This is a genomic window from Pantoea sp. SYBGC1 (assembly GCF_057197005.1).
In genome coordinates, this window is sequence record NZ_JBXUNM010000001.1 from 453,359 (window position 1) to 510,588 (window position 57,230).

The window sequence follows — 57,230 nt, forward strand, 5'->3', positions numbered from 1 at the left end:
GGCGTCGGCGGGCGCCACCTCCAGCTCCAGCTGGTTTTCTGCCAGCGTTTTACCCTGTGCGTCGATAAGCCAGGTCTGCACCTGCAGCGGGGCGGCGCTGACGGGAGTGAGCGGCACATCAAGCACTTTACTGCCGGTATCAGCGGCCGCCGTGATCTGCCGTTCGCCGCGGGCGAGCGGATGACCCTGCTGGGCGGCGCGCCAGCGCAGCGTAAGCGCCGGAAACGCCTGCGGCAGATCGTTAATCACCCAGAGTGACAGCGCGCCGGGTCTGGCGGCCTGCCAGTTCAGGGTATGGGGATCGATAGAGGGCAGCAGCGGCTGGTAGGCGCGCTGCAGGGCGTAATAGCCCGCTTTCGGCTGACGCAGGTAATCCACCACGCCCCAGTTGATTGAGGGCCAGGTTTCCACAAACATAAACTGAAACAGCGCGGTCACCGGCTGGAAGCGCTGCCGCCGGTAACTCTCGGCCGCCACGGCGACCAGCTGCGCCTGATAGCGCTGGGTGTTTTTGATAAAGTCATGGATGTTGTTGCCCCGGCTGATGCCCGCATTTTTAAACGTCTGGATCGGCTGGAAATTGTGATATTTCCAGCGCGTCCAGAGCGGATCGCCGGGTTCAGTTGAGGCTGGCCACCATTCGCGGCGCGGAATGATGCTCTTCAGGGTGGCAAGATCCGGCAGCGCCTGTGCGCCAAACTCCGTGACGGTGGCCGTTTTCGCCGGTTCAAGCAGATTATTCAGCGTGCCAAAATACCAGCCTGCCCAGTAGTGCTCCTCCACAGCAGAGTAAGGATGCACAATGCGGCTGCGATCTTCCGCCAGCGCCTCTGCCACGCGCCGTGTCAGGGTACGGTTAAGGTCTTTATGCCAGTCGGGAAAGCGCTTTTCCATCCACGGCGAGTTAAACGGCGGCTCGTTCTGGCCGCCCCAGACCACGATAGCCGGCGAGTTGCCAAACTGTGCGGTCATAGCGCGGGTCTGCGCCACCGCGTTATCCGCAAAGGCGGCGGAGTCGTTATAGCCCCACTGCAGCGGCACATCCTGCCAGATCAGCAGCCCGCGCTCGTCAGCCGCCTCATAAAGCGCCCGGCCCGCCACGTGACCATGCACGCGGATAGCGTTAGCGTTCATCTTCTCCACCAGCGTAAAATCGCGCAGATAGCGCGCTTTGTTCATGGTGCTGAGCCACGGCGAGCCGATGTAATTGGTGCCGCGAACAAAGATCCGCCGATCGTTGATGCGCCAGCCCTGATTATTTTCCAGCGCCTCCACCTTGCGCAGGCCGGTACGGCTGCTGCGCCGATCCATAACGCCGCGATCGTCGCGAAGCGTGGCGCTGACCTGATAAAGATGAGGTTTGCCATAACCCACCGGCCACCACAGGCGCGCCGCCGGCATCGGCAGCGTAACCTGCAGACGCGCCGGCGTATCGCCGGTCGCCTCCAGCCGCACGCGCTGCTGCAGCGCAAACCCCGGGCCGGAAAAGTTATCCGGCGCGGCGCGGAGGGTCAGCGTGACGTCAGCCGCGACCGGAGCGCGGTAGCGCAGTTCAGCAGAGAGTTGCGGCTGCGTAAGCCCCTGCGACCAGTCGGGGCGCAGGATCAGCCGATCGATTGTCGCCCCCCGGCTGATGCGCAGTCGTACCGGCGCCCAGATGCCGCCGGAGTTCGCCTCCTGACCGCGATCGCTCCAGGCTCCGCCGGGACGCGTATCGTGCTGGTTCAGGATCCCTTTCATCAGGTTCTTGTGCAGCGGCCAGGTACCCGGCGTCGCCTCGCGCGGGCTGTCGACCCGCACGGCCAGCCGGTTGTAGCGGCGCAGGCTGTCAGTAAGATCCACCGCAAAGCGCTGGAAATATCCCTCATGCTGCGCCAGCCGCTGGCCGTTGAGCCAGACGTCAGCCAGGTAATCGACCCCGTCAAACTCCAGCGTCGCCTGCTGATCCGCCTGCAGCGGCGGCAGAGAGAACTCATGGCGATACCAGAGCGCGCCCTGATGATCGCGCCCGGCGCTATACCAGTTAGCGGGAACGCGCAGCGCCGGCCATTTGCTGTCCGCTTCGCGCCAGCCCTCAAAGCCGGGGGTATTCGCGTCATGCACGCGCCATTGTCCGGCCAGCGACCAGCTGACCGGTGCGTCGATGGCGGCGGCAGCGGGCAGGCTGACTATCAGTAGCAGGGGCAGTAAACCACGCATCACTTCTCCTCCAGCAGGGTGCGCAGCTGCTGGCGCACCCGCGTACACTCGTGTATCAGGTTTGCACGCAGCTGCGCGGCATCGATGGCGTCACCCTGGCGGATCTGCGTTTCAGCGGTCTGCAGCGTATGGGTTAAGGCTGTGAATCCAAAAATGGCGGCCTCGCCCCGCAGCTTGTGACAGTGGCGTGACGCGCTCGTCCAGTCGCCTTCACTCAGCGCGCTCAGCAGCTGCGTTTCGATCTCCGTCAGCGAATCGGCAAACAGCAGCAGCAGTTCGTGCAGCAGCGTCGCGTCCAGCCCGAGCTGCTGCGCCAGCGCGGCGGCGTTGCCGGCTGGCGCAGGGGGGACGCCAGCCGCCGGGTCAGGCAGCGCCATGACGCGGCTGATCTCCTGATGCAGCATCTCCTGACTCACCGGCTTGGCCACGTAGCCATCAAAGCCATTCTGCAGGCAGTACTCCTGGTCGCCCTTCATCGCGTGCGCCGTCATGGCAATGATGCGCTGGTGGCGGGGCGGCGACGCGGCGGCTTCGCGTTCGCGGATCAGGCGCGTCGCTTTTTCACCATCCAGCTCCGGCATCTGCAGATCCATCAGCACCAGGTCCCAGCCATCCTGCTCCAGCAGCGTCAGCGCCTCCAGCCCGTTACCGGCGATGGCAAACTCGTGACCGAGCCGGGTAAGGAAATGGGCGGCAAGTTTTTGATTCACCAGATTGTCCTCGGCAAGCAGAATGCGCAGCGCCTGCGTGGCGGGGTCGGCCACGGGGCTGGCCGGCGCGCTTTCCGCACTGCCGGCGGGCTGGCGCTGCCCGGAGGCACCCGCCAGCGCGTCATAAAGCTCACGCTGATCGATCGGCTTAGCCAGAAACTTATTCACGCCGAGCTGCCGCAGCTGTTCTGCATCCATCGCCCGGCTCATCGAACTGAGCATAATAATCTGGCTGGTTGCCAGCTGCGGGTTTGCCCGGATCTCCCGCGCCAGGTCAAGGCCATCCCGATCGGGCATCTGCGCATCCAGCAGGATCAGCGGAAAGTCGGGCTGCGCCTGCAGCAGCGCCAGCGCATCGGCGGCGCTGGCGGCGAGGCTGGGCTGCAGGCCCATATTGCGCAGCATGTCGCTCAGCAGATGGCGGTTAGTGGCGTTGTCATCCACCACCAGTACCGGAAGTGGTGCCAGGCGCGGCGAATGCCGCACCGGATCGCTCTCTGTCTCTGCCGGCAACGGCAGAGAGAAGGTAAACGTGCTGCCGCGCCCCGGCTCACTCTGAACGGTCAGCGAACCGCCCAGCCGCTCCACCAGCCGGGCAGAGATGGTGAGCCCGAGCCCGGTGCCGCCATATTTGCGGGTGGTCGAGGTGTCCGCCTGGCTGAACGATTCAAAGATCAGCTGCTGCTTCTCCGGTGGAATACCGATGCCGGTGTCGCGCACCTGAAAGCGCAGCCGGTTGTGCGTGGCATCGCGCGTCACGGCCAGTTCAACCTCGCCCTGATGGGTAAACTTCAGCGCGTTGCTGATGAGGTTGGTCAGGATCTGGCGCAGGCGTACGGTGTCGGCGAGAAAGGTGGCGGGGACGTCCGGGGTGACGTTAATCAGCAGCTCCAGCGCTTTTTCGCTGGCGGCCGGCATCAGCGGCCGCGCCACGGCGTGCAGGAACGGGCGGATCTCAAACCGCTCTTCATCCAGCTCAATTTTCCCCGCCTCTATTTTGGAGTAGTCGAGAATATCGTTAATGATGCGCAGCAGGGTGTGGGCCGAGTGATAGACCAGCGTCATGTACTCGCGCTGCTCCGCGGTCAGCCGGGTATCAAGACAGAGCTGCGTCATACCCAGAATGCCGTTCATCGGCGTGCGGATCTCATGGCTCATGTTCGCCAGAAACGCGCTTTTGGCTTCATTGGCCGCGTGCGCAGCGGCAATCGCCTGCAGCGAGAGCTGTTCTGCCTCTTTGCGCTTGGTAATGTCCTGCAGCGTGCCAATGACGCGCTCCGTCTCGCCGCTGACCGTGACGCTGGCTACCTGACCGGAGAGCAGCATCCAGCGGTAGTTGCCGCTGCGGTGCAGCAGACGAATTTCCCGTTCAAATACCGGCAGCTGTTTGTTGCTGGCGGAGGCAAACAGCTGCTGCAGCGGCTCGCGATCGTCCGGGTGCAGCAGCGTATCGAGAAAGGTGGCGCTGTAGTGCCAGGTTTCACGCGGATAGCCCAGCATATTGAGCAGCGCATCGTTAACCTGCAGCAGATCGTGCTGCTGCTGCCAGTCCCAGATGCCAATCTGGGTCGATTCCGCCGCCAGCACAAAGTCGGCGTGCAGCTGCCGCCGCGATGCGTCAATCAGCGTATAGCCCGAGACGTCGATATGCAGACTGACGATCCCGCCTTCAGGCGTGCGGTTATGCTGGACAAACACCTGGCGATTAGCGATGCGCCGCATTTCACTGTGATTGTCGAGCCGGCAGCGGCTTACCAGATTATCGATCATCGCCTGACGGCTGCGGTCATCCTCTGTCATGTAGGCGGAAGCGATAAAATCCTGCGCCAGCTCGGTGAGCGTCATACCGACGCGGATCCGCTGCTCCATCCCGGGATAGAAACAGACCACCTGCTGGTTATAGGCCACCAGCCGCTCCTGTGCGTCATACATCAGCACCGCGGCGCGCAGGGAGTCGAGCGCTTTGGGTAACAGGCTTTCCGGCATCGGTTTCTCCTTATTCTTCGGCCAGCGGGGCGGTGAACGGCAGACAGCGCTGCGGCGCACGGAACGGATCGGCCAGCTGCTGACGGAAAAACTGGCGGTTCTCGCTGTTTTCGCTGTCAATCAGCGGCTTCATGTGGGTTTTGAACAGCAGCGCTTCCAGTACCGTGGCGTTGGTAGAGAGCGTGATAGCGCGGTTGTACTCCCCGGTCGCCTCGGTGCGGCCTTCATACCAGCCGCGCGCCGGATCGTACTGCAGCCGGGTGGTGCGCATCAGCGCATCGGTAAACGGCGTATCCCAGAGCGCCCAGAGACCGAATACCGCGCGGGTAGAGACCTGCGCCAGCGTCGGCACCCATTTGTTATCATCGGTCAGCGTGTTCCAGGCGTAGCCGTTAGCGAAAATGGTGTCGTTGACGTGCCACGGCGCGACGCTCAGGGCGAAATCGCTGCGGGCGGTTAAAATGCCCTGACGCTGCCAGCGGCGCTCCTGCACCTGATAGACCAGGCTGGCGCGCTGGCGCTGCTGCCGGATCTGCGCACGGTCGGCGCCCGGCAGCTGCCAGCCATACTCCATTCCGCTCAGCACCCAGGGCAGCGTGGTAATGGCGGCAGGCGTCCAGGTGGTGCGGGGATCGCGGCTGTCGATATCCAGCGCCAGCCCGTCGATAATGACGTGCTGCGCCGGAGGCTGCAGCGACTGCTGGTTAGCAAAGCCCCACAGCCCGAAACCGGCGGCGCTGTATTCACTGTCGCCCAGCCGTCCCTCCGGCTGGATACGCATCTGCTGCTGCTGCCACATGCCCGCACTGAGCTGGCCCTGTTTATCCACTACCGGGCAGAAGTTCCAGCGCAGGATAATGCGCTGCAGGTATTCCCCATACTGCGGGTGAAACGATGCGACCACCTGCAGCGCCATCATCAGGCGCGCCATATCGCGTGAGGACCAGCCGATCACCTGTGGCGTATTGCTGTAGCCCACCATCGCCAGCGTCCGGCTGTTATAGAGCAGATTGGGCACGCCGCTCCGGGTGAGCGGAAGGCGATTGAGGCTGCCGAGCAGCTGACTGAGCTGGTGGTCAAAACGCCGATCGTCGATAAGCTGCAGTTCGCGCGCCGCCGTGAGCGCAATCAGGGTATCGCCCATCTGCCACAGGCTGACCACCGGCCGCCGGTCGCTGCCGCTGACCAGACCGCTGTTCGCCTCGCTGTTATTCTCAAAGTAGCGCCAGGCCACCGCGGCCCAGCGCTGCTCTTCAGGCGTCAGCGCGCCGGTGCGGGCGGTGGTGTGCCAGCCCCCGTTTACCAGCCAGCGCCAGCCGTCTCCCTCGTGACGCAGCAGCAGCCAGGCGCCGAGCGCCAGCAGCAGAGCCACTACAAGCCCGGTGGTACGCACTAGGGTTTTAGGCATGAGGTCGCTACCGGCGGAAGTTTAACGGGCGCACTGCTGTCGCAGCGGGCGCACTTGCAGGCGCTGCACTTCGGTGCAGTGCGCACGGCGGTCCCGCTCTGATCGCACCAGGTTTTAATGCCGGGCGTCACCTCCAGGAAAGGCCGGTTGCGGCGCGTGTTGTTCTCTTCAAACAGATCCACCAGGCGCTTTTCCCACAGGGAGGGCGCATAGCTGCGGCTGCGCGCATCGTTAGTGTTAAAGCGCAGCAGCTTGCCCTGTTTTTTGAACAGCAGCGCTTCCAGCATGATGCCGTTGTTGTTGGCGGTAAACTCTTTGATCGGGCCGTCACCATTCTCATAGAGCCCTTCGTAGTAACCTTTGTCTTTCTCATCGGCGTTTTCGATCGCATCAAACAGGCGATCGGTATAGGGCGAGTTCCACAGCACCCACATGCCGAGCGCGGCTTTCAGCGAGACAGCGGCAACATTAGGCACATACTGGCCTTTATCGGTGATGGTGTTCCAGTTGAAGCCGTCGCTGAAGACGGTGTCATAGACAAAGTAGGGGGATTTATCGAGCTGGTGTTCGGAGCGCGCCGTCAGGGTACCGGTGATCATGTAGCGGTTCTCCTGCGCCTGATAGACCCGATCGGCGAAGTTCTTCATCCACGGATGAGAGTGGTTATTGGGGCGCGCTTCACGATCGTCGCTGTTGTCCCAGCCCATCTCCAGCCCGTGCAGCAGATAGGATTCGGTGACCACGTAGTTATGCTGATTGGTCAGCCGCGGATCGCGCGAGTCGTAGGGCACCAGCACGCAGTAGATATCCGCCAGCGCATAAGGCTCAGGCCGGCTCGCCTGACAGGTGGTAAATCCCCACAGCTGATAACCCGCCGCCGCATACTCCTCATAGCCAAGCCGCCCCTCCTGAACGTACTGAGGCTGCTTCTGCTTATCGAGATAGGCGCCATAGAGTGTTCCGCACTCATCCACCACGTGGGTAAAGTCCCAGCCGAGCACGACGTTATCAATGCTGTTGCCATGCTCTGGATAGCGCTCTTTGATAATCTTCAGCCAGAGCAGCATGCGGCCAATATCGATAGCGGAGAAGCCAATCTCGCCCGGTTTGTTCAGGTAATCCACTTTCTGCCCGGTAATGGTGTTATAGGCTTTGTTTGGCACCTGATTCTGAAACAGCACCAGCTTGTTCAGCGTGGCGATAAACTGCAGAAAGCGGCGATCAAACTCCGCCTTGTCAATGATCCCCAGCTCACGCGCTGCCGTCAGCGCCGCCAGGTAAGAGCCGCTGTCCCACATGGTGGTGGAGGGGTATTTATTCACCGCGTTCACCAGACCGGTGGTGGGCTGATAGTTGGCGACAAAATAGGACCAGGCGTTGCGCGCCACCTGCATCTCCCGTGGCGTCAGCTCGCCGTGGCGGCTTTTATAGTCGGAGGCGGGCAGGCTGACGGCCGCCTGCAGCGGCAGCATCCACAGGATCAGCAGCAGCGTCAGCCCCGCCAGGCCAGCGTGTTGTAGCGATAGCACTTTCATCGTTCTTGCTCCTTGTTGCGTGCGGTTGCGGGGGGCTGAGACAGGCAGCCCAGGCAGAGCAGCTGTCCGTGGGCGATATAGGAGAGGCTCTCCAGCACCATCGCGTTAGTATCGGCCGTCAGGGCAGCGTTTACGCTGCCGTCAGGGTTAAATCCCGCCTGCCAGCCTTTTCCAGGCACCAGCAGCGGCAGCATCTGCTGGCGCAGCGCGTCGCTCCAGCGGTTGCGGAACAGGGCATACCAGGCAAAGGCGGTACGGACCGAGAGCAGCGCCTGGTTGGGCAGCGGGGCGATGGTCTGTTGCGGTGCGCCGCGCTGCGGCTGGCGACCCGGCAACGCCGCATTGAAATCGGGTGCCTGTTCGGCATAGTCGGCGCTGATATCGCCTCGCGAATCGGGTTTGCCGGTGCGCTGCTGCAGGATCTGCATAATGCGCCAGCTGATCTCCCCGCTGCGCGCGTCAAAACCCTGCTCCAGGCCGGTCAGCAGATAGGGGGAGCTGATGAGCGACGGCTGCTTGCCCCACGGCGTGCGGATCCCTTCATCAGGCACCGCATGCCCCTCGATCTCAATCATCTTCAGCCCGTCCGGCGGCTGGCTGACCGCCAGTCCCGCCGTGCTGTTGATGAGCCGCAGCACGCTGCCCGCATAGAGACGGTAGCCGTAGCTGCCGCGCGGGTCGTCGCTGCGGATCACCCAGCGGTTGACCGGCAGGCTGGCGCCTTGCGGACCGCTGCTCTGCAGCAGCGCATTCAGCTGCCAGCCCGCCAGCAGCTGCTGTACGGCGGCGGCGTGCTGCGGATAGCGCCACAGCAGGATCTGCAGCGGCATCAGCAGACGGCCCATATCGATAGCGGAGCCGGGACGCGCCGTCTCCTGCTCAAGCGGCGTCAGGGTTTCAGCCTGATAAAAAGCAGCGGGGAGCTTATCCGGCTGCAGCGGCAGCCTGCCCAGCGCCTCAAGCGCGGAGCCGATGCGGTCATCAAACTCAGCGGCGTCAATCACCTCCAGCTGACGGGCGGCAATGGTTGCCAGCAGATAGCTGCCGCTGCTCCACAGGCTCAGCCAGGGGTTATCCGCTTCTGCGTTAGCGAGCCCGTTAGGCTGCGTGTTATTGACAAAGTACTGCCATGCCACGCGTGCCCATACCGCCTCCTCAAACGTCAGCTCACGCGTCTCCGGCAGCGCGGGAAAGCCTTCGCTCAGGATAATTCCGTCGGTGGTTTCCGTTCGGGTGGGCATCTGATGCTCAACCCACAGCACAATGGCAAAGCCGATCAGAAAGCCGATCAGAATCGTGAGATAGCTGCGTGCGCTATAGAGTCCCGCTTTAAGGCTCATGGTCTGCCGTCTCCTGTGCCGGCGGCGTCCAGAGCGCAGCCATAATCATGGGCAGCATCGCCGCGATGTTGACGGCTCCCCAGAAAATGTTGATGACGTAACCCGAAGGGTCATCGACGTTGCCGCGCGCAACCTGTATGCCGCCCCAGATAAGCCCGAGCAGCGTCAGCGCCACAATCGCCAGCTGCGGTTTCACCAGATAGAGAAAACGCCCGCTCTGCCGCTCCTTTGGCGTGACGTGAAACTTGATTTTTTCCCCGCGCAGCACCGTACCGAGCGCCCGCAGGTTGACAGAAAAGAACGCCAGATAGGAGGCGCGACCGTCCCAGGCGGAGATCCCCCAGGTGCCAAACATAAAGGCGAGCTCAGAGACGATAAAAAACGGCAGGAAGTGCAGGTAGAAGGGCGTTGAGTAAGCGGCCACCGGCGGAATACCGGTAAACAGATAGATCAGCGGCGAGATAAGAAACACCGTGTTCCAGATGCAGGCGAGATAGGACCAGAACGTTGTGCCATACATCAGGGTTTGCGCCGCGCTGAGTTTGAAGCGGCGACGGCTGAAGATTTTGTCATGAAACAGAATATCCAGCGAACCCGCAGCGTACTTAAAGCGCTGGATCATCCACGTCAGCAGATCCTGCGGCGAAAGCATTTTGGATTCAATGCCCGGGTGCATCACCGAACGCCAGCGGCGCCCGGCATCGCCGTGCAGCACGATGGAGGTGTAGATATCTTCAGAGACGTGAAATTTATAGGGCGTCAGCTCGGTGTCGGCAATAACGTGCGGCCGCATCGCCTGCGACAGCGCCTGGCGCGTCTCCTCATCGCGGATATCCTGCGTAAAACGCGCAATCTCTTCCTCTACGTTAAACGCGTAGCTGCGCAGCGCGGCCTGCATCACCGCTTCGCGCCGATGAACAGAGGCCGCACCGCAGCAGAACGCCGCGTTGGCTGCATTGCGGCGGCGCAGGATCACGTCGTAGAACATACGCGGATCGTTGAAGAAGGGATCGCTGCCCACGGTAAGCGGGCCAAACAGCTTTTCACTCAGGCGGCCAAGCAGCCAGCCGGGCCAGCCGGTCCGGCGCCGCAGCCATGCCGGCAGACGCTCGCCTTCAGGCAGGTCATAGAACCACTGCGGCGTCTGCACCCAGGCGACGTCGGGATCGCGAAAATAACCCAGCGTGTGAACCAGCAGCGTGGGAAAAACCCGGGTATCCGCATCGCAGATCACCAGAAAGTCGCCGTCGGTGTGCTCCATGCCGTTACGAATATTACCCGCCTTGAACCCGGTGTTGTTGTCGCGGGTAATGTAATTTACGCCCTCCTGCTCACACACCGCGCGCATCTCCGGACGACGGCCATCGTCCAGCACGTGCACCCGGTAGTCGATAGGGACGGGATAGTGCACCTTACACGCATCCTGAATCGACAGCCTGACCAGCTCCGGATCTTCGGAGTAGGTCGCAATAAACAGGTCAACCCGGATGGGACGCGGTGCGGACTGGTCCGCCGGCAGCAGACACTGATTAATCTCCTCCGGCGCAGGCGGACAGGGCGGATCTTTCTCCTGCCAGATGTTGATGGTAAACAGCAGCGTGCCAAACCAGGCGCAGGTCTCTGCCAGCGCCAGCGGCACCGCATACCAGAGCGCGTCGGGGTTCAGCGAAGACATCCAGCGCCAGCGAATATAGTTTGCGCCCAGAATCAGTCCGGCAACGGCCAGCACCTGCCAGCAGATAACGACCCAGCGCGGTGTCTGCAGCGCCGGAGGGGGACGACGCTGTTCAAAACGGGAAAAGTAGTGGTCCATGGCATCCTGTCTCACATCCTGCAAAAAAGGGCATCTGACCTGGTGAACACGTTAAGGAAAGCTAAGCGAATGAATAATATAAAAACAGATCACTATTATTTATTATTACCGTCTGGCTTTCTGATGCCTGCGCTCAGGGCTTCTGACAGTATAAGAAAACATATAGCTGGCAAATAGCGGTTTTAACAGCTTATTTGGCGCTGCATTTACCATTTGTCTATTTATTGCACAACCTGGCTACACTTTCCCTTACATCTGAAATATATATTATATTAATGTTTTAACTCTATACATTATCAGCAGGGCTAATGCGTTATGAGCGAAAATGCCGCCGCGGCTAACCCCTCTGTTACCGTGCCGCCGACATGGCGTTATGCCGTGCCTGGCAGGCGCGACCTGCGTATTGATATGCTGCGCGGGATTGCGCTGGTGATGATGGTGGTAGCCCATACTGAACTGCTCTCTGCGATCAATATTTTCACCTGGGAGCGGTTTGGCCTGACTACGGGAGCCGAAGGATTTGTCATCCTTTCCGGTTTTATGCTTGGCATGCTCAACCGGCAGCGGCTGCAGAAAGAGGTGCTGCTGACCATTGGCTGGACGTTATGGCGGCGGGCAGGGAAGATCTACCTGGTCAATATCGTCATTGTGCTGCTGATTCTGCTGCTCTCCGCGCTGCCGCTGATTAATACCTTTGAGGTGACGCACTTTGTCGATCGCTATTCCGGCACGGTCTGGGCGCTGTTTCCCGCTACGCCGCAGATCAAAGAGACCTGGTTTAATATTGTGCTTTACCTGCAGATAGGTCCCCATCAGACGCAGATCCTCGGTCTCTATATCTGCCTGCTGCTGGTCAGCCCGCTGTTTCTCTGGCTGCTGCAGACGCGACGCGCGGGCTGGCTTATCGCAGCTTCCCTGCTCGGCTATCTCGCTTACCAGCGCTGGCCGCTGCGGCTGACGGTCTCCGAATTTGAATTCGCCTTTCCCTTACTGGCGTGGCAGCTGATCTACGTGCTGGGCATGTGCTGTGGCTGGTTTAAAGATGAGCTGACCTCACTGGCGCGCACCCCGGCAGGCTATGTGGTGATCACGCTGATGGTGATTTATGCGCTGGTGATGATGTTTGTGGCGCAGAACCATACCAATCCGTTTATGCCGCCGGCGCTGCTGCTGCATATCATTCCGCCCGCCGATTTTAACTGGTTTTATCACCATCTCGCCGCCAAAAACGCGCTGGGACCGTGCCGGGTTATCAACGACTTCTGCCTGATTCTGCTGGTCTATCTGATCCTTACCCGCTGCTGGTGGCCCATCAATAAAGTGGCGGGCTGGTTTCTGATCCCGCTTGGTCAGCATTCGCTTTACACCTTTATCCTGCACGTGTTCGTGGTGCTGGGCGTCAGCCAGTTTGTCACTTTTGATCTGTGGCAGCAGGCGTGGCTGCGCAACACCGCTATCCATCTGGGCGCACTGGGTTTGCTGTGGTGGATGGCTAAAAAAGAGATTGGCGGGCGTTTTATTCCTAATTGATCGGAGACATCAGATGGAATTCGGGCAGCGGGCAGGGATAACGTGCGGTATGATCATGCTGGTGGCAGGCACGCTTAACGCCTCAGCGGCAGAGACCGGCTCTGATAAAGGGGCCGGAGCAGAGAGCAGTGAACCGATTCAGGCAGGCGTGTTTACCAGCCGCTGGGGACGACTCTTTTCCGGTAACAAAGATACCTTCTCCGGCGCGCTGAGTTTTTCCAGCGGGCTGAAAGAGCAGTGGCTGACCATCCCGAACGGCTCTGAATCTGCGCAGCAAAAAAAGAAGATTAATCAGCTGCTGAACCTGAGCCTGCAGTACTCGCCTTACAGCTACTGGTTTGCTAACGTCACCCTGCGCGCACCGATCACCGATTTTGACCGCTACACCACCGATTTCCGCTACAGCTTCGGCTATGACGACTGGCATGCTAATACTTTCAGCCTGGTCTACAGCAACTATGGCGACAACCATCTGTTTCCCTCCGGCAATAAACGCTTTACCTACTTTGAGCAGGGTGCGTTTACCTTTGCCTATAAATTTTCGCTGCCTGAACCGCTTGAGCGTCACCTGCTGATTAATGACGGGGATGCGCTGACCTGCCAGCTCGGCTACAGCTGGGTGCCACGCTACTATTCGCTGGCGGATAACGATCTGCGCGCCAACAAGCAGGTCATGCTGGGCGGCTGTGGTTACACCTTTAAACAGCACTTCTTCGTCCGCGCCACCGCGTTCTGGTATCCGCACGCCAGCCAGCAACAGCCGTGGAACGGAGATTACAGCTACAGCTTTGGCTATGCCGGTTATACGCCTGGCTCGTTCTCATTGCAGTACAGCAACTATAGCGGTACCCGCTTTCCCGGCAGAAGCAGCGCGAATGCAAAGTTTCGTGAAGGCACGGTATCTCTGATCTGGTTCCTGCCGTTTTAGGAAGGTATATATGCAGCCCGTTTCCGCACAGTCGGTACTGATTGTTGATGATGCGCTCACCTGGCGTAAGCTGCTGGCCGGTCTGCTGCGGCAGTGGGGCTATCACGTGCTGGAAGCCGAAGAGGGTGAGCAGGCGCTGGCGCTGCTGCGACAGCATCCGGTTAATCTGCTGATCAGCGACTGGGAGATGCCGGTCATGGACGGGCTGACGCTGTGCCGCCAGGTGCGTCAGCAGTTCCGGCAGCGTTATATCTATGTGATTCTGCTGACGGTACGCGAAAGCACCGACGATCTACGCGCCGGCTTCGCCGCCGGTGCCGATGATTTTCTGCGTAAGCCGGTAAACCGGATTGAGCTGCAGGCGCGCCTGCATGCCGGAGAGCGCATTCTGCAGCTGGAATCGACGCTGGAGAGCCGCAACCAGAGCCTGCAGCAGGCGCTGCAGCAGATTGAGACCGACCTGCAGGCTGCCGCCGCGCTGCAGCGCAGTATATTACCGCCGCACGCCATTCATCACGCTGGCTGGTTTGCCGACTGGCTGTTTATACCTTCGGCCTGGGTCTCGGGCGATATCTTTCATTTTTTTCCGCTGGACGGGCAGGCGCTCGGTTTTTATAGCGTGGATGTCTCCGGACACGGCGTGTCGGCGGCAATGATGTCGGTAGCGGTGGCGCGCCAGTTTCTGCATGGCCGTACGGTAGAGCGGTTTCTCTATAACGGCGAGACGATCACGCCGCCCGCCGACGTAGTGGCGATACTGAATGAGCGCTTTGTGGCGCAAAGCAGCGACGTAACCAGCTATTTCACTATGGTATATGGCGCGCTCGATCGTCAGAGCGGTGCCGGACGACTCTGTCAGGCCGGGCATCCGCCACCGCTGATTGTGGCGCGCGATGGCGCAATCCGTATCGCCGGCGAGGGCGGAGCGCCGGTCGGACTGCTTGACGATCTGAGCTGGGAAGAGGTGAGTTTTACGCTGGCACCCGGCGAGCGGCTCTGCCTCTACAGCGATGGCATTACCGAGTGTGAAAATCCACAGCAGGAGATGTTTGGCATGGCACGGCTGCAGGCGCTGCTCGCCGGCCAGGCTTGCCAGCCGGCAGAGAGTCTGCTGCAGACGCTGCACCAGCAGCTTAACCGCTGGCGTGAATTGCCCGCTGACAGTACCGCACCGGCAGGCGACGATATCTCACTGCTGATCATTGAACATCTGAACCCGGACGAACAGGAGTCTGCACATGAAGTTTGAATCTGACACCGTCGATAACACCCGCATTCTGACCCCGGTGGTACGACGACTGGACGCCGCCGTTGCGCTGCCCTTTAAGCAGCAGGTGCTGGAGGAGATGCGGCAGGGCGCGCGCGCGCTGATCCTCGACTTTTCACGCGTGGATTTCATCGACAGCAGCTGTCTGGGCGCGCTGATCTCTATCCTGAAATCGCTCAACGGCGGCCAGCTGATGCTCTGCGCCCTGAATAGCAACATCAAAAGTATGTTCACGCTGACCCGGATGGACAGAGTCTTTACGCTGTGCGCCGATCGCGAAGAGGCGCTGCGTACGCTGCAATAAGGAGGGGCTTATGCACCACGCAATGGCCGCGGAAACGCTGACGCTGCCCGCCACGCTAAACAGCCTGACCCGCCTCGGCAACGCGCTGCGCCGTTTTCTGCAGCCGCTGCAGCTGCCGGAGAGCTGGATCTACCCGCTCGATCTGGCGCTGTGCGAGGCGGCGAGCAATATTATCCGCCACGGTTATCAGGATGATGCGCAGCAGCACTACCGGGTGCATTTTTCCTGTGATGAGCAGGGCGTCACCGTCACGCTGTCCGATAACGGCCGGCCGGTGCCCGAGGCATTCACAGAGCGCGCACAGCGCGGTTTTGATGATATCGATCCGCTGGATGAGGGGGGCCGGGGCTGGCCGCTGATTTACGCCAGCGTGGATCGGGTCAGCTATCAGCGTCAGCCGGCAGAGAACCAGCTGACGCTGTGGCGGGCGCTACCGGGTGTCTGAAGGTTTAAACAGCTGCTGGACAAACGCTATGTAAGCCGGACGCCAGACATCCATCTCATGCCCGAGGCCGGCATAGCTGTGCCACTCATGCCGGATTTTCTGCTGCTCCAGCAGCGCCTGCAGTCCGGTCATATCCCGGCCGGTGATAATATCTTCGTCGCCCGCCGCCAGGGCAAACAGGCGCAGCTGACGATTGATCGCGGCGGGCTTTTTCAGCTGTGCGGCAACGCGAAAGTCAGGCACGGTTTCCGTGGTAACGCCGCTGAAGATGCCGAGCCAGGCAAACTGGTTCAGATGCCGCATGCCGCTGACCAGCGCCTGGTAACCGCCCTGAGAGAGGCCCGCCAGCGCCTGACCGCTGGCCTCGCTGCGCACGCGGTAGCGCTGAGCGATGCGCGGCATAATCTCCTGCGTTAACTCACGATCGGCTGCCTGCGCGTTACGCGGATAAAAGATCTCACGCCGGGAGGCGGGCGCAAACGTCTCGGGTATGGCATCGCTGATATCCGTCTCCGTATCCGGGATCACCACCAGCATCGGGACAATTTTACCTTCCGCCAGCAGGTTATCCATGATTTGCGGAATGCGCCCCTGGGTTACCGCTGACAGCGCGGTGTCGCCAAAGCCATGATAAAAATAGAGCACGGGCAGGGGATCTGCGGCGTCTGCCGCGCCCGGCGGTACCCAGACCGCCAGCTGTCGCTCGCGCTTAAGCACCTCTGAGTGCCAGGTCAGGGTATGGATTTCGCCATGCGGGACCTGACGCGTATCCAGCAGGCTGCCGGGCACCAGAATCAGGCTGGTATTGACCTGTCGCTGCGGCTTAGGCAGGGGATTGCCGGTATCGATGCTGCGAAAGCCATCCACATTAAAGAAATATTCATACAGGCTTGGGGCGAGCGGTGTGCTGGTAAAGCGCCAGATGCCGCGCTCATCTTTGGTCATGGGGTGCGTGACATAGCGGTCGGGCGTGGCACCGGTGACCACATCCACCGCTTTTGCCGCCGGGGCCCAGAGTCGCCAGGTTATGCTGTTATCGGCGTTAACCGCAGAGAGATACTGTTCAGGAACCAGCGTATCAGGCGGGCGCTGCGGAAGAGGCTGCGCACCCGCTCCGGCATTCCACAGCGCGGCGCAGATCAGGGCGATAAGTGAGTAACGCATCAGTTTTCCTTACCAATAAACGGTATCACAAGTGTGGCACAGGCCGCCTGAAATTGAGAGAAACGGCGAGAAAAGTGTGAGAGCTGCAGGCAATCTGCAGGAAGCGTAGCGGGAATCGCGAACTGCGCTACCTTTAATAACAGGTGCTCACGCGTTAAATAACATCACTAATAGGGGGACAGCGGTGAAAATAGCCTGTTTAGCATGGGGGTCACTGATCTGGAAACCTGGTGAACTGCCGGTTGCCGGCGAGTGGCATGCGGATGGTCCGGCGCTGCCGGTGGAGTTCTGTCGCATTGGCGATGGCGGGGAACTGGCTACGGCGCTCTGTATGAACGCGGCACCGGTTAACGTCTACTGGGCGTTACTGGCGAGCGTTTCGCTGCCGGAAGCGGTGGCGGCACTGCGTCTGCGCGAGGCGATCCCTGATGAGCGTGAAGATGGCGTCGGCATACTGCTGCAGCCGCAGCATACGCCGGGTGTGCTCAGCGACTGGGCGCAGGATCGCTGCCTTGATGCGGTGATCTGGACCGCGCTGCCGCCGCGCTATCAGCATCAGGAAGGCTTAATCCCCAGCTGCGACGAGGCGCTCGCGCATCTCGCCAGCCTGAGCGGTGAGGCGGCTGAACACGCATTTGATTATATTCGTCGCGTGCCGGCGCAGTTCGACACCGCTTATCGCCAGCGCCTGCAGGCGCTGATCGACACGTCCGCTGAAGTGGCGTAGAGCGGCGTAAAAAAGTGGCAGCCTGCGGCAGGATAGCGTAAATTTACGGCTTAACCCGGAAAAAGGTCATATACCATGTCGCCAGCACAGCTGAAAAAAGCGCAACACAAGCAGTATGATGCTCAGGCACTGGCGGTGTTACGTGGAGAAGCGGGCTATCAGCCAGCGATCAAATCGCCGCAGAGCAAATCATGCAAACTGCAGCCAAAACATCAGGTAAGCTTTACCTGATTCACTATGGTGATGCAAAATAAGCCCTCGCTGATGAGGGTTTTTTTATGTCTGACTATCCGGTTATTCCGCCTTATGAACAGGCTTATCTGCTGAATAAACAGCTGATTGCCCGGGCGCATCTGTTCAGAAACCCGGTGATCACCATTGGCGGCCAGGCAATACAGTACTGGGTATCCTATTACCATCAGCTGTACCGCAATGCGTTGCCCGATGCGCGTCTGATTACCTCAGTGGATGTGGATTATGCCGCCCGGCGACATGATATAACGGCCATTGCCCGCGCGTTAGGCGTCGATGCAAATCTGAACGATGCCGGCCAGCCGCCGTCGCTGGCGCGTTTTGTCCTGACTGATGCCGCGACCCGCAGTATAAAAACGGTAAAAGGGCGGTTTTTTGCTGACCCGGCGCAGCCGGCACATGCCAACACGGTGGATGTCATCGATTTTCCTTCCGGTTTTACCTGGCAGGACTTCGCCGGTGAGAATCTGCTGCTTAATACCGAACCTTTTTATGTCAGCCAGGAACATCCGGATGAGCCTGAGTATCACGAGCAGGTCAGGGTGATTAATCCGCTGGCCTGTCTGCGCTCCAGGTTTAGTAATCTGCAGACGCTGCAACGCGATCCGCTGATAGAGGTCGCCCGTATTAACGCCATGATGCTGCCGTGCGTCTATTTTCTGCTGGAGAAGTTTGATGCGGTTAGCGCGCCTGATGAGGTGATGGCCGCACAGCCCGTGAGCTTCAGAGCGATGAAACGTTATGCTGATGCGCTGTATGCGTTTGCCATGCAGGAAGATGTAGTACGTGTGCAGGTCCGCCATGAGATTGCGCTGTACCGCATCTTTGAACAGCTTATCGCAATATTTGCAGCTGAACCGGAGAGCTATAATGTGCCGGCTGCTTTCTGGCAGAAAGAGCTACCGGTTAAGGCAGCGGACATGAAAAAGTATGTGGAGCGTATTCGCCAGGATAAGCAGCGGCGACTGCAGCAGAAAAAGCCTTTGCATAAAAAGCAGAAGGCTGATGGTCTCAACGGAAGAGGTGAGGCGGGTAGCAGGGAAAACGGTCTGACAGACGTCTGAGGTCATTGCGTCATTGCGGATGAAATCCATCATTTAACATAATATACATTATGTGCACTTTGGTGATGGCCGGTAATATATCGCAAAATAGACATTTATACAGAATCGGCCGCATCCACCTGGGCGCCATTAATGGCGCCCCTACAAAACCTATGCGGCTCGGATCTGACAATCGCGCGGGCCTGGGCGCCATTAATGGCGCCCCTACAAAACCGTATGCGGCCCGGATCTGACAACCGCGCGGGCCTGGGCCATTAATGGCGCCCCTGCGGGATAACAATGCCAACCGTAGGGGACGCATTTATGCGTCCTTGGCGTATTTATGCGCCCGAGATGGTGTCCGGGCGCCATTAATGGCGCCCCTACGGGTTTTGTGGGCGTGTATTGAATTGATGACGTACTATCCGGACGCCATCAACGATGCTCCTGCGAATTTTGTAGGGGGCGCATTAATGCGCCCCTGGTGAACGTGCGCACGCGCCCTGGTAAAAGAACCTGCGCCCGCCCCCGGCTTACGCATAAATCCGGCGACCGCCCGGCGGGATTCAATTAGCATGTATTTATGCGTCATCTTTTATCGTGGTACTTTCTGACAAAGTACCTCCGGACCACCCGATCGGCCACAGGATGTGTTAAATGAAGATCCTTTCTGTTCAGTATCTGCGTGGGCTGGCCGCGCTGCTGGTTGTCGTTGCGCATAACGCGTTGCTGTTACCGGATGGTATGGCGGCGCATATTCCGGGCGCGCTGGGCGTGGATATCTTCTTTATCATCAGCGGCTTTATCATGACCTTTATTACGGCACACTCCGCTGAACGTCCGCTGCCTTTTCTGATTAAGCGTTTCTTTCGCATCTGGCCGGTGTTTTTTCTGGTCTGGCTGGCGGCGTGGACGCTGGTGTATAACGAACGCGAATTTCAGCAGATGGGCTGCGTACTCTACTTTTGCCTGCAGGATTACAGCAGTGCCGGACCGGTGTTTGGTTACAGCGCGCTGGGGCCGCCGTGGACGCTGACCTATGAAGTGCTGTTCTATACGCTGTTCACGCTGGCGATGTGTATCAGCTATCGTCAGCGCAGCCTGGTCTGCAGCCTGATGTTTATTACCGCCTCCGTCGGCTTTCAGCTGGCCTATAACGGCAGCGTCACCCTCTCCTCTCAGGCGTCTCCGGACCTGGTGGTAAACGCCTGGTGGCAGGCGTGGATCAAACTCAGCAGCAATACCATTGTATTTGAGTTTATTACCGGCATGCTGCTGGCAGAACTGGTTGTCAGCGGCAACATGCCGGTGCTGCGCACCCGCGGGCGACGCATTGTCTGGCTGGCGCTCGCCGCTGCCGCGGGTATCGCGTTGCTGACAGGCCCGCAGCCGTTTGGCCTGCACGGCGGCTACTGGCTCGCCGCCATTATTATGGCCTGCGTCATTCTGCTCAGCGACGGGCGGCAGTCAGCGCCGCAGCCGGTGCTGAATTTCCTCGGCAACATCTCTTATTCCCTCTATCTGGTGCACTATCCGCTGCGCCGCGTGCTGCTCAACCAGCTGCCGGCTGACGCCAGCGCAGGCACAAAGCTGCTGGTCTTTGCGCTGTCGGTAAGCGGCAGTATCGCGCTGGCCGCGCTGCTGTTTCACTATGTCGAACGCTACGCTATCCGCGCGGGGAAAAAGCTGGCAGATAGCTGTTATAGCTGGTTCTCTGTGCAAAAAAGCTGATCGAACAGCCTGAGTATACCTCCCCGCCGGATGCAGTCCCGTTGATTACGTCTGGCGGGAGGCGCTGCCAGATGAGATGTCTGGTGTTATGTTAAATGATTCGCTGTTATTCCGGACCGCCAGCGGCGCGTTTGATGGGTGCGACCACCACATTGACCCCGTTATCCTGCATACGACGCAGCAGCGGCAACGGCGTGCCCTGATTCACAATCACCACGTCAAACTCGCGCAGATCGGCAAAGCGATGCAGCGCGCGCCGGCCAAACTTGGTGTGATCCATCAGCAGAATACGCTTCTGTGCCGACTCAAACATGGCGCGCTTGGTCTCTACCGTCTCTGCTGACTGATGAAACACCGCGTCATCCACAATGGCGGACATGCTGACAAAAAAGATATCCGCGCGCAGCGAGGCGATCTCTTCGCGCGTCATGCGCCCCATAAACGCGTTACACCAGGGATGATACTGCCCGCCCAGCCCCATCAGGGTGATATCCCGCCCGTTACGCAGCTCGTTCATCAGGGTCAGCGAGTTGGTGATCACCGTCAGCGGCGCTTTGGCATAAAGCTGCCGCACCAGCTGAAATACCGTAGTGGAATCATCCAGAAACAGCGCCTGCCCTGGCTCCAGATAGCTGGCCGCCACTTCGGCAATCGCCTGCTTCTCCTCCAGCTGGCGCGTAGCGCGATAGATATCGCTCGATTCTACCAGGCTGGTTGAGGTAGCCGAGACCACCCCGCGCGACTTATGCAGCAGGCCGCGCTCGACCATCTCATCAATATCACGGTGTGCGGTCATCAGACTGATGCCAAACCGCGCGGTCAGATCTTCGATGCGTACGGCGCCCTCCGCCATGACCGCTTCCGCGATCAGCTGGCGGCGCGCCTGCTGGCGTGCCTGGCGACTGTCGCCGGGCAGCGTATCCGCCGTGAAAACACCAGGCAGGGTGTCGTGTGGGTTATGCGCCATATAGATTCCGGAGAGGAGTAAATGCAGGATTAGTTGTAATTACAGCGCGTTATACCCATTAATGCAAATAACCGATCGCCTGCACCCCGGCCAGCTGCGGCCAGCCGGGGATGCAGCGGTTACTGTTTAAGCACAAACGGTGAAATGGAGTTGCCGGCGTTCTCTTTGGTGATCAGCACGCAGTCAAACAGCTGTTTTTCAGCCGGCGCGCCGGTTTTTCCGGTTTTCAGGAAGGTATCTGCCTGCTCAATCGCTTTCTGAGCAAACAGCGCCACCGGCTGCATAACGGTATAGGCCAGCGTGCCGGCTTTTACCGCATCGACCGCGTCCGGCGTGCCGTCAAAGCCTCCGACCTTGATCTGCCCCAGTTTGCCGGCCTGTTTCAGAGCCGCAATAGCGCCCAGCGCCATCTCATCGTTACCGCTGATCACGCCTTTGATATCCGGATTCGCCTGCAGCAGCGACTGCATCTTATTAAAGCCCTGCGTGCGATCCCAGTTCGCCACTTCCTGCCCCGCCTTTTTCAGATCGGGATATTGTGACAGCACGGTATCAAAGCCGTTGGCGCGGGTTGCCGCATTGTTATCCGAGGGCGGTCCCACCAGCTCAACGTAGTTACCGCTGTCACCCACCTGCTTCACCCACTCCATGGCGCCAGCGGCGGCGCCCTGCGCGTTGTTCGAAACCAGCTGCGCTTTCGCCAGACCGCTCTGATTCAGCTCAGCGTTGATGATAAACACCGGAATATTGGCGGCAATCGCTTTTTTCACCGAGCCGATAGAGCCGTCAGCGTTGGCCGGATCGAGGATGATCGCTTTAGACTTATTGGTGATGGCGGTATCAATCAGCTGGCTTTCCGCGTTGGTATCGCCTTTATGAGCGCTGACTTTGGCGCTGTAGCCAAGTTTTTCAGCCGCTTTCTGTGCGACCTGGCCCTCCGTCAGCCAGTAAGGATTAGAGGGATCGTTGACGATAATGGTCATCAGACCTTTATCGGCCCAGCCTGGTGCGGCAAAGGTGCTGATGGCGACAGTAGCGGCAAGCATAAGACGTTTGGTAAACATAGTGACTCCGTTATTATCAGGGTACAGGTTTTTTTTACGGATAAACGCGCACCGCAGCGGCGCGCGCAATTCAGCGGCTGCGTCGTCCGTACTGCAGCGTATTCAGCAACACGGCCAGCACAATCACGGCCCCGGTAAACACCGTCTGCCAGTAGGCAGAAACGCCAATAATCACCAGACCATCAGAGAGAAAGCCAATCACGAATGCCCCCAGCAGCGTGCCGCGCACGTTACCGCGCCCGCCGGTCAGCGCCGCCCCGCCAATGACCACGGCCGCAATCGCCGTCAGCTCGTAGGTGGTGCCTGCCGTTGGGCCGGCAGAGGTCAGCTGCGAAGAGAGCACTAGCCCCGCCATCGCGGCACAGATGCCTGACAGTACATAAACGCTAATCTTCACGCGTTTCACCGGCACGCCGGAGAGATCGGCGGCACGCTCATTGCCGCCTGATGCATAAAGCCAGCGGCCAAAGGCGGTACGGCTCAGCAGAAAACCGCACGCCAGCGCCACCGCGCCGAGCACCAGCACGCCAACCGGAATGTTAAACAGCCGGTTAAACCCGAGCCAGTCAAAGCCGGTATTGCCCAGTGATTCACTGCCGGAAAGTTTGTTATAGGTCAGACCGTTAGTCATCAGCAGCGCAATACCGCGCGCCACATACATGGTGCCAAGCGTGGCCACGAAGGCGGGTACGCGGCAGATGGCAATCAGTACGCCGTTCACCAGCCCTACCAGTGCGCCCACGACCAGCGTCAGGATCGCCACAGCCCACACCGGCAGATAGAGCACCACGCCGAGCGCCTCAAGGCTGATACCCTGCATCATAAAGCCCGCCATTACGCCAGCCAGTCCCAGCGTGGAACCGACCGAGAGATCGATGCCGCCATTCAGGATCACCAGCAGCATACCGATCGCGGGCAGGCCGAATATCGCCACGTGTGACGCCATCGTCAGGAAGTTAGCTCCGCTGAAATAGTTAGGCGACAGAAACGAAAACGTCGCGATAATCACCAGCAGCGCAATAAAGGCGCGTCCCTCCAGCAGCAGGCGGGCCAGGTTAAGCTGTTTTGTTGTGCGGGAGGCATTCGCCGCGGGCGAGGTGGCCAGCGTTTGCGTTTGATCGGTCATACTTTTCACTCCGTTTTTCATGTTATGCCACCAGTGCTTCACCCGACGCCGCCATGATGCGCTCTTTACTCACGCTGGCGTCGAAAATGGCGGAGATACGTCCTTTGCTCATCACCACAATGCGGTGAGCGATGCTAAGACATTCACCAACCTCAGAGGTGGTATAAACCACCGCCAGCCCCTGCTTCGCACTCTCTGCCAGCAGGCGAAACACTTCTGCTTTGGCGCCAATATCGATGCCGCGGCTTGGCTCATCGAGCAGCAGCACGTTGGGCCGCGTCGCCAGCATCTTGCCAATGACAACTTTCTGCTGATTACCGCCCGAGAGCGAGCCGATTGCCGCATCACCGCCTGCGGTTTTCACCGTGACGTTGCGGATGGTATCGCTTACCAGTTGCTTTTCACGGCGGGCGGAGAGCATCAGTCCCCGGACAAACTCACCGATGCTGGCCAGCGACAGGTTCTCCCCTACGCTCATGGTCTGTACCAGTCCGTCGCGCTGCCGATCTTCCGGCACCAGCGCCAGCCCGATAGCGATACGCTGCGCCAGAGATAAGCGGCTAATCTCCGTCTCCTGCAGCCGGATATCGCCGCTGCTCTGCGCGATACGTCCGGCAATGCACTCCAGCAGCTCCGTGCGCCCTGCTCCCATCAGGCCATAAATACAGACAATCTCACCCGCCTTTACCGTCAGCGACAGGTTATCTACCAGCCGGATGCCGGTTTTACTCTTCACCGTCAGGTTCTCAACCGTCAGCGCCGGCGGGCCAAAGGCGTAACCCTGCGGCGGCGAGCCGAGATCGAAATGCTCCCCCACCATGTTGCGCACGATCCACTCAAGATCGATATCGCTGCGCTGCGCCCAGGCGGTCATCACGCCGTCGCGCAGCACAACGGCGCGGTCGGTGATCTCCAGCGCCTCTTCCAGATGATGGGAGATATAAACGATGGCGACGCCCTGGCTGGTGAGATCGCGGATCACCTGAAACAGCACGCTGACTTCGGCAGCGCTCAGAGCCGAGGTCGGTTCATCCATGATCAGGATCTGTGAATTCACCGACAGCGCCCGCGCAATCTCCACAATCTGCTGCTGGCCGAGGCGCAGGTTCTCTACCGGCGTCAGCGGATCGATATCCTCTTCGAGCGCGGCCATCAGGTGCCGGGTCAGCCGCGCCTCTTCGTCGTAGTCGACGCCGGTAGCCCCCATGATTTCGCGGCCCATAAAGATGTTGTCACGGACATTCATGTTCGGCGCGAGATTCAGCTCCTGATGAATAATGGAGATACCGCAGCTGCGCGCCTCGGTGGCGGAGTGGAACAACTTACTTTCGCCGTTAAGCAGAATTTCCCCGGATGTTGGCGTAATCACGCCGGATAATATTTTCATTAAGGTCGATTTGCCGGCGCCGTTTTCACCAAACAGCGTGGTGACTTCGCCGCGGCGTATCTCAAAGTTCACGCCCTTAAGCGCATGCGTTGAGCCATACACCTTGCTGACGTTACGCGCCTGCAGCACCACTTCACCTTTTAACAGCGCCGGATTAACAGGAAAGGGTTTCATTTAACCTCCACGCTGACCGGTGTGATCAGCCAGTTACTGGCATTAAGGAGGCGAAACACCCCGATGACCTCTACGGTCTTGCCCGGCAGCGTGTCGCGGTTAAGCTTCTCCAGGACGCTGTTTTTCATGGCGCGGTTCAGCGCTGCCCCGGCGTTCTGATACTCAATCTGGTTGGTAAAATCGCCGAACTGAATAGTGCCGCTGGCGTCGCGCAGATCGGTACCGCTCAGGGCCGGCCCGGTCTGCAGGCGCACTTTCAGGCTCTCCGGCACGCCGGCGACCTGCAGCGGAAAAATCCCCTTCTCTCCCGGCTGCACCACGCCCTCCAGCCTGACCGGGATCACCGGCAGCGGCGAGCCGACACCATACTGCGCGGCGGCGGCCTGCTGGTTCGCCTGCAGCGCTGCGGCCAGCGTTTGCGCCGCAACGGCGCGACGCTCCACGCTCTGCTTCACCTCAGGAAAGTGCTGTTCCGCCCAGCTGTCTGGTGAAAAGCCCTGCTGCGACTGCCCGGTGGCGTCGGTTCTGACAACGTGGGTATCCAGGGCAATGCCGGCTATCACGGCACAGCTCAGCACGGCGGTCAGCAGCAGGCGACGCCTGCGCTGCCGGTCAAGCTGCTGTGCGAGCACTGAAACATCAGACATAACGGCACCTCATCGGGTTAACAGCCCGGAATTAACGCGGGATGTGTTATATATGTGATAACTAATGTGATGAGAATTGTGCTGATGTGACTAAAATGTCAACAGCCCGGCGACGATTTTTTCAGGAGAGCGATCTGGATCGCTGTTTGAACGGCAACCGCTGATAAAGGTTTAAATTCCCTTATGTCAGGGGAATTGGCGGGGAGGAGTTGTCTGAGGCTGGCTCAGGCGGGCGGTAATTTCGTGATCCTGCTCGCTAAGTGGAGTGAAATATTTTACCTGCATTGAAATTTAATACGAAAGATATGTTATCTAAGTGAGAAAAGAAGTATCACTAGCAGCAGCATAATAATCACACGCCGTTAACACGGCATACGGCGGGATCGCAGACAGCCCGCAGCACATACCAGGTGGAGGTGTCGGTGGAGAGTGGCGATATCATTGTGGGCCTGGATTCAGGCACCTCGGTGGTCAAGGCGGTAGCCTTTGATTTGACCGGCAAACAGCTGGCCTGCGCGTCGGTGCGTAACCGCTATTATCGCGCAGCAGGTGGCGCAGCCCAGCAGTCGATGTCACAAACCTGGCAGGATGCGGCCAGCGCCCTGCGTCAGCTCAGCGACCATATCGCCAACCTAGCAGCCCGCGTGGTGGCGTTAGCCGTGACGGCTCAGGGGGACGGCAGCTGGCTGGTGGATGCAAAGGATCGGCCCGTGGGTGACGCCTGGATCTGGCTCGATGCCCGGGCGGCTCCCACGGTGGCCAGACTGAATCAGCATCCGCTGGCGCAGGCGCGCTTCAGCGCTACCGGCACCGGACTCAATACCTGCCAGCAGGGGGCGCAGCTGGCACACATGGACAGACACTTTCCTGAACTGCTGGCAAAAGCTGACGTCGCGCTGCACTGCAAAGACTGGCTCTACCTTAACCTCACCGGCGTGCGTGCCACCGACCCGTCTGAGGCGAGCTTTACCTTTGGCAACTTTCGCCACGCCGGTTATGACGACACCGTGATTGACGCGCTGGGGCTGACGCACCGGCGGCATCTGTTGCCGGAAATTGTTGAAGGCACCGAGACCACGCATCCCCTGACCCGCGAGGCGGCAGCGCTGACGGGCCTGCGGGCCGGTACCCCGGTGGTGCTGGGCTATGTGGATATGGCGATGACGGCGCTGGGCGCGGGCGTTCACACCGGCGAGGCCAATACCGCCTGTTCGATTGTGGGCTCAACCGGCGTCCATCTGCGTAGCGTGACCGTCGGGGATGTCTGGCTTAATCCGGCACAGACCGGCTACGTGATCCCGCTGCCGTGGCCCGGTTATGTGACGCAGGTTCAGACCAATATGGCCTCGACGCTGAATCTGGACTGGCTGCTGAATGTCGCCAGCGATCTGCTGCAAAGTTTTGGCTGCGAAACCGATCACGCCCGGCTGGTGGCGCAGATTGATAGCTGGCTGACGCGCACCCCGCCCGGCACGCTGCTGTTTCATCCCTATATTTCACTGGCGGGCGAACGCGGTCCCTTCGTGAATGCCAGCGCGCGTGCCGGCTTTACCGGCCTGCACTATCAGCACTCTTTTGGTGACCTGGTGCGCGGCGTGGTAGAGGGCATTGGTATGGCGGCGCGCGACTGCTACCAGGCGATGGGCCAGGATCGGCCCGGTGAGATCCGGCTGACCGGCGGTGCGGTGCGCTCAGGGCCGCTGCGCCAGATCCTCGCGGCCGCTATCGGTGTCCCGGTACGTATCAGCCAGCGTGAAGAAGCGGGCGCGGCCGGTGCGGCAATGATGGCTGCCGTCGCGGTGGGCGCGTTTACCTCTATGGCCGCGTGTGCCGAAACCTGGGTCCGCCCGCTGCTTGACGCGCCGGAAGCGCCGCAGCCCGAACTGATGCAGCGTTATGACGCGCTGTTTCCTCATTATCAGCAGATCCGCAGCGATCTGCCGGCCTGCTGGCAGGCGCTGAATACCTGTAACGGAGTCAATCATGAGTGACACTATGCTGGATCTGTTTGTTATTGGCGGCGGCATTAACGGCGCCGGTATCGCCCGGGATGCCGCCGGCCGCGGCCTGTCGGTGGCGATGTGTGAAAAAGACGATCTGGCGCAGGGCACCTCTTCCCGCTCCGGCAAGCTGGTGCACGGCGGCCTGCGCTACCTGGAGTATTATGAGTTCCGGCTGGTGCGCGAAGCGCTGATCGAGCGGGAAGTGCTGCTGAACGCCGCGCCACATATTATCTGGCCAATGCGTTTTGTACTGCCGCACAGCCCCTCCGATCGTCCCGCCTGGCTGGTACGGCTCGGCCTCTTCTTCTATGACCATCTGGGCGGCCGCAAGAAACTGCCCGGCACCCGCTCACTCGATCTGACGCGCGATCCTGAAGGCGCCCCGCTGCTCGACAGCTATAAAAAAGGGTTTGAGTACTCCGACTGCTGGGTCGATGACGCGCGGCTGGTGGTGCTGAACGCGCTGGATGCCGCTGAGCGCGGCGCAACCATTCTGCCGCGCACGCGCTGCGTTGCCGCACAGCGCCTGCCCGGCAAGTGGCAGATCACCCTTGAAGATGTCAGCAGCGGCGAGCGGCGCACGCTGTTTGCGCGGGCAATCGTCAACGCGGCGGGCCCCTGGGTACTGGACATTGTCAGCGACGTGACGCAGAGCCACAGCCAGCGCCGGGTGCGCCTGGTGAAAGGCTCACACCTTATCGTGCCTAAATTCTGGGAGGGTCAGCAGGCGTATCTGGTGCAGAACACCGATAAGCGCGTGATTTTTATCAATCCCTATGAAGGCGATAAGGCGCTGATCGGCACGACGGATATTCCGTGGGAAGGCAAAGCGGAAGCGGTGATCGCTGACGATACGGAACAACAGTATCTGTTAGACGTCGTCAACCGCTACTTTAAAGTCAAGCTGCGCCCGGCTGACGTTATTACCCGCTTCTCCGGCGTGCGTCCGCTGTTTGACGACGGCAAAGGCAACCCCTCCGCGGTGACGCGCGACTACGTGTTTGATCTTGATAACCAGCAGGATGCGCCGCTGCTGCACGTCTTCGGCGGGAAAATCACTACGTTCCGCAAGCTGGCAGAACATGCGCTGCAGAAGCTTGCTCCCTTCTTTCCGCAGATGGGCGCTGACTGGACGCGCGCGGCCACGCTGCCGGGAGGCGATATGGCTGACGCCGACTTTGAAACCTTTCTGGAACAGTGCAAAGCGCGCTGGCCGTGGCTGCCGCAGCCGCTGCGTAAACACTACGCCCGTCTCTATGGAACACGCATCGCACAGCTGCTGGCAGACGCAACGGCGCTGAGCGATCTGGGGCGTCATTTTGGCGGGCTGCTGTATGAAGCAGAAGCACGCTATCTGGCTGACCACGAGTGGGCGCAGCAGGCAGACGATATTCTGTGGCGGCGCACCAAACATCAGCTGCACCTCACCCCGGCGCAGCGCGATGCGTTCACCAGCTGGTTTGAAGCGGCTTCCGCGCGCGTGATCCCGCTGCGCGCCCGTGCCGGACAGGAGAACTGATATGGCCCTGACTCTTTCGCTTAATACGAATCCGCTGGTTAACCGCTTTGCCGATCCGCACGATTTAATAACCACCGTGGCAGAGCAGATCCGCATTCGCGACCTGCAGCTGACCCATGAATTTATCAATCCAGGCTGGCCTGCCGCGACGATAACCGCCATGACGCGTCGTATGCAGCAGGCGCTGCGCGCCACCGGCGTGCGCGTCACCTCCGGTATGACCGGCCCCTACGGGCGACTGAACCACTTTGGTCATCCCGATGCTGCGGTGCGCCGCTACTATATTGACTGGTTCAAAACCTTTGCGGATATCACCGCTGAACTGGGCGGTGTGGCTATCGGCTCGCAGTTTGCCATTTTTACGCAGCGCGACTTCCGGGACGCAGAGCGCCGCGAAACTCTTATCGATATCGCCACTGACTGCTGGCAGGAAGTCGCTGAACATGCGCGCGCGGCGGGGCTGAAATATCTTTTCTGGGAGCCGATGAGCGTGGCACGCGAGTTTGGCGAAACCATTCCCGCCGCGCTGGCTCTGCAGCAGCGCCTGAGCCAGCGCGATTTTGCCCTGCCGATGTGGATGATGGCGGATATTGACCACGGTGATGTGACCTCTGCTGACCCGCGTGATTACGATCCTTACGCCTGGGCGGAAGCGGTGCCGCGCTGCTCGCCCATCATTCATATCAAGCAGAGCATGATGGATAAAGGCGGGCATCGTCCGTTTACAATGCATTACAATAGCGGCGGCCGTATTCAGCCGCAGCCGCTGCTGGAGGCGCTGGCGCGTGGCGGCGCGCAGGATAATGAAATCTGCCTGGAGCTGAGTTTCAAAGAGCGCGAGCCCACCGACAGTCGCGCCGTGGCGGAGATCGCAGAGAGCGTGGCGTTCTGGGCCAGCCATATTGAAACCGGCGTGGCGGACCTGCATCTGGCGACGCATCGGCCCGCCGGAGAGTACAGCTAAACACGCGGGCCGGAGCCCGCGTCGTCATCTACTCTGAATGGACAAAGACATGAAATCCGCACCTGCTTCCGCCGACCGCGATGACTCTCTGGCGCTGCGTGCGGCCTGGCTGCACTATGTAGGCGGTCTGACTCAGGCTGAAGTTGCCAAACGACTGGGGCTGCCTTCGGTAAAAACGCACCGCCTGATTGCGCGCATGGTGGCGGAAGGCGCAGTAAAAATCACCATCGATGGCGATATTCTCGACTGCGTGGCGCTGGAGGATAAGCTGCGCCAGCACTTTGGCCTGCGGTTTTGTCAGGTTGCGCCCGATCTGGGTGAAACCGGGTTGCCGGTGCGGGCGCTGGGGATGGCTGGCGCAAACTATCTGCGTCAGCTTCTGCTTAACGCGCCCGCTATCACGCTCGGGCTGGGACATGGCCGGACCCTCTCCGCGGCGATCCATCAGCTGGCGCGCCTTGAGGCTCCCCAGGCGCGCTTTGTGTCGCTGCTGGGCTGCCTGACGCGCAATTATGCGCTGAACCCGCACGATGTTATGCACCGCATCGCCGCCAAAACCGGCGCGCAGGCTTATATGATGCCGGTGCCGTTCTTTGCAAACACCGAAGAAGATCGCGATGTTCTGCTGGCGCAGCGCGGCGTCAGCGAGATTTTTGATATGGCCGCGCGCAGTGAGGTCAAGCTGGTCGGTATCGGGACGGTAGAGCCGGCGGCTCAGCTGGTTGAAGCGGGCATGCTCGAAGAGGCGGAGATCAACGCCCTCTCTGCAGCCGGCGCGGTGGGAGAACTACTGGGCCACTTCTTTGCCGCCGACGGCACGCTGATCCACAACTCACTGACGGCGCGCACGCTTTCCGTGCCGCTCAGCCAGAACCGCAGTGAGATCGTGGCGCTGACGGGCGGCCTGAGTAAAGTGGCGGCGATTCGCGCCGTGCTCAGCAGCGGTCAGCTCTCCGGGCTGATCACCGATGAGGTCACGGCGCAGGCGCTGCTGATATAAAGCTGACCGGTCAGTAAAATAGCGCCCCGCGCCGCCAGGTTAAATCTGCGTGACCTCCGTTCCCTGCGCCGTCAGCAGCGCCTGAGCGGCCGGATCAAGCTCGCTGTCGGTAATCAGCTGCCTGAATGGCTGATGCGGCGCCAGCGCATAAGGGTGGATCTGACCAAATTTAGAAGAGTCGGTCAGCGCAATTGTGTGCGTGGGCTTTTCCAGCAGCGCATGAACCACATCGCAGCGCAGCATGTTGCGTCCGGTAAAGCCGGTGGCGCGATCCCAGCCATCGATACCGATAAAGACTTTATGAAAGCTGAGCTGCTGAATACAGAGTCGGGTCAGCGGACCGACCACCGACTCACTGCTTTTCTGAAACAGACCGCCGAGAATAATGACGTCGCCGCCCTTTTCACGCAGCAGGCCGGCAATATAGTGGCTTACCGTGACCAGCGTAACGTCATGCCGCTCGCTCAGCGCCTGTGCCAGCAGCGCGTTGGTGCTGCCCCCTTCGATAAATACCGTTTCCCCTGCATTCACCAGAGAGGCGGCATAATCGGCCAGCCGTTTTTTTACGGCAAGGCGGGTTTGCATCCGGGCGCTGACGTCGTCACCGCCCGCAGCAACGGCGGAGCCATGCACCCGACGCAACAGCCCCTCTTTTTCCAGCTGGTTAAGATCCTGCCGCATCGTGACTTCAGAGACGCCGGTGGTCAGCGCCAGCTCGCTGACGCTGACGCTGCCGCGCGCGCTGAGCAGCTCGATAATTGACTGATGACGTGCGTTCATAGTGTCCTGCAGTTAGTCAGTAAGGCCCAGCGCCTGACGGCTGCGGGCGTTCAGGTGCTGTGGCGTAAAGCGATCCTGCCAGTTAACCTCATAATCTTCACGCGGGAAATCACCGGGTGATACGCCAGCTGTCAGCGCCTGCACCACCTGATGCGCGTAAGCGCGATTTTTGTCGCACATTGGTGCGGCCGGAATGTACATCACATTACCCCAGCCCTGCTGATCTTCTACCGGCGCGACAGAATGTATCACATCGCAGTGCCACCATACGGAATCGCCCGCTTCCAGCGCCGGAATGGAGCAGAGTCCGGTAATCAGTTCAGGATGCCAGCGCTCCGATACCGGCAGGACTTTACCCGGCTCAACCCCGCACAGCTCCTCTTCCGGGACGTCGCTGAGCAGAGGACGCAGCAGCAGTAACGCCATTGCCTGCGGCACCGGCACAACGTGCAGCAGCCCCTGACCCGGCTGCATATCAGAGAGCGCCGTCCAGCCCTGAAACGTACGGAATACCGAACATTTTGTGGTGGTACCGGACTGGTATTCATTTACCTCTGTGCGGTATGCCGCATCCCACGGGTCGTACTGCGCAAAGCGGTTATTAAAAATATGTCTGAATACCTGCTGATAAGCCGGCAGCAGCCAGCGCTCCAGCGCGCCGGAATCGGTATGCGCACCGAGCCCTTTAGAGGTTGTGCCGGGCAGCCGCCGGCGGATGCGATCGGGATAAATAATGCTGACATCAGGGTCAAACCAGCGTTTACCCTGAGAATCAAACCGCCACAGGTGATTGAGGAAGCGCTGGGTGGTAGCCATCGCCTCACTCTGCCGCGCGGCCATTTGCGCCTGACTCCAGTAAATCGGATAGATTTCCGGCCGTGACCCCGCAAGGTTGCCAAAGAAATCATCCCCCGGTCCTGTGTAGCGCGTCATAAAGTCGTTATTGTCCAGATAATGCATTATCGATGCATCCCACTCCAGCGCGCACTCGTGGCTGAAATTACCTTTTACCACGACACAGCCGCGCCGCCGGATATGTGCTTTCTCTGCCTCACTGATTTCACCTGCGGCTATCGCCTGCCAGCTCAGCTGGGGCCAGGCGGAACCGGACTGCGCCTCTTCACTTCTGGCCGCGGCAAGCTCCGTCACCACGCTATCCCGCACCTGCTTATACAGCGCCTCCACATCTCCGATCTGCTGGCGCAGCTGCTGCTTCATCTGACGAATGCTTTTTCTGAAATCGTCGGGCTGCTGCTCTGAAGAGAATAAAGTGGTCACAGAAATCACCTCGCGCTCTGGTTTCAAATGAAAGTTAAATCTGTTTCATTCATAGCATACAGTCGATTTACAGCAAGCCGGTCACGGCGGAAAGCCGGACGCGATCACAGCAGGCAGGAGGTTTCATTTGAAAGTGTGCGGTGAAAAACGCTTAGCTCTGGCGGGCGGCCCTGCCCGCGGTTTATTTTCTCTGCCAGGTAGAATTTTTGCAGAGGAGGTTAATTATACCATGACAAAGTAAGTATGTTTGTTGTAACTACTAAGGCGCTACCAGATAACGATACTGAATAAATTCCGTCTTTGTCGCCAGCCGGTCGTACAGCGCCCGTGCTACGACGTTTCCCTCCTGCGTGTTCCAGTAAACCCGTGAACAGCCGCGCGCTCTGGCCTGCTCATAGACGGCCAGTATCAGCGCCTTTCCCGCACCGTTACCGCGCGCCGTTTCTGCGACAAACAGGTCCTGCAGATAGCAGTAGTCACCGCGCGTCCAGGTGGAGCGATGCGTCAGAAAATGCACCAGACCTGCCATGCTGCCCCCCTGCTCCAGCACCAGACAATACATCGGTTCCGCACGGGAGAGCATGCGCCGGAACGTTTCACCGGTCGTCGCCTCATCAATCTCTGTCTGATAAAACTGCTGGTAGCCCTGCCATAACCGCAGCCAGGCGACATAATCTTCAGCCCGCAATGCCCGTATACTCATTATCTCTCCTTACTTCGTCAGCGCACGGATAATCTCATCCGCAGCAATAACGCGATCGTCATTGGGTATCCATTTATTGGCCAGCATAATCAGCGCCACCTTTTGGGAAGGGATAAACACCGCATAGGCTGAAAAGCCGTTGGTCGAGCCGGTTTTGTTATACCAGGCGCGCAGCGGCACCGGCGCAGAGGGAGAAACCGGCGTGGCCCGCATACCGTTAAGTATGATTTTGCTGCTGTTCCCCGCCACCAGCTGCTGCTGAGTAACTGGCAGCGGGTAGTACTCCCACATCATCGCCTGCGTAAATGCCGCCGTGCGAAAATAGCCCTGATGGGTGGCAGCCACCGCCTGGCGCCAGGCGGGCACCACGTTAACCTCCCCCATCTGAATGCCGAGCCAGCGAATCAGATCTTCTGACGTTGATTTCAGCCCGTACGCTTCTGCATCCAGCGGCCCGGGGGTTACGCGTACCGGCCGGTTCTGTTTATCGTAGCCCTGCGCGTAATCCGGCATGGCGCGCGGCGGCACCTCAAGAAAAGTACGATGCATTCCCATCGCCGGCAGCAGCATTGACTCCATTGCGCGCATAAATGACATATTCAGGCTCTTCGCCGCTATCATGCCGAGCATACCGATACCCAGGTTTGAATAGACGCGCTCTGTTCCCGGTTCAGCATCAGGCCGCCACGCCTTATACCACTGCATCAGCTGCGCGCTATCCGTGACCTCCTCCGGCACAAACAGCGGCATGCCGCTGGTGTGCGTCGCCAGGTTCAGCAGCGTAACGCGATCGAGCGCGCTGCCCTGCAGCGCAGGCAGCCACTGGCTGGCGCTGTCGCGAAGCTGCATTTTATACTGCTGTACGGCGTAGCTGGCGAGCGTAGCGGTGAAGGTTTTGCTGAGCGAGCCGATCTCAAACAGCGTGCGGGAGGTGACCGGCTCTCCCCGATCGGTTGAAGTGACACCGTAACTATAAAAAGTCGTCTGGCCTTTGTTCAGCACGGCAACAGCCATGCCGGGGATCGCAAAGCGGGTCATCAGCGGCTCGATAATCTCATCCGGTGCCCGGGCAGCAGCGGAGCTGGCGATAAGCAGCAAAATTGTAGCCATAACGCGGCGTCGCATGAATAATCCTTATTCCTCAGAACCAAAAGCGGTGCGCATAGTATATCCGTCCCCGGCCCACCCCACATGCCCATTCGTGGCGTAAGTGAACAGAGTCACATCCTGAGTAAGCGGGTTTGCCGTTTTGGCTGCGCACTCCTATACCTTTGACGGATAAGCCTTCACCGTCAGGGAGCGTGCTATGGCTACTGTATTAACCCGTAATGAGCGTCTCGACAGGCTGCGCCAGCGTCAGATTACACCGGTCCTGATTGCCGGAGGCGGCATAAACGGCATCAGTACCTTTCGCGAACTGGCCCTCCAGGGCATCCCGGCGATTCTGGTGGAGCGCGATGACTGGTGTCAGGCGGCGAGTGGCGCCCTGTCGCGCATGATCCATGGCGGCCTGCGCTATCTTGAGACCGGTGAGTTTGGTCTGGTCAAAGAGTCGGTGATCGAGCGCGACCGGCTGCTGAAAAACGCATCGCACTATGTTTTCCCGCTGCGAACCACGGTGCCGGTGGAAACCTTCGGCGGCGGCATGGTCAACGCCACGCGACGGTTTCTGCGCCTCAGTGACAAACCTGCCCGGCGCGGTGCGCTGCTGATCAAAACCGGCCTCAGCCTGTATGACCTCTATACGCGCCAGTATGGCTCCATGCCTAAACATCAGGTGCGAACTGAGGCGGCAACCCGCGATCGCTGGCCGGGCTTTGCGCCGTGGGTGAAATATAGCGCCAGCTACTATGATGCGTGGATCAGCGCCCCTGAACGGCTGGGGTTTGAGCTGGTGGAGGATGCGGAGCGCGCCTGCAGCGACGCGCTGGCGCTGAATTATATGCAGGTAATCAGCAGCGACGGTGAGAGCGTTACGCTGAAAGATACGCTGAGCGGAGAGCAGTTTCACCTGCAGCCACACGTGCTGGTCAATGCCGGCGGCGCGTGGATTGATCGGCTTAACCAGCAGATCGCGCCCAAAAGCGCCCGGCAGAAGCTGATTGGCGGAACCAAAGGGTCACATCTGATCCTCGATCATCCGGAGCTGCTGCGCATGCTCGATGGCGAAATGGTCTATTTCGAGAATCAGGAGGGGCGCGTTTGCATCCTCTATCCGTGGGGAGGTAAAGTTCTGGCCGGCTCAACGGATATCCGCGTTGACGATCCCGATAACGTGGTCTGCGAGGCAGCTGAGAAAGCGTATATTCTTGAGTCGCTGCGCTTTGTCTTTCCTGAGGTGGTGGTGCCGGATTCCGCTGTGGTCTACACCTTTTGCGGCGTGCGTCCGCTGCCCGCCAGTGATGCAAAGCTGAGCGGTCAGATATCACGTAACCATTCGCTGGTGATGCTGCCGCCCGATCCCACCCGCGCCTGGAGCACGCTCTGCCTGGTCGGCGGTAAGTGGACTACGTTTCGCCGCTTCGGTGAAGAGGCAGCAGATCGTGTTCTGCGGCTGCTGGGCGAAAAGCGCCACGTCTCTACCACGGATTTAGCGATTGGCGGCGGGCGCGACTTTCCTGCTCCGGCGGCTCAGCCCGCCTGGATCGCCCAGCTGGCGCAGCAGCATGAACTGCCGCTGCCGCGCGTCACGCAGCTGGTAAAACGTTACGGCAGCCGCGCCTTACCACTGCTGCCGCTGCTGCGCGACGACGACCGTCCGCTGCATCATCACGCCGATTACAGCGCCACGGAACTGCGCTATCTGACAGAGCATGAGCAGGTGTGCCAGCTGGAAGATCTGCTGGTGCGCCGCACGTCGCTGGCGATCGGCGGCGAGCTGACGCCGCCGCTTATTCAGGAGATCTCGCTGCTGATGGCGCAGACGCTGGGCTGGAGCGAGCGTCAGCGGGTACAGCAGCTGCAGCGCTGCTGCGCGTCGCTGGCGCGTTTTCACGGCCTGCATGGCCTCTACCCTACGGTGATGCAGCAGGAGGCACAGCATGTCAGCGAGCAGTAAGGCACGCATGAAGCGGTTATTCCATCACGGCCGCTGTCTGGACGTAGCGGTCGATCACGGTATTGCCAATGAACCCGATTTTCTGCAGGGACTTGAGAATATTGACGCGGTGATGCAGAACCTGATTGCCGCGCAGCCGGACGCGATTCAGCTCAATTACGGACAGGCGGATCTGCTGCAGCGCGCGGAAGGGGTGAAGCCCGCTCTGGTGCTGCGCACCGACGTCGGCAACGCCTATAACGCCGTGCGCCATCGTGAGATGTGGGCAGTGCTGCATAATCCCGATGAGCCGATCCTGGCAGCGCTGCAGCTGGATGCGGCCGCCGTGGTGGTGAACCTTTATCTTATCCCCGATGAACCCGCGATTTTTCGCATGTGCATCGAAAATATTGGCCGGCTGCGCCATGCGTGCGACCGCTACGGCATGCCGCTGATGATTGAGCCGCTGGTGATGGCACCCGCCGGTCAGGGGGTCGCCTACGGTTCACTGGGTGATGCAGAGCAGATCGTTCCGCTGGTGCGGCTGGCGCGCGAACTGGGCGCCGATATTATCAAAGCGGATCCAACCGATAACCTGGCTGATTTTCACCGCGTGGTAGAGGCGGCGCGCTGTCCGACGCTGGTGCGCGGCGGGGGTAAAGGCGAGATCGGTGCGGTACTGCACAAAAGCGCGCTGCTGATGGCGCAGGGCGCCAGCGGCATGGTGTACGGGCGCAATGTTTATCAGCACGCCTCTCCTGCCCGGGTCGTCGCCGCCCTGATGGCCATTATTCATCAGGGTGCTAGCGGTGAGGATGCGCTGGCCCTTTATCAGCAGGCTGACGCCTGACCTGGCGCAGGTTCTGCACGCTCTCCTCTGCAGTTTTACGGAGCCGGATATGAAAATCCTGGGTATTGATGCCGGTAATACGATGATCAAGGCGGTGCTGTTTGATCTCAGCGGGACGATACTGGCCGTGGCTGAGCATAGCGGCGAAACGCTGCAGCCGCAGGAGGGCTACGCCGAGCGTTCGATAGCCGCCATCCGGCACGGTACTGAACAGGCGATCCGTCGCTGCCTGCTGCAGGCGGGCACCGACGCACAGGATATCATTGCAGTGGGCGCCGCCGGACACGGCAATGGCCTCTATACGCTGGACCGGGCGCTGCAGCCGCAGCTCGGTATTCAGTCGATCGATCGGCGGGCGGACGATATTGTCGCTGCGCTGGAGCAGGCTGAAAAACAGCACGCCATTTATACCCTCTCCCGCCAGACGCCGTGGGCAGCCTCCACGCCGGTGCTGCTGAGCTGGGTTAAACAGCATCAGCCTCAGATATGGCAGCAGATTGGTGCGGTACTGAGCGCTAAAGATGTTATCGTCCATTTTCTCAGCGACGCGCTCAGCAGCGACTATTCAGATGCGGCGGGTGCCGGGCTGATTGACTATCGCGTTCGCGATTACAGTAGTGAGCTGCTGGCGCTCTATGACATTCAGGAGGCAGCAGCCTGGCTGCCGCCGCTGCGTGAATCGAGCGCGGTCAGCGGTTATGTTACCGCGCCGGCGGCGGCACGCACCGGTTTGCCGGCGGGTATACCGGTGGTGGCGGGCCTGTTTGATGTGGTGGCCAGCGCAGCGGGATCGGGGGTCGTCAGCTGCGGTGACGCCTCAATCGTAGCGGGTACGTGGAGCATCAATCAGGTTGTGGTGGATAAACCTGACTATCTTCGCCCGGTTTCCATGAGTTCAATGATAGAACGGGATCGCTTTATGGCGATTGAGGCCAGCGCTACTTCAGCGGCTAACCTCAACTGGTTTCTGCGGGAATTTGACGACCGGCGCGGAGGAAAAGGCGCGGTGCAGAGCAGTGAGTGCGTGGCGCAGATCCGTCAGGATCCGCATCTGCCGTTCTATCACCCCTACCTCTACTCCGGCCGCAAACCGGAACCGGCCCGCGCCGGCTTTTACGGGCTGGGCGGCTGGCATACCCGTGCAGATATGCTGTTTGCCCTGTTTGAAGGTGTGACCTTTGCTCACCGGGCGCATATTGACCGGCTGCACGCTGCCGGCCTCCCTTTTACCCGCGCAACGCTCTCAGGCGGCGCCGCGCGCAGCGTCATCTGGCCGCAGATGTTTGCCGACGTTCTGAATATTCCGGTGCGGGTGGCAGAGTGTACGGAAACCGGCGCGCTGGGCGCCGCGCTCTGTGCAGGCGTTGGCGTGGGCGTGTGGCGGGATCTGACAGATGCGGTGCAGCACGCGGTGCGTCTGCAGCCGGAAGAGCGGCAGCCGCGGCCGGAGTGGGTCAGCTTCCACGACGCGCGCTATCACCAGTTTAAAAAACTGGAGCTGGCGATGCGCGACATCTGGCGCGAGACCCGCTGATACTCAGCGACACTGGCTGGTGCAGTTCTGTACACAGATTTGCGCCAGCGAGCCACATCCGCCGCCGCTATCATTTTTGCACTGTGACTGCTGTACGTAGCAGTTTTGCTGACAGGCCGACAGATCGCATTTCGACGCAACCGGGGTAAACATGGCAGACGGCGATTTGGGCGACGGCTGCCAGCTGCTCTGCGCCATCGCGTTTACGCTGCACGTCATCATTAACGCAATTATCCACTTCATGATTAATCCTCCGCTCTGAAGCCTTAAGTATGCGCAAAATCTGGTCAAAATGCCGTATGAAACAAAAGATTCATTAGAATAGGCCTGCACCATAAAAGTGCGAATGCACTGCAACATTCGTTTCGCGAGTACATCTCTTTTATAAAAACTTATAGTTATCAACATGCTGCCTGTTGACGCGCATCTGGTACAGAAGTTGCAGTATCTCCCTGTCTGAGCACAGGAGAGCATGATGAAAGTGATTGTTATTGGCGCCGGTATCGGCGGAATGAGTGCTGCTATCGCCCTGGAACGGGCAGGCTTTGAGACGGAAGTCTATGAGGCTGTCGCGGAGATGAAGCCGGTTGGCGCAGCCATTTCCGTCTGGCCTAACGGCGTGAAATGTCTGAATGCCCTCGGTCTGAAACAGCCGCTGCGCGCGCTGAGCGGCAATATGGCCTGGATGGCTTATCACGATGCGCGAAGCGGTGCCCCCCTGACCCGCTTCAGCCTGGATCCGCTGGTGCAGCGCACCGGTGAATATCCTGCGCCGGTATCACGCGCCGGGCTGCAGGCGATGCTGCTTGATACGTATGGCCGGACGCGCGTTCGCTTTGGCAGGCGCGTTACGCATGCTGAACAAACCTCGCAGGGCGTTACCGCTTTCTTTACCGACGGCAGCGAAGCCACAGGCGACCTGCTGATCGCTGCGGACGGCACGCACTCTGTGCTGCGCGAGGCGGTGCTGGGCGAGCGCGTGGCGCGTCGCTATGCGGGCTATGTAAACTGGAACGGGCTGATTAGCGTGGATGAAGCGATAGCACCCGCCGATCAGTGGACCACTTTTGTCGGCGACGGCAAACGCGTGTCGCTGATGCCGGTTGCCGGCAACCGCTTTTACTTCTTCTTCGATGTGCCGCTACCTGCCGGCCTCGCTCAGGATCGCACCACGCTGCGCGCCGATCTCAGCGGCTATTTCGCCGGCTGGGCCGAACCGGTGCAGCGGCTGATAGCGCAGCTCGATCCGCTCACCACTAACCGGGTCGAGATACACGATACCGAACCCCTTACCCGCTTTGTGCGCGGACGCGTGGCGCTGCTGGGCGATGCAGCCCATAGCACCACCCCCGATATTGGTCAGGGCGGCTGCGCGGCAATGGAAGATGCCGTGGTGCTGGCACAAACGCTGGCGACCCACTCGCTGGGGGTGGAAGATGCGCTGCTGCGCTATCAGGCGCGCCGGCTGGATCGCACCCGCGACCTGGTGCTGAAGGCTCGCAAGCGCTGCGACGTGACGCACGGTAAAGAGCCCGCGCTGACGGCAGCCTGGTATGAAGAGCTAAAAACCGAAAGCGGCGAGCGGGTGCTGGCTGGTATGTGCGACACAATCTGCGGTGGCCCGATGGGGTAGCGCGCCACCGCTTCTGCCCTACTCTGCGCTTAAACCGCGATGGCGCAGCATCGGCTCTGGCGCTGGCGCTTTACCGCGCCAGCTCAGCCAGACGTGCTGCAGATCGCTGCTGTTTCCGCGTGATAAGACCAGCTCCCGGAAGCGCTGCCCGTTTTCCCGCGTCAGGCCGCCCTGTTCAGTGAACGCCTGATAGCCATCGTCAGCCAGCATCTGCGTCCAGATATAGGCGTAATAACCTGCCGCATATCCTCCTCCCCAGATGTGACGAAAATAGCTGGAGCGATAGCGCGGCGGCACCGCTGACAGCGCAATGTTTTCTGCCTGCAGCGCCTGCCGTTCAAAATGTTCCACATCCTGCGGCTTATCGTGCGCGGAGAGGGAGTGCCACTGCAGATCCAGCAGCGCCGCGGCCAGCAGTTCGGTCATGTCATAACCTTTATTAAAGGTGGCGGCCCGCACCATTTTTTCGCGCAGCGCAGCGGGCATCGGCTCCCCGGTTTCCCAGTGGCGCGCATAGCTGGCGAACACCGCCTCATGACTGGCCCAGTGTTCGTTAATCTGCGACGGAAACTCCACAAAATCGCGCGGCGTGGCCGTACCGGAAAGGCTGGCGTAGCGCTGGCTGGCAAACAGGCCGTGCAGCGCATGACCAAATTCGTGGAACAGCGTGATAACGTCATCCCAGCTCAGCAGCGCCGGCTGGCCAGGCTGCGGTTTGGTATAGTTGCAGACGTTGTAGATCACCGGTTTCTGATCCAGCAGCGCAGACTGGTCGACAAAGTTGCCCATCCATGCCCCGCCGCTTTTATTATCACGGGCGAAAAAGTCGGTATAAAACAGCGCCAGCGGCGTCTCATCGGCGTCGAAAATCTCATAGACGCAGACATCCGGATGATAGACCGGCAGATCGTGGCGCTGGCTGAACCGGATGCCGTAAAGCTGCGTGGCGGCCCAGAATGCGCCGCGCTCCAGCACGCTATCCAGCGCGAACCAGGGACGAATAGCGTCTTCATCAAAGTCATATTTCGCCTGGCGCACCTGCTCGGCGTAAAAGTTCCAGTCCCAGGCGCGCAGGTCAAATCTCTGCTGCTGCTCAGCCATCAGCTGTTCTATCTCTGCGGCCTCGCGCCCGGCGCGCTCGCAGGCTGCCGGCACAATATTACGCATAAAGTCCAGCGCGGCCTCCGGCGTTTTCGCCATCTGATCCTGCAAATTCCACGCCGCATAGCTGCTATAGCCCAGCAGCGCGGCCTGCTCCGCCCGCAGCTGCGCCATACGCGAAACCAGCGGCCGCGTATCGTTTGCATCGTTACGCTCACAGCGCTTCAGCGCCTGCTCAAACAGCGCTTCCCGCGTGGCGCGGATGGTTAACCGGCTCAGCGCTGGCTGCTGCGTGGTGTTTTGCAGCGGGATCAGCCACTGATTATCCAGACCGCGTGCGACCGCAGCGGCACGCGCCTGCTCCAGCGCTGCATCGTCGAGTCCCGCCAGCGCCTCCGGGCTGCTGACGGTGTAGGCGGCTGACTGCGTCGCCGCCAGCAGCCGGTTGCCAAAGCGGGTGCTGAGGCCTGCCAGCTCCTGATTGATATCGCGCAGCCGCTGTTTTTCATCCTCACTCAGGCTGGCGCCGGCCAGCTGAAACGCCTGCCGGGTAACTTCCGTCAGCCGCACCGCCTCTGCGTCCGGGCAGGCGGTGCTGCGCTGCTGCCAGACCGCCTCCAGCCGGGCGAAGAGCGTGCTGTTAAGGTAGATCTCATCGTGCAGCGCCGCCAGGGCGGGCGTGATGATCTCTTCCACCTCCTGCAGGCGCGGCGACGTATTCGCTGCCGTCATGGCTGAAAAGACCTGCCATACCCGGCTCAGTAAGAGGCCGCTGCGCTCCAGCGCTTCAAAGGTATTAGCAAAGTCCGGTGGCGCCGGGTTTGCGATAATCGCGGCGACTTCGCGGCGCTTCTCTTCGATGCCCGCTTCCAGCGCCGGCAGAAAATCGTCTTCGCTTATCTGATCGAACGGCGGCGCCTGATACGGCAGCGTGCTGGCGCTAAAAAAGGGATTGGCGGATCGGTTCATTATCGCTCCTGATAATCAGCAACGCCGCAATAGCCTGCGGCAGAGAGCCTTTATCCTGGCACGCCGGGGTGCGGGCAACAACCCGGCGTGCTACCCGCCGTCTCTTTTTGCCACACCGGCTGGCCATTTACCCAGGTCTGCGCAATGTTGCGATCGTCACCCAGCGTCATCAGAACAAACAGCTGCTCGAAGATATCTTTACTGTTGCCATGACGCAGCTGCTGCAGCGGCGATACGGCCGGATCCAGCACCACAAAATCCGCCTCTTTGCCGGGCGTGAAATTGCCAATTTTATCGTCGAGATCCAGCGCCTGCGCCCCGCCCAGCGTGGCGCGATAAAGCGCTTCGCAGGCGGTCAGCTTATAGTGCTGCAGCTGCCCGACTTTATACGCCTCGCCCAGCGTCTGCAGCAGGTTAAAAGTGGTGCCAGCGCCGACGTCGGTGCCGATCCCCATGCGCACGTTCTCCTGCCAGCAGCGTTTGAGATCAAACAGCCCGCTGCCCAGAAACAGATTTGAAGTAGGACAAAACGCGATGGCTGAACCGGTGTCGTGCAGGCACTGCCACTCATGATCCTGCAGATACAGGCAGTGGGCAAATACGCTGCGTGCGCCAGTGAGCTGATAGTGGTGATAGACATCAAGATAGCCGTTGCGCTCGGGAAAAAGCTCTCTGACCCACGCCACCTCCTGCGGATTTTCACTCAGGTGCGTATGCAGCCAGGTATCGGGAAACTCTCTCCGCAGCTGACGCACCCGTTCCAGCAGCTGTGGCGAAGAGGTCGGCGCAAAGCGTGGCGTCAGCGCATAGCCAAGACGGCCGCGCCGGTGCCAGCGCGCTATCAGTGCCCGCGTCTGCTGATAGCTCGTTTCGGGGGTTTCAGTCAGGTAGTCCGGCGCGTTGCGGTCCATCATCACTTTACCGGCAATGAGTCGCATGCTGAGCCGCTCCGCCGCGCTGAAGAGCGCGTCAACCGACTGCGGATGCACTGTGCCAAACACCAGTGCGGTAGTGGTACCGTTAGCCAGCAGCTGCTGCAGGAAAAAACCGGACATCTTAGCCGCATGGGTTGCACAGTGATACTGCTGCTCAACCGGAAAGGTATAGTTATTCAGCCAGGTCAGCAGCTGTTCGCCAAACGCGCCCATCATTTCCGTCTGCGGATAGTGAATATGGGTATCGATAAACCCCGGCACAATCAGCTTGCCGCGCAGATCCGTGACCCGCCGGCTATCCACCCGCGCCGCCGCACTGCTCCAGCTTTCCAGGCTGACAATTTTTCCTGCACGCAGCGTGAGCAGACCATCAGCGAGATAGCGTGCGGCGTCACTCAGCGCCTCTGGCTGATCCACCGTGCGGGTAAAATCAAAAAAACTGGCGCGCAGCAGCGTCTCGTTGTCAGCATTCATAACTCATCCTCTCAGTAAGATAAGATGAATGTGCAAAAGACGTGCCAGGAACGGTTTATTTATCTGCTAAATCATAAGGTTAGCCTGAAAGAGAGGCAACCGAATGCGCAACCGATTACGCGTATCTGCGCCGGCGTTAAGATTTAATGGCGACCGCTCACGCTGCCCCATGATGCATCAGCGCGGTGCGCCCCTGCACCCGGTTAACGCATTCCGGCGACGGAGCGTTTGCCGGTCGCTTTTTTTCAGCAGGCGAAGAATGATGGTGATATGGTTAAACGCGGACTACCTGAAAACAGTTAAGGAACAGTGAGATGATTATTTTTGTTACCGGTGCCACTGCAGGGTTTGGTGAAAGTATTACCCGTCGCTTCATTGCCACAGGCCATAAAGTAATCGCCAGCGGGCGGCGCGCCGAACGACTGCAGGCGCTGAAGGATGAGCTGGGTGAAAACCTCTATACCGTTCAGCTCGATGTGCGTAATCGTGCCGTTATCGAGGAGGTCATCGCTGCGCTGCCGGCAGAGTGGCGCAACATTGATGTACTGGTCAACAACGCCGGCCTGGCGCTGGGCACTGAGCCAGCCCACAAAGCCAGCGTTGATGACTGGGAAAACATGATCGACACCAATACCAAAGGCCTGGTTTTCATGACCCGGGCGCTGCTGCCTGCCATGGTAGAGCGCAACGTCGGGCATATTGTCAATATCGGGTCTATTGCCGGAAGCTGGCCCTATGCGGGCGGCAACGTCTATGGTGCAACCAAAGCGTTTGTGCGCCAGTTCAGCCTGAATCTGCGTACCGATCTCCACGGCACCGCGCTGCGCGTAACCGATATCGAGCCGGGTCTGGTCGGCGGAACGGAGTTTTCTAATGTGCGCTTTAAAGGCGATGACGATCGCGCTGGCGCGGTGTATGAAGGCACAACGGCGCTGACGGCAGAGGATGTTACCGAGGCCGTTTACTGGGTAACCACGCTGCCAGCGCACGTCAATATCAACACGCTGGAGATTATGCCGGTCAGCCAGACCACCGCCGGGCTGAAGGTGCATAAAGACGCGTAATCGCGTGTGACAACGTCACCTGATAGTACCGGGTGACGCTGTTACGCTTTTCCCCAGCCGGTGACAATAATCAGCATCCCGCATAGCGCTATCAGCGCGCCCGCCCAGTCCCATGCGCTCAGCCGCACCCCATCCACCACGCGCAGCCAGATCAGAGCCGTAAACACATAGACACCACCATACGCCGCGTACACCCGCCCGCTCGCCGCCGGATGCAGCGTGAGCAGCCAGACAAACAGCGCCAGACTCGCCGCAGCCGGCAACAGCAGCCAGGCGCTCATCCCTTTACGCAGCCAGAGCCAGGGCAAGAAACAGCCCGCAATCTCTGCGACAGCCGTAATGAAAAATAATAGTGCGGTCTTGATCAGCATAATCCTGCTCTCTGTTCCCTCAACGCGCTGCACACCGCTGGTGAGCAGCAAAAGCAGGATGATATACTAGCCGCTGTTACGGCAACAGCCTTGCCCGGCTGACCGGGTCTGACTAAAGGACAACATCATGAAACACTATGCTTCCGTTCTGTTTACGGCGCTGCTGACGGCCAGCGTGCTGCTCAGTGCTCCCTTTGCCACTGCCCGCACCGATCGTCTGATCGTGGAAGATGGCAATAGCGCGGCCAGCAATGAAGCCGCCCGCCAGAGTAAAGAGCAGTGGAACGACACGCGTAATCTGCGCAGCAAGATTAATACCCGGACAGAGAAAGAGTTCGACAAAGCGGACCGCGCGTTTGATACCCGCGACGCCTGCGACAAGAGCTACAACGTGAATGCTTACTGGGAAGAGAATACCCTGCGCTGCCTCGACCGCCGCACTGGTCGTCCGGTCGCGCCGTAACGCGGCGCTGCTGCTATAGTGTTCAGAGAAACAGTCAACAAGGAGTTTGCGATGAAAAAGGGTTCTCTGGTACTGCTGCTGGGTGTGATGACGCTGCCGCTGATGGCTCAGGCCTCCTGCGACAGCGTTCGCGCCGATATCAGTAAAAAAATTGTCAGTAATGGCGTGGCGGAGTCAGATTTTACGCTGGATATCGTGCCGAACGATCAGGCCGAGCAGGCGGGTGGTCAGGTGGTCGGCCACTGTGAAAACGATACGCAAAAAATTGTTTATAAAAAGAATATGCGGGATGCGGAGGGTAGCGCACCTGACGGCGCCGGCAGCTCTCAGGATATGTCAGCGCAGTAACCTGCAACCGGGGCAGCCGCCGCTGCTGCCCCGCTTCTTCTCGTCTATTCCATCTCCGGTCGCTGACGCGGCATAAGCCAGGCGATCCATACCGTCAGCAGCGCGATCAGCAAAGCCACGATAAATACCCAGTGCAGCGATGCGGCAATCTGGGTCGTCCAGAGCTGCAGTTCTGCAACCGGCAGCGCCTCACGGCTCTCCGGCGACATAATTTTTTGCATCGGGTCCTCCGCCTGCGGCAGCCGCTGCGCCAGATTGATGTTTAAAACCGCCCCCATCAGTGCGGTTCCCAGCGCTGAACCAAGCATCCGGCTGAACATAATAGAGGCGGTACAGATACCGCGGATCTCATACTGCGCATGGTTCTGCACGGAGACCAGAAACGTGGTGCTGGTCATGCCCATGCCGGTGCCGATAACAAAGGCCGTAAAGCCCGCCTGCAGCACGGAACTTTCCGCGTGGAGCAGCAGCAGCAGCACGCTGCCGGCGATCAGTAACAGTGCGCCAAGCTGAGCGGTAAAGCGATAGGAGGTCACAAGCATCAGGCGACCGCTGAGCGTACTGGCAATCGGCCAGCCAATGGACATCATCGCCAGCGCGCTGCCCGCCTGCAGCGGCGTACCGCCGGTAATTCCCTGGATCCAGGTGGGCAGAAACGCGCTAATGCCCATCATGGTGGCGCCGATAATCAGATTACCGGCGTTGCCTGCCACAATCAGACGGCTGCGCCACAGCGCAAGCGGGAAAAGCGGTGCCGCCGTCTGCTGTTCGTGCCGTTTGAGACGCCAGCCTGCCACGCCTGCCAGCAGCAGAAACGGCAGCAGCCAGTAGCCGAGCGCTTCCGCCTGCAGCAGCGCCACCAGCAGCGCAGTGACGCTGATCATCAGCCAGCAGCTGCCGGTAATATTCAGCGCACCCGCTGCGGAGACCGGGCGGGCGGGCAGGAAACGCGCCAGCAGCAGCATGGAGATCAGCCCTATCGGTACGTTGACCCAAAAGATCACCCCCCAGCTGAAGTGCTGCACCAGCCACGCTCCGCTAAGCGGCCCGATAATTGCCGCCACGCCCCAGACGCTGGAGAGCCAGCCCTGAACGGTGGCGCGTTCACGCGGGGAGTAGATATCCGCCACAATGGTGGTCGTCAGCGGCATAATGGCACCCGCTCCCAGCCCCTGAAACGCGCGGAACAGAATGAGCCACGTCATGGTATGAGCAAAGCCACACAGCACTGAGCCGAACAAAAACAGCGATACCCCGACAAAAAAGAGCCGCTTACGTCCCCATATATCAGCTAAACGGCCATAAAGCGGCACGCTGACCGCCTGCGTCAGGAGATAAATAGAAAATACCCAGCCAAACTGCGCAAAGCCACCCAGATCGGCAATGATCGTAGGCATCGCCGTCGCCACAATCGTCACCTCAATCGCGGCCATAAACATGGCCAGCATACAGGCAAACAGGATCCATGGACGATGGCTGCGCAAAACTTCAGCGTGCTCTGACATAACGCTCCTTATACTGTTTTACTCTCTCTTATCCCGCCACACAGTCCGTGCTTATGTGACAGGGTAACCTTTTTCGATGAATTTTTTTTATTGTCATACCATCCCGTACCCGGTGCGGGCTGCAGACGGTTTTGACCACGTTCTGTCAGCTGTTTTTTGCGTTAAATGCTGGCTTTGCCGATCAGAGATTGCTATAGACTTTTAGCCGTCAGGTTAATTATCTGTGAATTTATGCAGGGTTAACGCAGGCAACACACACTTTAACCATAAAATTTTGCTATCGAAAGCGGCCCCTTATCCTGCCGCTCAGCAGAGCAATCATAGCTGATAGTTTGTTTATTCAGGGAGAAAACGGTTATGCCTCACGCATCGCTGATCCGGCGCACCGGATTGGCTCTTCTCACTCTTACGCTACTCGTTGCGCTTCTGATCTGGGGTATTGGTCCGGACACGCTGCGCGCCCGCCAGACCGATCTGATCTATCTTGGCCAGCAGCATCTCTGGCTGGTTTTCTGGTCCATGCTCTGCGCCCTGCTGGTGGGGATCCCTGCCGGGATTGTGCTGAGCCGCCCTTTTGCGCGACGTCAGGCGGAATATGTTATGCAGATATTCAACGTCGGCAATACTCTCCCGCCTCTGGCCGTGCTGGCGCTGGCCATGGTCGTCGTAGGCATCGGTGAGCGACCGGCGCTGATTGCGCTGTTTCTCGCCTCGCTGCTGCCCATTGTGCGCAATACCTATGCCGGCCTGTGCGCGGTTCCGCCGGCGCTGACTGAGGCGGCTAAAGGCATTGGCATGACCCGCCTGCAGCGGCTGCGCCGGGTTGAGCTGCCGGACGCGCTGCCGGTGATGTTAGCCGGTGTGCGCATCGCCACCGCGATTAACGTCGGCACCGCGCCGCTGGCCTTTTTAATAGGCGCCAGCAGCTACGGCGAGCTGATTTTCCCCGGGATCTATCTGAACGATTTCCCGACGCTGATTCTGGGTGCGGCCGCCACCGCGCTGATTGCGCTGATCCTGGATATGCTGCTGGCCGCGCTGGGCCGCATTCTTTCGCCACACGCTGCAACTTAACTCATGGAGCACGTTCTGATGACCCCCACCAGGCTGTTTTTCCACCGGCTGCGCGGCGCTGTGCTGGCCCTGAGCGCTGCGCTACTGCTTAATCAGTCAGCGCTGGCGGCTGCGCCCGTTACGCTCTCAACCAAAAGCTTTACAGAGCAGCATATTTTGTCTGCCCTGACCGTTTTATGGCTGCAGAAAAACGGGTTTACGATCGTCCCTAAGACCAATATTGCGACCACCATCAGCCGTAATGCCATGATCAATAAACAGATCGATATGACATGGGAATATACCGGCACCTCGCTCATTATTTTCAACCACATCAGTAAGCCCATGTCCCCTGAACAGGCGTGGGAAACAGTAAAAAAGCTGGATGCAAAACTGGGCCTGGTCTGGCTTGAACCGGCACCGATGAACAACACCTACGCCTTCGCCATGCAGCGTCGTCGCGCAGAGCAGGAGGGTATTACCACCCTGTCGCAGCTGGTCAGCAGAATGAAGCAAGTGCGCGCCAGCGATCCGGAGCATAACTGGCGGCTGGGACTCGACCTGGAGTTTGCTGGTCGCTCCGATGGCCTGAAGCCGCTGCAAAACGTTTATCAGCTACCGCTCGATCGCCCGCAAATCCGCCAGATGGATCCCGGCCTGGTCTACAACGCGGTCCGTGACGGGTTTGTGGACGCAGGCCTGATCTATACCACCGATGGCCGGGTCAAAGGCTTTGACCTGCTGGTATTAAAAGATGATAAGCACTTCTTCCCCAGTTACAACGTCACGCCAGTGGTACGTAAAGAGGTGCTCGCTGCACATCCGGGCCTGGAGAAAGCGCTGAATCAGCTCTCAGCGTTGATTACTGATGACGCTATTTCAGAAATGAACAAGCGGGTGGATATCGATCATCAGTCACCCGCTCAGGTTGCACGCGATTTCCTCCAGTCGCGCAACATGCTGTAAGGAGACACCATGGATACCCTGTATTACATCACTGATAACTGGCAGATGCTGCTGGGTCTGACCTGGCAGCACACCTGGCTGGTGCTGGTGGCGGTGGGTTTTGCCATCCTGGCTGGCGTACCGCTCGGCATTTTAATTGTCCGCTTTAAGTGGCTGGCGACGCCGGTGCTGGGCGTCGCCACTATTGTACTGACCATCCCCACCATCGCGCTGTTCGGGCTGATGATCCCGCTGTTTTCGCAGATCGGCCAGGGCATCGGCGCCCTGCCCGCCATCACGGCAGTGTTTCTCTATTCGCTGCTGCCTATTGTGCGTAACACCCATACGGCGCTGGAGAACCTGCCCTCCGGGCTGCGCGAAGCGGGACGCGGCATCGGTATGACGTTCTGGCAGCGGCTGCGCTGGGTAGAGATCCCAATGGCGCTGCCGGTGATTTTTGGCGGCATCCGCACGGCGGTGGTGATGAACGTCGGCGTCATGGCGATCGCCGCCGTTATCGGTGCAGGCGGTCTCGGATTGCAGCTGCTGGATGGCATCGGCGGAAGCGATGTACGCATGCTTATTGCCGGCGCGCTGATGATATGTCTGCTGGCTATCTTTCTTGACTGGCTGCTGCACCGGCTGCAGCTGGCACTGACCCCGAGGGGGATTCGCTAATGATTAAACTGGAAAACCTGACGAAAACTTTTACCCAGAAGAGTGGCGCGGCCTTTAACGCAGTAGATAACGTCAGTCTGGATGTACCGGCAGGCGAAATGTGCGTGCTGCTCGGCCCTTCCGGCTGTGGTAAAACCACCACGCTGAAGATGATTAACCGGCTGATACCGGCCAGCGGCGGCCGGATTTATATCAACGGAGAGGATACCAGCGGCCAGGATACGGTAACGCTGCGCCGCAACATCGGCTATGTGATCCAGCAGATTGGCCTGTTTCCGAACATGACGATTGAGGAGAATATCACGGTGGTGCCGCGTATGCTGGGCTGGGATAAAAAGCGCTGCCGTGAACGGGCTACGGAGCTGATGAGCATGGTGGCGCTGGACCCGACTAAATTTTTGCATCGCTATCCGCGCGAAATGTCCGGTGGTCAGCAGCAGCGTATTGGCGTTATCCGCGCCCTGGCCGCCGATCCACCGGTATTGCTGATGGATGAGCCGTTTGGCGCCGTCGACCCGATAAACCGCGAAGCGATCCAGAATGAGTTTCTGGAGATGCAGCGACAGCTGAAAAAAACGGTCATGCTGGTCAGCCACGATATTGATGAAGCGCTGAAGCTCGGCGATCGCATTGCGGTGTTTGGTCAGGGAAAAATCGTGCAGTGCGCCAGCCCGGATGAGCTGCTGGCAAAACCTGCCAATGACTTTGTCGGCTCCTTCGTCGGGCAGGATCGCACCCTTAAGCGCCTGCTGCTGGTACAGGCGGGTGACGTTACTGACCAGCAGCCCACCATTACCGTACGCCGCAGCACGCCGCTTATGGAGGCCTTTGCCACTATGGATGACAACGATATGCGTTCCGTTACGGTTGTCGATGAGGATGGCAGGCCGCTCGGATTTGTGAAGCGGCGCGAGGCGCGCGGCGCTGCCGGCCAGTGCGGAGAGCTGCTGCACCACTTTCGCGTCACCGGCAAAGCTGAAGAGAACCTGCGCGTGGTGCTGTCAAAACTGTATGAGCACAATACCGTCTGGATGCCGATTGTCGATGAAGATGGGCGCTACAGCGGCGAAATTTCGCAGGATTACATCGCGGATTATCTCAGTTCCGGGCGGACCCGTCGCCGTCTGAACCCCTGAACGCTGCGTGCGCCTGAAGCGGCGCACGCGTGGCTCGTTAATCGTGTTCTGACAGGCTGACAGCTGCGGGTCAGCCGGCCGCGCGTTGCGCCCTGGTAAAGGAAAACGCCGGCCCGGTTAACGCGTCAGGATCGATATAGCGCGTGAGATCGCGCTGCTCAGCGCGCGGCAGATAAGGCAGCTCGCCCAGCAGCGGCGCGGCAAGCCGGTCGCGCAGCACGCTGACAATCTCCGCATAGTGCGCCAGGCCCGGATTGATGCGGTTTGCGACCCAGCCTGCCAGCGTCAGGCCATCGTGCGCAATCGCCTCCGCCGTCAGCAGCGCATGATTAATACACCCCGTTTTTATCCCCACGACCAGCACGACCGGCAGCTGCTGCTGCTGTACCCAGCCGGCGAGCAGCTGCCGATCGTTTATCAGGCTGCGCCAGCCGCCTGTGCCCTCCACAATCACATATTCCGCCTGCGCCTGCAGATCGGCCAGATGACGATCCAGCAGCGCGTAGTCGATATGCTGCCGGGCCCCTAGTCCGGACGTATCGCCGGTCAGAATAACCGGATTCACCGCCGGATAGCTGAGCGTCAGCCCTGACGCCTGCTGCAGCAGTTCTGCATCGCGGTTGCGCAATCCTTCCGGCGTGGCGCGCGCCTCTTTTGCCACAGGTTTAAAACCTGCGGCGCAGATGTTTGCCTGTGCCAGCAATTGCAGCAGCGCGCATGCAACCACTGTTTTTCCTGCTCCGGTATCGGTACCTGTGACAAATAGCGTTTTCACCTGTTCCACTCCTTCCAGTAAGCAGCATGGATAGCCTGCGAAGAAGGCAGTGTAGGTAATTGACGCCGCCCGATGCTTGCGTTAGCGCAAACTTAAGGCGGGCTGGAGTTATCCCTGCAGCAGTTTAATCAGCAGATGACCGTTATAGAGGGCGTCTTTGATCAGCGCTGCCGCCCCCAGCGTACCGGGATCGCGCATCAACGCAGGCACCAGCTCCAGATCGCGGCTGTAAGCGGGCAGTGCCTGCTGCCGGATAGTGCTGTTTATGGCGGGAAAAAGTACGTCTGCAGCCTGATTGAGCGGCGAACCGATAAGAATTTTTTGCGGGTTGAAAATATTCACCATCATCGCCAGCATACGCCCGACGTGATGCCCCACGCCGGCAATTGCATCGTGCGCCAGCCGGTCACCCTGCTGCGCAGCGCGGCAGAGGTTTTCCAGCGTCAGCGGCTGCTGATGCAGCTGGCTGTCAGGCTGCAGCGCCAGCCGCTGCTGCGCCAGCTGCAGCAGACTGGCGGTGCTGGCCACGGTCTCCAGGCAGCCGTGATTACCGCAATAGCACTGCTGGCCCCAGGGATCGATCTGGGTATGCCCTATCTCCACCAGCGCACGGCCGCTTTTATGCAGCAGCTGACCGCCACTGATGACGCCGGCGCCTACGGTCTCATCGATCACAATCTGAATAACATCCTGCGCGCCGCGCGACGCGCCAGACTGCGCCTCTGCCAGCGTCCACGCTGAGATGTCATGCTGCACAAACACCGGCAGGCCGGAGCGCTGCGCCAGCGTTTCGCCCAGCGGCATATCCTCTACATCATAGCCCGGCATGCGATGAACCACGCCGGAGGCGGCGTTGATAAGACCAGGGGTGGTGATAGCGATAGCTGTCAGACGCTCAAGCCGCTGCTGATGCCGGATAAAGAACGCATCCACCAGCGTCTGCAGATTCTGCAGCAGCGGCACGTCAGACGTCAGGGGCAGCGGCAGGCGATCCTCTTCCAGGGCGCGACTGCTTAAATCGCGCAGCGTCAGCGTGATTGCGCCGGGCTGGATACGTATCGCCAGATAGTGCCACGCCAGCGTATCGAGCACGAGACCAATTGCCGGACGACCGCGGCTGCCAGGCTCCTGAAACTCCGTTTCCTGCACCAGATGCGCATCGAGCATTTCGCGTACAATTTTAGTGATGCTGGCGGGTGCCAGCTGCGCCCGCCTGGAGAGTTCAATACGTGATATCGGCCCATGCTGGTCAATCAGACGGTAGACTACGCCTGCGTTAGTCTGTTTGATGTGGTCAATATGACCAGGCTGACTCTCCCGATTCACACCCTGCTCCCGGATATTTTCGCGCTTCTAAATAAACATTCGCTATGGTGAGGCACTTTGCCGGAGAGCGTTAACTATTTGGCTGAAAATGTGACTGGTCGCACAGATTGATCGGCTCTGTCTGCCCGGATTGCGTCAGATTTCAGCGTTTTCCAGCATCAGCGCCTGCATGTTGCGCATCTGGGCGGTGGGTTCCCGCAGCGCTGACCAGACGAGCCAGACTTCTGAGCGCGCATCCTGCTCCTCCAGCGGGATCCAGATCAGGTCGGCCAGCCGTGCCCGGGCAAACGCAGCGGGCAATACCGAGATCCCCAGCCCGGTCGCCACCAGTCCCAGAATCGTCATCGCCTCGCCCGCCTCCTGCGTGATAACCGGGCTGACGTGATAGCGATGCAGCAGGGCCAGAATGTCGCCGTAGAGCGCCGTACCGCTCTGCGCGTCAAAGAAGATAAATGGCTCCCCGGTCAGGGCGCGAACGGAGAGGCTGCGGTGCTGCGCCAGCGGATGATCGCGGTGCATCACCGCGTACAGCGGCTCCCGCAGCAGCAGCTGGTAACGCAGATCTGGCGGCAGCGGCGTATTGCGCATCACACCCAGATCGAGCTGGCCATCAAGCAGTGGCGTCAGCTGCTGGCGGGTGTTGTGCTCCTGCATATGAATATGCACTTCCGGCCAGCGCTGGCGAAAACGAAACAGCGCATCGGAAACCAGTCCGGTAAACGGGGCTGATGAGGTAAAACCGATGCGCAGTTCGCCCTGCTGCCCCTGATGAATGCGTGCCGCCCGCTCAGCGCTCTGGCTTACCTGCAGCAGAATAGCGCGCGCATCCTGCAGAAAAGCGGCACCGGCCGGCGTCAGCTGTACGCTGCGATTGGTACGCACCAGCAGCCGGGCCTGAATGCTCTGCTCCAGCTGCTGGATCTGCTGGCTGAGCGGCGGCTGAGAAATATTGAGGCGCCGCGCCGCGCGGCCAAAATGCAGCTCCTCAGCGACAGCAATGAAATAGCGCAGGTGACGCAACTCGATAGCCATATTTTTAACATATCAGTTGAGATGATTAATATATTGTACATCTCATTAACGCCTTTCTACAGTAAGTCACTCTCTCTCATTAAGGATATCCTGTGAGCCGCCTTACCTCGCTGATATGGCGCAACCCTATCGACGTCACTGCTGACGCCACCCCGTCCCGCATCGGGCGCGGCTCACCGCAGTTCCTGCCGGTGACGCTGGCGCTGTTTTCTGCCGGCCTTGCCACTTTTGCTCTGCTCTACTGCGTTCAGCCTATTCTGCCGGTGCTGTCGCAGCAGTTTGGCATTACGCCGGCGCAAAGCAGCATCTCGCTCTCGCTCTCTACCGGATTGATGGCGCTGGGGCTGCTGGTTACCGGTCCGCTTTCTGACGCTATTGGCCGTAAACCGGTGATGGTAACGGCGCTGATGCTGGGGGCGCTGTGTACGCTGCTGTCGGCGATGATGCAGAGCTGGCACGCCATTCTGCTAATGCGTGCGCTGATCGGCCTGTCGCTCAGCGGCGTGGCCGCCGTCGGCATGACCTATCTGAGCGAAGAGATGCATCCCCGGGTGGTGGCTTTTTCGATGGGACTCTATATCAGCGGTAACTCTATTGGCGGCATGAGCGGCCGTCTGCTCACCGGGGTGATCACCGATCTCTTTTCCTGGCGCATCGCCATTGGCGTCACCGGCTGCTGCTCGCTGGCGGCGGCGCTGATGTTCTGGAAAATCCTGCCCGCCTCGCGTCACTTCCGCCCCGCCTCGCTCCGCCCGCGCCATCTGCTGATCAACTTCCGCCTGCACTGGCGCGATAGCGGGCTGCCGCTGCTGTTTGCCGAAGCCTTTCTGCTGATGGGCGCGTTTGTCACCCTGTTTAACTATATTGGCTATAGGCTGATGAGTGCGCCGTGGACGCTCAGCCAGGCGACAGTAGGATTACTGTCGCTGGTCTATCTTACCGGCTCATGGAGTTCGCCAAAAGCGGGTGCCCTGACCGGCCGCTTTGGGCGCGCGCCGGTGATGCTGAGCGCTATCGCTATTATGCTGGCCGGACTGCTGCTGACGCTGGCCACCACCCTGTGGCTGATCGTTCCCGGCATGCTGCTCTTTACCGCCGGTTTTTTTGCCGCCCATGCCGTTGCCAGCGGCTGGGTGGGAACGCGCGCCCGGCGCGCCCGGGGCCAGGCCTCTTCGCTCTATCTCTTCAGCTACTATGCCGGATCCAGCCTGGCCGGTACGGCGGGCGGCCTGTTCTGGCATAGTTACGGCTGGCCGGGCGTCACGTTGTTTATTACGCTGCTGCTGCTGCTGGCACTGCTCACCGGTTTTCTGCTGCTGCGCCGCCGCCTCTGACCCGCGCTTTTAGCCAGGCGGAGCGCCCCGACGCTCCGCTTTCGCCACCTTTCCCCAGGTCCACCTGAAACAAAACTGCAATTCATCGTTATAATCTTTTCTATTCCAATAATAGTCAGACGTTTTTTTTTTCAGCAATGAGGTGGTTAATGGCGCTTTTTTACTATGTTGATAAACATGCCGGGTATAACAATAATCATGTGGTGCACGCTAAAGGCTGCCCGTTCCTGCCTGCCGACGCGGCACGACGCTTTCTTGGCACCTTTTATGCTGCGAACGCGGCGATCCAGCAGGCGCGTAAATTCTATCCGGGCGCTATGGGCTGTGAGCACTGCTGCCCGGTGGGCGTAAAAAAAAACCTGACCCCCTGCAATAGCGTGGCCCTGAAACATATGGTGTGACTCTGATAATCCTGGTCTGAAGTCACACTATTATAAAAAGGGTCAGGTCGCCACTCTGTCAGCCCTGAATCCCGCGCTTTTCCCAGACAGCAGCTGATGCCGGTAATAAACAGAGGAATAAAAAACTCTTAGCAGGTTTCCATCTGCCGGTTCATCAGCCACAATAGAGGTAATTTGTGACGCAGATCACCTTTGAGGCGTCTCTGCTCCCGTTAACCTGCTGTCTGACTAATTTGAATTTCATGCAAACTTCTACCGTTTCCCGTAAAACA

At 59.7% G+C, this 57,230-nt stretch carries 51 protein-coding genes (2 of these 51 running past the window's edge); 27 read left to right on the plus strand and 24 right to left on the minus strand.

Features of this window, described 5'->3' with window-relative positions:
• The 6 genes in view from AC2CF9_RS02130 to AC2CF9_RS02155 are tightly spaced (at most 59 nt apart) and all read right to left on the minus strand, a layout consistent with a single transcriptional unit that may run on beyond the window.
• Positions 1–2,199: the 5' portion of a glycoside hydrolase family 2 protein gene (locus AC2CF9_RS02130; protein WP_484556145.1), read on the minus strand. The gene continues 6 nt to the left of window position 1, outside the view; 2,199 of the gene's 2,205 nt are visible here — the first part of the coding sequence; the start codon lies at positions 2,197–2,199; the stop codon falls past the left edge of the window.
• Positions 2,199–4,895 (minus strand): response regulator, encoded by a 2,697-nt coding sequence (locus tag AC2CF9_RS02135; protein ID WP_484556146.1) that lies wholly within the window; start codon positions 4,893–4,895, stop codon positions 2,199–2,201. The genes AC2CF9_RS02130 and AC2CF9_RS02135 overlap by 1 nt, the downstream gene beginning before the upstream one ends.
• Positions 4,896–4,905: 10 nt before the next feature.
• Positions 4,906–6,303: a DUF3131 domain-containing protein gene (locus AC2CF9_RS02140; protein WP_484556147.1), complete on the minus strand. Its 1,398-nt coding sequence runs from the start codon at positions 6,301–6,303 to the stop codon at positions 4,906–4,908.
• Positions 6,288–7,775, minus strand: coding sequence for a DUF3131 domain-containing protein (locus AC2CF9_RS02145; protein WP_223810656.1), 1,488 nt, complete (start codon positions 7,773–7,775; stop codon positions 6,288–6,290). The genes AC2CF9_RS02140 and AC2CF9_RS02145 overlap by 16 nt, the downstream gene beginning before the upstream one ends.
• A gap of 59 nt (positions 7,776–7,834) precedes the next feature.
• Entirely contained in the window at positions 7,835–9,178 is a 1,344-nt protein-coding gene (locus tag AC2CF9_RS02150; RefSeq protein ID WP_150016126.1) for a DUF3131 domain-containing protein, read from the minus strand.
• Positions 9,168–10,991 carry a glycosyltransferase gene (locus tag AC2CF9_RS02155; protein ID WP_484556148.1) on the minus strand — a complete coding sequence of 608 codons (1,824 nt, stop codon included), beginning with the start codon at positions 10,989–10,991 and terminating at the stop codon, positions 9,168–9,170. Before AC2CF9_RS02155 ends, AC2CF9_RS02150 begins: the two co-directional genes overlap by 11 nt.
• A 315-nt stretch (positions 10,992–11,306) precedes the next feature.
• On the opposite strand from AC2CF9_RS02155, the gene opgC reads away from it, so the two are divergent.
• The 5 genes from opgC to AC2CF9_RS02180 are packed head-to-tail and all read left to right on the plus strand — an operon-like array spanning position 11,307 to position 15,465.
• Entirely contained in the window at positions 11,307–12,521 is a 1,215-nt protein-coding gene (gene opgC, locus AC2CF9_RS02160; protein WP_484556149.1) for an OpgC domain-containing protein, read from the plus strand.
• 49 nt (positions 12,522–12,570) lie between these two features.
• Positions 12,571–13,449 carry a hypothetical protein gene (locus AC2CF9_RS02165; RefSeq protein ID WP_484556150.1) on the plus strand — a complete coding sequence of 293 codons (879 nt, stop codon included), beginning with the start codon at positions 12,571–12,573 and terminating at the stop codon, positions 13,447–13,449.
• A 10-nt stretch (positions 13,450–13,459) separates the two neighbouring features.
• The gene (locus tag AC2CF9_RS02170) at positions 13,460–14,698 is read left to right on the plus strand and encodes a PP2C family protein-serine/threonine phosphatase (RefSeq protein WP_484556151.1); all 1,239 of its coding nucleotides are present in this window, start codon (positions 13,460–13,462) and stop codon (positions 14,696–14,698) included.
• On the plus strand, positions 14,688–15,020 hold the full coding sequence (locus AC2CF9_RS02175) for an STAS domain-containing protein (protein ID WP_484556152.1): 333 nt from the start codon (positions 14,688–14,690) through the stop codon (positions 15,018–15,020). The genes AC2CF9_RS02170 and AC2CF9_RS02175 overlap by 11 nt, the downstream gene beginning before the upstream one ends.
• A 10-nt stretch (positions 15,021–15,030) precedes the next feature.
• Complete coding sequence (locus AC2CF9_RS02180) at positions 15,031–15,465, plus strand: ATP-binding protein (protein WP_484556153.1); 435 nt, start codon at positions 15,031–15,033, stop codon at positions 15,463–15,465.
• On the opposite strand, the gene AC2CF9_RS02185 is transcribed toward AC2CF9_RS02180, so the two are convergent.
• Positions 15,451–16,629 (minus strand): alpha/beta hydrolase, encoded by a 1,179-nt coding sequence (locus AC2CF9_RS02185; protein WP_484556154.1) that lies wholly within the window; start codon positions 16,627–16,629, stop codon positions 15,451–15,453. The genes AC2CF9_RS02180 and AC2CF9_RS02185 overlap by 15 nt on opposite strands.
• Before the next feature lie 184 nt (positions 16,630–16,813).
• Between AC2CF9_RS02185 and AC2CF9_RS02190 the strand changes: the two genes are divergently transcribed.
• From AC2CF9_RS02190 to AC2CF9_RS02205, 4 genes are all read left to right on the plus strand, one after another.
• Positions 16,814–17,356, plus strand: a complete 543-nt coding sequence (locus AC2CF9_RS02190) for a hypothetical protein (protein ID WP_484556155.1) — start codon at positions 16,814–16,816, stop codon at positions 17,354–17,356.
• A 75-nt stretch (positions 17,357–17,431) separates the two neighbouring features.
• Entirely contained in the window at positions 17,432–17,587 is a 156-nt protein-coding gene (locus AC2CF9_RS02195; RefSeq protein WP_190314859.1) for a hypothetical protein, read from the plus strand.
• Positions 17,588–17,634: 47 nt separating this feature from the next.
• Complete coding sequence (locus AC2CF9_RS02200; RefSeq protein ID WP_484556156.1) at positions 17,635–18,672, plus strand: hypothetical protein; 1,038 nt, start codon at positions 17,635–17,637, stop codon at positions 18,670–18,672.
• Between the two features lie 636 nt (positions 18,673–19,308).
• Positions 19,309–20,382: an acyltransferase family protein gene (locus tag AC2CF9_RS02205; protein WP_484556157.1), complete on the plus strand. Its 1,074-nt coding sequence runs from the start codon at positions 19,309–19,311 to the stop codon at positions 20,380–20,382.
• 106 nt (positions 20,383–20,488) lie between these two features.
• Here AC2CF9_RS02205 and AC2CF9_RS02210 read toward each other — a convergent pair whose 3' ends face one another.
• The 5 genes from AC2CF9_RS02210 to AC2CF9_RS02230 form a co-directional block, all read right to left on the minus strand.
• On the minus strand, positions 20,489–21,349 hold the full coding sequence (locus tag AC2CF9_RS02210) for a DeoR/GlpR family DNA-binding transcription regulator (protein ID WP_150016135.1): 861 nt from the start codon (positions 21,347–21,349) through the stop codon (positions 20,489–20,491).
• A 119-nt stretch (positions 21,350–21,468) separates the two neighbouring features.
• Positions 21,469–22,413: a substrate-binding domain-containing protein gene (locus AC2CF9_RS02215; RefSeq protein ID WP_484556158.1), complete on the minus strand. Its 945-nt coding sequence runs from the start codon at positions 22,411–22,413 to the stop codon at positions 21,469–21,471.
• Between the two features lie 70 nt (positions 22,414–22,483).
• Positions 22,484–23,539 carry an ABC transporter permease gene (locus tag AC2CF9_RS02220; protein ID WP_071668920.1) on the minus strand — a complete coding sequence of 352 codons (1,056 nt, stop codon included), beginning with the start codon at positions 23,537–23,539 and terminating at the stop codon, positions 22,484–22,486.
• A gap of 22 nt (positions 23,540–23,561) precedes the next feature.
• Positions 23,562–25,100, minus strand: coding sequence for a sugar ABC transporter ATP-binding protein (locus AC2CF9_RS02225; RefSeq protein WP_150016137.1), 1,539 nt, complete (start codon positions 25,098–25,100; stop codon positions 23,562–23,564).
• The gene (locus AC2CF9_RS02230) at positions 25,097–25,747 is read right to left on the minus strand and encodes a DUF2291 family protein (RefSeq protein WP_484556159.1); all 651 of its coding nucleotides are present in this window, start codon (positions 25,745–25,747) and stop codon (positions 25,097–25,099) included. Before AC2CF9_RS02230 ends, AC2CF9_RS02225 begins: the two co-directional genes overlap by 4 nt.
• Before the next feature lie 422 nt (positions 25,748–26,169).
• Between AC2CF9_RS02230 and AC2CF9_RS02235 the strand changes: the two genes are divergently transcribed.
• Genes AC2CF9_RS02235 through AC2CF9_RS02250 form a run of 4 tightly spaced genes read left to right on the plus strand, consistent with a single transcriptional unit; the run spans position 26,170 to position 31,233 of the window.
• The gene (locus AC2CF9_RS02235; protein ID WP_484556160.1) at positions 26,170–27,738 is read left to right on the plus strand and encodes an FGGY family carbohydrate kinase; all 1,569 of its coding nucleotides are present in this window, start codon (positions 26,170–26,172) and stop codon (positions 27,736–27,738) included.
• On the plus strand, positions 27,731–29,269 hold the full coding sequence (locus tag AC2CF9_RS02240) for a glycerol-3-phosphate dehydrogenase (protein ID WP_484556161.1): 1,539 nt from the start codon (positions 27,731–27,733) through the stop codon (positions 29,267–29,269). The genes AC2CF9_RS02235 and AC2CF9_RS02240 overlap by 8 nt, the downstream gene beginning before the upstream one ends.
• A gap of 1 nt (position 29,270) precedes the next feature.
• Entirely contained in the window at positions 29,271–30,233 is a 963-nt protein-coding gene (locus tag AC2CF9_RS02245; protein WP_484556162.1) for a sugar phosphate isomerase/epimerase family protein, read from the plus strand.
• A 49-nt stretch (positions 30,234–30,282) separates the two neighbouring features.
• On the plus strand, positions 30,283–31,233 hold the full coding sequence (locus AC2CF9_RS02250; protein WP_484556163.1) for a sugar-binding transcriptional regulator: 951 nt from the start codon (positions 30,283–30,285) through the stop codon (positions 31,231–31,233).
• A gap of 39 nt (positions 31,234–31,272) precedes the next feature.
• On the opposite strand, the gene AC2CF9_RS02255 is transcribed toward AC2CF9_RS02250, so the two are convergent.
• The 4 genes from AC2CF9_RS02255 to ampC form a co-directional block, all read right to left on the minus strand.
• Entirely contained in the window at positions 31,273–32,013 is a 741-nt protein-coding gene (locus tag AC2CF9_RS02255) for a DeoR family transcriptional regulator (RefSeq protein ID WP_484556164.1), read from the minus strand.
• 12 nt (positions 32,014–32,025) lie between these two features.
• Complete coding sequence (locus tag AC2CF9_RS02260; RefSeq protein ID WP_484556165.1) at positions 32,026–33,291, minus strand: YbiU family protein; 1,266 nt, start codon at positions 33,289–33,291, stop codon at positions 32,026–32,028.
• Positions 33,292–33,550: 259 nt separating this feature from the next.
• Positions 33,551–33,994: a GNAT family N-acetyltransferase gene (locus AC2CF9_RS02265; protein WP_484556166.1), complete on the minus strand. Its 444-nt coding sequence runs from the start codon at positions 33,992–33,994 to the stop codon at positions 33,551–33,553.
• Positions 33,995–34,003: 9 nt separating this feature from the next.
• Positions 34,004–35,119, minus strand: a complete 1,116-nt coding sequence (gene ampC / locus AC2CF9_RS02270; protein WP_484556167.1) for a class C beta-lactamase — start codon at positions 35,117–35,119, stop codon at positions 34,004–34,006.
• A gap of 181 nt (positions 35,120–35,300) precedes the next feature.
• On the opposite strand from ampC, the gene AC2CF9_RS02275 reads away from it, so the two are divergent.
• The 3 genes from AC2CF9_RS02275 to AC2CF9_RS02285 are packed head-to-tail and all read left to right on the plus strand — an operon-like array spanning position 35,301 to position 39,415.
• Complete coding sequence (locus tag AC2CF9_RS02275; RefSeq protein ID WP_484556168.1) at positions 35,301–37,052, plus strand: glycerol-3-phosphate dehydrogenase/oxidase; 1,752 nt, start codon at positions 35,301–35,303, stop codon at positions 37,050–37,052.
• Complete coding sequence (locus AC2CF9_RS02280) at positions 37,036–37,881, plus strand: class I fructose-bisphosphate aldolase (RefSeq protein WP_484556169.1); 846 nt, start codon at positions 37,036–37,038, stop codon at positions 37,879–37,881. The genes AC2CF9_RS02275 and AC2CF9_RS02280 overlap by 17 nt, the downstream gene beginning before the upstream one ends.
• A 49-nt stretch (positions 37,882–37,930) precedes the next feature.
• The gene (locus AC2CF9_RS02285; RefSeq protein WP_484556170.1) at positions 37,931–39,415 is read left to right on the plus strand and encodes an FGGY-family carbohydrate kinase; all 1,485 of its coding nucleotides are present in this window, start codon (positions 37,931–37,933) and stop codon (positions 39,413–39,415) included.
• A gap of 3 nt (positions 39,416–39,418) precedes the next feature.
• On the opposite strand, the gene AC2CF9_RS02290 is transcribed toward AC2CF9_RS02285, so the two are convergent.
• Positions 39,419–39,658 carry a hypothetical protein gene (locus AC2CF9_RS02290; protein ID WP_150016149.1) on the minus strand — a complete coding sequence of 80 codons (240 nt, stop codon included), beginning with the start codon at positions 39,656–39,658 and terminating at the stop codon, positions 39,419–39,421.
• A 232-nt stretch (positions 39,659–39,890) separates the two neighbouring features.
• On the opposite strand from AC2CF9_RS02290, the gene hpxO reads away from it, so the two are divergent.
• Complete coding sequence (gene hpxO / locus AC2CF9_RS02295) at positions 39,891–41,048, plus strand: FAD-dependent urate hydroxylase HpxO (protein ID WP_484556436.1); 1,158 nt, start codon at positions 39,891–39,893, stop codon at positions 41,046–41,048.
• 18 nt (positions 41,049–41,066) lie between these two features.
• Here hpxO and dcp read toward each other — a convergent pair whose 3' ends face one another.
• Entirely contained in the window at positions 41,067–43,118 is a 2,052-nt protein-coding gene (gene dcp / locus AC2CF9_RS02300; protein ID WP_484556171.1) for a peptidyl-dipeptidase Dcp, read from the minus strand.
• A gap of 50 nt (positions 43,119–43,168) precedes the next feature.
• A complete protein-coding gene (guaD, locus tag AC2CF9_RS02305) occupies positions 43,169–44,527 on the minus strand; it encodes a guanine deaminase (RefSeq protein ID WP_484556172.1) in 1,359 nt (452 codons plus the stop codon).
• A 314-nt stretch (positions 44,528–44,841) separates the two neighbouring features.
• On the opposite strand from guaD, the gene ydfG reads away from it, so the two are divergent.
• Positions 44,842–45,591 carry a bifunctional NADP-dependent 3-hydroxy acid dehydrogenase/3-hydroxypropionate dehydrogenase YdfG gene (gene ydfG, locus AC2CF9_RS02310; RefSeq protein WP_039384381.1) on the plus strand — a complete coding sequence of 250 codons (750 nt, stop codon included), beginning with the start codon at positions 44,842–44,844 and terminating at the stop codon, positions 45,589–45,591.
• A gap of 41 nt (positions 45,592–45,632) precedes the next feature.
• Here ydfG and AC2CF9_RS02315 read toward each other — a convergent pair whose 3' ends face one another.
• A complete protein-coding gene (locus AC2CF9_RS02315) occupies positions 45,633–45,962 on the minus strand; it encodes a YnfA family protein (protein WP_082032659.1) in 330 nt (109 codons plus the stop codon).
• Between the two features lie 127 nt (positions 45,963–46,089).
• Here AC2CF9_RS02315 and AC2CF9_RS02320 point away from each other — a divergent pair, with 127 nt between their 5' ends.
• On the plus strand, positions 46,090–46,425 hold the full coding sequence (locus AC2CF9_RS02320) for a DUF1283 family protein (protein ID WP_150016152.1): 336 nt from the start codon (positions 46,090–46,092) through the stop codon (positions 46,423–46,425).
• 51 nt (positions 46,426–46,476) lie between these two features.
• Positions 46,477–46,773: a DUF1161 domain-containing protein gene (locus tag AC2CF9_RS02325; protein WP_484556173.1), complete on the plus strand. Its 297-nt coding sequence runs from the start codon at positions 46,477–46,479 to the stop codon at positions 46,771–46,773.
• A 44-nt stretch (positions 46,774–46,817) separates the two neighbouring features.
• On the opposite strand, the gene AC2CF9_RS02330 is transcribed toward AC2CF9_RS02325, so the two are convergent.
• A complete protein-coding gene (locus AC2CF9_RS02330) occupies positions 46,818–48,278 on the minus strand; it encodes an MDR family MFS transporter (RefSeq protein ID WP_484556174.1) in 1,461 nt (486 codons plus the stop codon).
• 357 nt (positions 48,279–48,635) lie between these two features.
• On the opposite strand from AC2CF9_RS02330, the gene AC2CF9_RS02335 reads away from it, so the two are divergent.
• From AC2CF9_RS02335 to osmV, 4 genes are read left to right on the plus strand one after another with little or no spacing between them, the layout of a single operon-like run.
• Complete coding sequence (locus AC2CF9_RS02335; protein ID WP_484556175.1) at positions 48,636–49,352, plus strand: ABC transporter permease; 717 nt, start codon at positions 48,636–48,638, stop codon at positions 49,350–49,352.
• Positions 49,353–49,370: 18 nt separating this feature from the next.
• Complete coding sequence (locus tag AC2CF9_RS02340; RefSeq protein ID WP_484556176.1) at positions 49,371–50,297, plus strand: glycine betaine ABC transporter substrate-binding protein; 927 nt, start codon at positions 49,371–49,373, stop codon at positions 50,295–50,297.
• Positions 50,298–50,306: 9 nt separating this feature from the next.
• Positions 50,307–50,954, plus strand: coding sequence for an osmoprotectant ABC transporter permease OsmW (gene osmW / locus AC2CF9_RS02345; RefSeq protein WP_039384394.1), 648 nt, complete (start codon positions 50,307–50,309; stop codon positions 50,952–50,954).
• The gene (osmV, locus tag AC2CF9_RS02350; protein WP_150016157.1) at positions 50,954–52,090 is read left to right on the plus strand and encodes an osmoprotectant ABC transporter ATP-binding protein OsmV; all 1,137 of its coding nucleotides are present in this window, start codon (positions 50,954–50,956) and stop codon (positions 52,088–52,090) included. The genes osmW and osmV overlap by 1 nt, the downstream gene beginning before the upstream one ends.
• Positions 52,091–52,160: 70 nt before the next feature.
• Here osmV and bioD read toward each other — a convergent pair whose 3' ends face one another.
• The 3 genes from bioD to AC2CF9_RS02365 all read right to left on the minus strand — a co-directional run bounded on the left by bioD (position 52,161) and on the right by AC2CF9_RS02365 (position 55,223).
• Positions 52,161–52,865, minus strand: a complete 705-nt coding sequence (gene bioD / locus AC2CF9_RS02355) for a dethiobiotin synthase (RefSeq protein WP_484556177.1) — start codon at positions 52,863–52,865, stop codon at positions 52,161–52,163.
• Between the two features lie 108 nt (positions 52,866–52,973).
• Positions 52,974–54,191 carry a sugar metabolism global transcriptional regulator Mlc gene (gene mlc, locus AC2CF9_RS02360; protein ID WP_484556178.1) on the minus strand — a complete coding sequence of 406 codons (1,218 nt, stop codon included), beginning with the start codon at positions 54,189–54,191 and terminating at the stop codon, positions 52,974–52,976.
• Between the two features lie 135 nt (positions 54,192–54,326).
• Positions 54,327–55,223: a LysR family transcriptional regulator gene (locus AC2CF9_RS02365; protein ID WP_150016160.1), complete on the minus strand. Its 897-nt coding sequence runs from the start codon at positions 55,221–55,223 to the stop codon at positions 54,327–54,329.
• A 110-nt stretch (positions 55,224–55,333) separates the two neighbouring features.
• Between AC2CF9_RS02365 and AC2CF9_RS02370 the strand changes: the two genes are divergently transcribed.
• From AC2CF9_RS02370 to AC2CF9_RS02380, 3 genes are all read left to right on the plus strand, one after another.
• Entirely contained in the window at positions 55,334–56,557 is a 1,224-nt protein-coding gene (locus tag AC2CF9_RS02370; protein ID WP_370513323.1) for an MFS transporter, read from the plus strand.
• 149 nt (positions 56,558–56,706) lie between these two features.
• Complete coding sequence (locus AC2CF9_RS02375) at positions 56,707–56,958, plus strand: hypothetical protein (protein ID WP_150016162.1); 252 nt, start codon at positions 56,707–56,709, stop codon at positions 56,956–56,958.
• A gap of 242 nt (positions 56,959–57,200) precedes the next feature.
• Positions 57,201–57,230, plus strand: the 5' portion of a protein-coding gene (locus tag AC2CF9_RS02380) for a sugar transporter (RefSeq protein WP_150016163.1). 1,155 nt of this gene lie beyond the right edge of the window; only the first 30 of its 1,185 coding nucleotides appear in the window; it begins with the start codon at positions 57,201–57,203; its stop codon lies beyond the right edge, outside the window.

Coding starts and splice junctions, on each gene's coding strand:
- AC2CF9_RS02135 (WP_484556146.1), bottom strand. CDS start 4,895: ATGCCGGAAAGCCTGTTACCCAAAGCGCTCGACTCCCTGCGCGCCGCG.
- AC2CF9_RS02140 (WP_484556147.1), bottom strand. CDS start 6,303: ATGCCTAAAACCCTAGTGCGTACCACCGGGCTTGTAGTGGCTCTGCTG.
- AC2CF9_RS02145 (WP_223810656.1), bottom strand. CDS start 7,775: ATGCTGCCGCTGCAGGCGGCCGTCAGCCTGCCCGCCTCCGACTATAAA.
- AC2CF9_RS02150 (WP_150016126.1), bottom strand. CDS start 9,178: ATGAGCCTTAAAGCGGGACTCTATAGCGCACGCAGCTATCTCACGATT.
- AC2CF9_RS02155 (WP_484556148.1), bottom strand. CDS start 10,991: ATGGACCACTACTTTTCCCGTTTTGAACAGCGTCGTCCCCCTCCGGCG.
- opgC (WP_484556149.1), top strand. CDS start 11,307: ATGAGCGAAAATGCCGCCGCGGCTAACCCCTCTGTTACCGTGCCGCCG.
- AC2CF9_RS02165 (WP_484556150.1), top strand. CDS start 12,571: ATGATCATGCTGGTGGCAGGCACGCTTAACGCCTCAGCGGCAGAGACC.
- AC2CF9_RS02170 (WP_484556151.1), top strand. CDS start 13,460: ATGCAGCCCGTTTCCGCACAGTCGGTACTGATTGTTGATGATGCGCTC.
- AC2CF9_RS02175 (WP_484556152.1), top strand. CDS start 14,688: ATGAAGTTTGAATCTGACACCGTCGATAACACCCGCATTCTGACCCCG.
- AC2CF9_RS02180 (WP_484556153.1), top strand. CDS start 15,031: ATGCACCACGCAATGGCCGCGGAAACGCTGACGCTGCCCGCCACGCTA.
- AC2CF9_RS02185 (WP_484556154.1), bottom strand. CDS start 16,629: ATGCGTTACTCACTTATCGCCCTGATCTGCGCCGCGCTGTGGAATGCC.
- AC2CF9_RS02195 (WP_190314859.1), top strand. CDS start 17,432: ATGTCGCCAGCACAGCTGAAAAAAGCGCAACACAAGCAGTATGATGCT.
- AC2CF9_RS02200 (WP_484556156.1), top strand. CDS start 17,635: ATGTCTGACTATCCGGTTATTCCGCCTTATGAACAGGCTTATCTGCTG.
- AC2CF9_RS02205 (WP_484556157.1), top strand. CDS start 19,309: ATGAAGATCCTTTCTGTTCAGTATCTGCGTGGGCTGGCCGCGCTGCTG.
- AC2CF9_RS02210 (WP_150016135.1), bottom strand. CDS start 21,349: ATGGCGCATAACCCACACGACACCCTGCCTGGTGTTTTCACGGCGGAT.
- AC2CF9_RS02215 (WP_484556158.1), bottom strand. CDS start 22,413: ATGTTTACCAAACGTCTTATGCTTGCCGCTACTGTCGCCATCAGCACC.
- AC2CF9_RS02220 (WP_071668920.1), bottom strand. CDS start 23,539: ATGACCGATCAAACGCAAACGCTGGCCACCTCGCCCGCGGCGAATGCC.
- AC2CF9_RS02225 (WP_150016137.1), bottom strand. CDS start 25,100: ATGAAACCCTTTCCTGTTAATCCGGCGCTGTTAAAAGGTGAAGTGGTG.
- AC2CF9_RS02230 (WP_484556159.1), bottom strand. CDS start 25,747: ATGTCTGATGTTTCAGTGCTCGCACAGCAGCTTGACCGGCAGCGCAGG.
- AC2CF9_RS02240 (WP_484556161.1), top strand. CDS start 27,731: ATGAGTGACACTATGCTGGATCTGTTTGTTATTGGCGGCGGCATTAAC.
- AC2CF9_RS02245 (WP_484556162.1), top strand. CDS start 29,271: ATGGCCCTGACTCTTTCGCTTAATACGAATCCGCTGGTTAACCGCTTT.
- AC2CF9_RS02250 (WP_484556163.1), top strand. CDS start 30,283: ATGAAATCCGCACCTGCTTCCGCCGACCGCGATGACTCTCTGGCGCTG.
- AC2CF9_RS02255 (WP_484556164.1), bottom strand. CDS start 32,013: ATGAACGCACGTCATCAGTCAATTATCGAGCTGCTCAGCGCGCGCGGC.
- AC2CF9_RS02265 (WP_484556166.1), bottom strand. CDS start 33,994: ATGAGTATACGGGCATTGCGGGCTGAAGATTATGTCGCCTGGCTGCGG.
- ampC (WP_484556167.1), bottom strand. CDS start 35,119: ATGCGACGCCGCGTTATGGCTACAATTTTGCTGCTTATCGCCAGCTCC.
- AC2CF9_RS02275 (WP_484556168.1), top strand. CDS start 35,301: ATGGCTACTGTATTAACCCGTAATGAGCGTCTCGACAGGCTGCGCCAG.
- AC2CF9_RS02280 (WP_484556169.1), top strand. CDS start 37,036: ATGTCAGCGAGCAGTAAGGCACGCATGAAGCGGTTATTCCATCACGGC.
- AC2CF9_RS02285 (WP_484556170.1), top strand. CDS start 37,931: ATGAAAATCCTGGGTATTGATGCCGGTAATACGATGATCAAGGCGGTG.
- AC2CF9_RS02290 (WP_150016149.1), bottom strand. CDS start 39,658: ATGAAGTGGATAATTGCGTTAATGATGACGTGCAGCGTAAACGCGATG.
- hpxO (WP_484556436.1), top strand. CDS start 39,891: ATGAAAGTGATTGTTATTGGCGCCGGTATCGGCGGAATGAGTGCTGCT.
- dcp (WP_484556171.1), bottom strand. CDS start 43,118: ATGAACCGATCCGCCAATCCCTTTTTTAGCGCCAGCACGCTGCCGTAT.
- guaD (WP_484556172.1), bottom strand. CDS start 44,527: ATGAATGCTGACAACGAGACGCTGCTGCGCGCCAGTTTTTTTGATTTT.
- ydfG (WP_039384381.1), top strand. CDS start 44,842: ATGATTATTTTTGTTACCGGTGCCACTGCAGGGTTTGGTGAAAGTATT.
- AC2CF9_RS02315 (WP_082032659.1), bottom strand. CDS start 45,962: ATGCTGATCAAGACCGCACTATTATTTTTCATTACGGCTGTCGCAGAG.
- AC2CF9_RS02320 (WP_150016152.1), top strand. CDS start 46,090: ATGAAACACTATGCTTCCGTTCTGTTTACGGCGCTGCTGACGGCCAGC.
- AC2CF9_RS02325 (WP_484556173.1), top strand. CDS start 46,477: ATGAAAAAGGGTTCTCTGGTACTGCTGCTGGGTGTGATGACGCTGCCG.
- AC2CF9_RS02330 (WP_484556174.1), bottom strand. CDS start 48,278: ATGTCAGAGCACGCTGAAGTTTTGCGCAGCCATCGTCCATGGATCCTG.
- AC2CF9_RS02335 (WP_484556175.1), top strand. CDS start 48,636: ATGCCTCACGCATCGCTGATCCGGCGCACCGGATTGGCTCTTCTCACT.
- AC2CF9_RS02340 (WP_484556176.1), top strand. CDS start 49,371: ATGACCCCCACCAGGCTGTTTTTCCACCGGCTGCGCGGCGCTGTGCTG.
- osmW (WP_039384394.1), top strand. CDS start 50,307: ATGGATACCCTGTATTACATCACTGATAACTGGCAGATGCTGCTGGGT.
- osmV (WP_150016157.1), top strand. CDS start 50,954: ATGATTAAACTGGAAAACCTGACGAAAACTTTTACCCAGAAGAGTGGC.
- AC2CF9_RS02365 (WP_150016160.1), bottom strand. CDS start 55,223: ATGGCTATCGAGTTGCGTCACCTGCGCTATTTCATTGCTGTCGCTGAG.
- AC2CF9_RS02375 (WP_150016162.1), top strand. CDS start 56,707: ATGGCGCTTTTTTACTATGTTGATAAACATGCCGGGTATAACAATAAT.